At 68.8% G+C, this 53494-nt stretch carries 57 protein-coding genes and 2 pseudogenes (1 of these 59 cut by a window edge); 16 read left to right on the forward strand and 43 right to left on the reverse strand.

Going from position 1 to position 53494, the window contains the following annotated elements:
• Window positions 1-233, forward strand: a 233-nt coding sequence (locus tag AB4Z46_RS19190) for a methyl-accepting chemotaxis protein (protein WP_442285122.1), incomplete at its 5' end; no start/stop codon positions are given.
• Window positions 234-245: 12 nt separating this feature from the next.
• Here AB4Z46_RS19190 and AB4Z46_RS19195 read toward each other — a convergent pair.
• Window positions 246-641, reverse strand: a complete 396-nt coding sequence (locus AB4Z46_RS19195) for a hypothetical protein (protein ID WP_442285123.1) — start codon at window positions 639-641, stop codon at window positions 246-248.
• 79 nt (window positions 642-720) lie between these two features.
• Entirely contained in the window at window positions 721-2022 is a 1302-nt protein-coding gene (locus AB4Z46_RS19200; protein ID WP_442285124.1) for a hypothetical protein, read from the reverse strand.
• Between the two features lie 116 nt (window positions 2023-2138).
• On the opposite strand from AB4Z46_RS19200, the gene AB4Z46_RS19205 reads away from it, so the two are divergent.
• Together AB4Z46_RS19205 and AB4Z46_RS19210 are read left to right on the forward strand one after the other, a co-directional pair.
• Entirely contained in the window at window positions 2139-2567 is a 429-nt protein-coding gene (locus AB4Z46_RS19205; RefSeq protein ID WP_442285125.1) for a hotdog fold thioesterase, read from the forward strand.
• 52 nt (window positions 2568-2619) lie between these two features.
• Window positions 2620-3984: a solute carrier family 23 protein gene (locus AB4Z46_RS19210; RefSeq protein ID WP_442285126.1), complete on the forward strand. Its 1365-nt coding sequence runs from the start codon at window positions 2620-2622 to the stop codon at window positions 3982-3984.
• Between the two features lie 86 nt (window positions 3985-4070).
• Here the strand turns inward: AB4Z46_RS19210 and AB4Z46_RS19215 are convergent, their stop codons facing one another.
• The gene (locus AB4Z46_RS19215; protein ID WP_442285127.1) at window positions 4071-6146 is read right to left on the reverse strand and encodes a carboxypeptidase regulatory-like domain-containing protein; all 2076 of its coding nucleotides are present in this window, start codon (window positions 6144-6146) and stop codon (window positions 4071-4073) included.
• Window positions 6147-6422: 276 nt separating this feature from the next.
• Here AB4Z46_RS19215 and minC point away from each other — a divergent pair, with 276 nt between their 5' ends.
• From minC to minE, 3 genes are all read left to right on the forward strand, one after another.
• Complete coding sequence (gene minC / locus AB4Z46_RS19220) at window positions 6423-7184, forward strand: septum site-determining protein MinC (RefSeq protein ID WP_442285128.1); 762 nt, start codon at window positions 6423-6425, stop codon at window positions 7182-7184.
• A 65-nt stretch (window positions 7185-7249) separates the two neighbouring features.
• Entirely contained in the window at window positions 7250-8062 is an 813-nt protein-coding gene (minD, locus tag AB4Z46_RS19225; RefSeq protein WP_442285129.1) for a septum site-determining protein MinD, read from the forward strand.
• A 2-nt stretch (window positions 8063-8064) separates the two neighbouring features.
• A complete protein-coding gene (minE, locus tag AB4Z46_RS19230; protein WP_442285130.1) occupies window positions 8065-8337 on the forward strand; it encodes a cell division topological specificity factor MinE in 273 nt (90 codons plus the stop codon).
• A 187-nt stretch (window positions 8338-8524) separates the two neighbouring features.
• Here the strand turns inward: minE and AB4Z46_RS19235 are convergent.
• Window positions 8525-8869 (reverse strand): annotated as a pseudogene (locus tag AB4Z46_RS19235) (transposase); the annotation flags it as partial.
• A 93-nt stretch (window positions 8870-8962) separates the two neighbouring features.
• Here AB4Z46_RS19235 and AB4Z46_RS19240 point away from each other — a divergent pair.
• Complete coding sequence (locus AB4Z46_RS19240) at window positions 8963-9472, forward strand: DUF1993 domain-containing protein (RefSeq protein ID WP_442285131.1); 510 nt, start codon at window positions 8963-8965, stop codon at window positions 9470-9472.
• 42 nt (window positions 9473-9514) lie between these two features.
• On the opposite strand, the pseudogene AB4Z46_RS19245 reads toward AB4Z46_RS19240, so the two are convergent.
• Together AB4Z46_RS19245 and AB4Z46_RS19250 are read right to left on the reverse strand one after the other, a co-directional pair.
• Window positions 9515-9812: pseudogene (locus AB4Z46_RS19245) on the reverse strand (IS5/IS1182 family transposase); the annotation flags it as partial.
• Between the two features lie 574 nt (window positions 9813-10386).
• A complete protein-coding gene (locus tag AB4Z46_RS19250; RefSeq protein ID WP_442285132.1) occupies window positions 10387-10782 on the reverse strand; it encodes a hypothetical protein in 396 nt (131 codons plus the stop codon).
• Window positions 10783-11116: 334 nt separating this feature from the next.
• Here AB4Z46_RS19250 and AB4Z46_RS19255 point away from each other — a divergent pair, with 334 nt between their 5' ends.
• Both AB4Z46_RS19255 and AB4Z46_RS19260 read left to right on the forward strand, forming a co-directional pair.
• On the forward strand, window positions 11117-11653 hold the full coding sequence (locus tag AB4Z46_RS19255; RefSeq protein WP_442285258.1) for a helix-turn-helix domain-containing protein: 537 nt from the start codon (window positions 11117-11119) through the stop codon (window positions 11651-11653).
• A 95-nt stretch (window positions 11654-11748) separates the two neighbouring features.
• Complete coding sequence (locus AB4Z46_RS19260; protein WP_442285133.1) at window positions 11749-12180, forward strand: bacteriohemerythrin; 432 nt, start codon at window positions 11749-11751, stop codon at window positions 12178-12180.
• Window positions 12181-12228: 48 nt separating this feature from the next.
• Here the strand turns inward: AB4Z46_RS19260 and AB4Z46_RS19265 are convergent, their stop codons facing one another.
• The 18 genes from AB4Z46_RS19265 to AB4Z46_RS19350 all read right to left on the reverse strand — a co-directional run bounded on the left by AB4Z46_RS19265 (window position 12229) and on the right by AB4Z46_RS19350 (window position 32000).
• Entirely contained in the window at window positions 12229-13026 is a 798-nt protein-coding gene (locus AB4Z46_RS19265) for a carbonic anhydrase (protein ID WP_442285134.1), read from the reverse strand.
• A gap of 267 nt (window positions 13027-13293) precedes the next feature.
• Window positions 13294-14076 carry an enoyl-CoA hydratase/isomerase family protein gene (locus AB4Z46_RS19270; protein WP_442285135.1) on the reverse strand — a complete coding sequence of 261 codons (783 nt, stop codon included), beginning with the start codon at window positions 14074-14076 and terminating at the stop codon, window positions 13294-13296.
• Window positions 14077-14081: 5 nt separating this feature from the next.
• The gene (locus tag AB4Z46_RS19275; RefSeq protein ID WP_442285136.1) at window positions 14082-14723 is read right to left on the reverse strand and encodes a 2-hydroxychromene-2-carboxylate isomerase; all 642 of its coding nucleotides are present in this window, start codon (window positions 14721-14723) and stop codon (window positions 14082-14084) included.
• Window positions 14720-15697: an NAD(P)H-dependent flavin oxidoreductase gene (locus AB4Z46_RS19280; RefSeq protein ID WP_442285137.1), complete on the reverse strand. Its 978-nt coding sequence runs from the start codon at window positions 15695-15697 to the stop codon at window positions 14720-14722. The genes AB4Z46_RS19275 and AB4Z46_RS19280 overlap by 4 nt, the downstream gene beginning before the upstream one ends.
• The gene (locus tag AB4Z46_RS19285; RefSeq protein WP_442285138.1) at window positions 15684-17342 is read right to left on the reverse strand and encodes an AMP-binding protein; all 1659 of its coding nucleotides are present in this window, start codon (window positions 17340-17342) and stop codon (window positions 15684-15686) included. The genes AB4Z46_RS19280 and AB4Z46_RS19285 overlap by 14 nt, the downstream gene beginning before the upstream one ends.
• Before the next feature lie 39 nt (window positions 17343-17381).
• Entirely contained in the window at window positions 17382-18992 is a 1611-nt protein-coding gene (locus AB4Z46_RS19290; protein WP_442285139.1) for an acyl-CoA carboxylase subunit beta, read from the reverse strand.
• Complete coding sequence (locus tag AB4Z46_RS19295) at window positions 18989-19474, reverse strand: biotin/lipoyl-containing protein (protein WP_442285140.1); 486 nt, start codon at window positions 19472-19474, stop codon at window positions 18989-18991. The genes AB4Z46_RS19290 and AB4Z46_RS19295 overlap by 4 nt, the downstream gene beginning before the upstream one ends.
• Window positions 19475-19493: 19 nt before the next feature.
• Window positions 19494-20966 carry an acetyl-CoA carboxylase biotin carboxylase subunit gene (locus AB4Z46_RS19300; protein WP_442285141.1) on the reverse strand — a complete coding sequence of 491 codons (1473 nt, stop codon included), beginning with the start codon at window positions 20964-20966 and terminating at the stop codon, window positions 19494-19496.
• Entirely contained in the window at window positions 20963-21826 is an 864-nt protein-coding gene (locus AB4Z46_RS19305) for a TetR/AcrR family transcriptional regulator (protein WP_442285142.1), read from the reverse strand. The genes AB4Z46_RS19300 and AB4Z46_RS19305 overlap by 4 nt, the downstream gene beginning before the upstream one ends.
• Entirely contained in the window at window positions 21823-23625 is a 1803-nt protein-coding gene (locus AB4Z46_RS19310) for an acyclic terpene utilization AtuA family protein (protein ID WP_442285143.1), read from the reverse strand. Before AB4Z46_RS19310 ends, AB4Z46_RS19305 begins: the two co-directional genes overlap by 4 nt.
• 12 nt (window positions 23626-23637) lie before the next feature.
• On the reverse strand, window positions 23638-24435 hold the full coding sequence (locus tag AB4Z46_RS19315; RefSeq protein WP_442285144.1) for an enoyl-CoA hydratase-related protein: 798 nt from the start codon (window positions 24433-24435) through the stop codon (window positions 23638-23640).
• The gene (locus tag AB4Z46_RS19320) at window positions 24432-25367 is read right to left on the reverse strand and encodes an SDR family oxidoreductase (RefSeq protein ID WP_442285145.1); all 936 of its coding nucleotides are present in this window, start codon (window positions 25365-25367) and stop codon (window positions 24432-24434) included. Before AB4Z46_RS19320 ends, AB4Z46_RS19315 begins: the two co-directional genes overlap by 4 nt.
• An 11-nt stretch (window positions 25368-25378) precedes the next feature.
• Complete coding sequence (locus tag AB4Z46_RS19325) at window positions 25379-26575, reverse strand: ABC transporter substrate-binding protein (RefSeq protein ID WP_442285146.1); 1197 nt, start codon at window positions 26573-26575, stop codon at window positions 25379-25381.
• Between the two features lie 26 nt (window positions 26576-26601).
• Window positions 26602-27648 carry a branched-chain amino acid ABC transporter permease gene (locus tag AB4Z46_RS19330; protein WP_442285147.1) on the reverse strand — a complete coding sequence of 349 codons (1047 nt, stop codon included), beginning with the start codon at window positions 27646-27648 and terminating at the stop codon, window positions 26602-26604.
• Window positions 27648-28520, reverse strand: coding sequence for a branched-chain amino acid ABC transporter permease (locus tag AB4Z46_RS19335; RefSeq protein ID WP_442285148.1), 873 nt, complete (start codon window positions 28518-28520; stop codon window positions 27648-27650). Before AB4Z46_RS19335 ends, AB4Z46_RS19330 begins: the two co-directional genes overlap by 1 nt.
• Entirely contained in the window at window positions 28520-30433 is a 1914-nt protein-coding gene (locus AB4Z46_RS19340) for an AMP-dependent synthetase/ligase (protein WP_442285149.1), read from the reverse strand. The genes AB4Z46_RS19335 and AB4Z46_RS19340 overlap by 1 nt, the downstream gene beginning before the upstream one ends.
• Window positions 30430-31212, reverse strand: a complete 783-nt coding sequence (locus AB4Z46_RS19345; protein ID WP_442285150.1) for an ABC transporter ATP-binding protein — start codon at window positions 31210-31212, stop codon at window positions 30430-30432. Before AB4Z46_RS19345 ends, AB4Z46_RS19340 begins: the two co-directional genes overlap by 4 nt.
• Window positions 31209-32000 carry an ABC transporter ATP-binding protein gene (locus AB4Z46_RS19350; protein WP_442285151.1) on the reverse strand — a complete coding sequence of 264 codons (792 nt, stop codon included), beginning with the start codon at window positions 31998-32000 and terminating at the stop codon, window positions 31209-31211. The genes AB4Z46_RS19345 and AB4Z46_RS19350 overlap by 4 nt, the downstream gene beginning before the upstream one ends.
• A 354-nt stretch (window positions 32001-32354) precedes the next feature.
• Here AB4Z46_RS19350 and AB4Z46_RS19355 point away from each other — a divergent pair, with 354 nt between their 5' ends.
• Both AB4Z46_RS19355 and AB4Z46_RS19360 read left to right on the forward strand, forming a co-directional pair.
• Complete coding sequence (locus AB4Z46_RS19355) at window positions 32355-33137, forward strand: enoyl-CoA hydratase/isomerase family protein (RefSeq protein ID WP_442285152.1); 783 nt, start codon at window positions 32355-32357, stop codon at window positions 33135-33137.
• Window positions 33138-33175: 38 nt separating this feature from the next.
• Window positions 33176-34378, forward strand: coding sequence for an acyl-CoA dehydrogenase family protein (locus tag AB4Z46_RS19360; RefSeq protein WP_442285153.1), 1203 nt, complete (start codon window positions 33176-33178; stop codon window positions 34376-34378).
• Here the strand turns inward: AB4Z46_RS19360 and AB4Z46_RS19365 are convergent.
• The 4 genes from AB4Z46_RS19365 to hemN all read right to left on the reverse strand — a co-directional run bounded on the left by AB4Z46_RS19365 (window position 34353) and on the right by hemN (window position 38254).
• Window positions 34353-35579, reverse strand: a complete 1227-nt coding sequence (locus AB4Z46_RS19365) for an NAD(P)H-dependent flavin oxidoreductase (protein WP_442285154.1) — start codon at window positions 35577-35579, stop codon at window positions 34353-34355. The genes AB4Z46_RS19360 and AB4Z46_RS19365 overlap by 26 nt on opposite strands.
• A gap of 7 nt (window positions 35580-35586) precedes the next feature.
• Window positions 35587-36030, reverse strand: coding sequence for a universal stress protein (locus AB4Z46_RS19370; RefSeq protein WP_442285155.1), 444 nt, complete (start codon window positions 36028-36030; stop codon window positions 35587-35589).
• Window positions 36031-36129: 99 nt separating this feature from the next.
• Entirely contained in the window at window positions 36130-36840 is a 711-nt protein-coding gene (locus AB4Z46_RS19375) for a sulfite exporter TauE/SafE family protein (protein ID WP_442285156.1), read from the reverse strand.
• A 1-nt stretch (window position 36841) separates the two neighbouring features.
• On the reverse strand, window positions 36842-38254 hold the full coding sequence (hemN, locus tag AB4Z46_RS19380) for an oxygen-independent coproporphyrinogen III oxidase (protein WP_442285157.1): 1413 nt from the start codon (window positions 38252-38254) through the stop codon (window positions 36842-36844).
• Between the two features lie 124 nt (window positions 38255-38378).
• On the opposite strand from hemN, the gene fnr reads away from it, so the two are divergent.
• Complete coding sequence (gene fnr, locus AB4Z46_RS19385) at window positions 38379-39095, forward strand: fumarate/nitrate reduction transcriptional regulator Fnr (protein ID WP_442285158.1); 717 nt, start codon at window positions 38379-38381, stop codon at window positions 39093-39095.
• Here the strand turns inward: fnr and AB4Z46_RS19390 are convergent.
• The 10 genes from AB4Z46_RS19390 to AB4Z46_RS19435 form a co-directional block, all read right to left on the reverse strand.
• A complete protein-coding gene (locus tag AB4Z46_RS19390; RefSeq protein WP_442285159.1) occupies window positions 39076-39321 on the reverse strand; it encodes a hypothetical protein in 246 nt (81 codons plus the stop codon). The two genes, fnr and AB4Z46_RS19390, sit on opposite strands and share 20 nt — an antisense overlap.
• A gap of 4 nt (window positions 39322-39325) precedes the next feature.
• Entirely contained in the window at window positions 39326-39601 is a 276-nt protein-coding gene (locus AB4Z46_RS19395; RefSeq protein ID WP_442285160.1) for a FixH family protein, read from the reverse strand.
• A 17-nt stretch (window positions 39602-39618) separates the two neighbouring features.
• A complete protein-coding gene (gene ccoG, locus AB4Z46_RS19400) occupies window positions 39619-41058 on the reverse strand; it encodes a cytochrome c oxidase accessory protein CcoG (RefSeq protein ID WP_442285161.1) in 1440 nt (479 codons plus the stop codon).
• A gap of 10 nt (window positions 41059-41068) precedes the next feature.
• On the reverse strand, window positions 41069-41986 hold the full coding sequence (gene ccoP, locus AB4Z46_RS19405; RefSeq protein ID WP_442285162.1) for a cytochrome-c oxidase, cbb3-type subunit III: 918 nt from the start codon (window positions 41984-41986) through the stop codon (window positions 41069-41071).
• Complete coding sequence (locus tag AB4Z46_RS19410) at window positions 41983-42129, reverse strand: cbb3-type cytochrome oxidase subunit 3 (protein WP_442285163.1); 147 nt, start codon at window positions 42127-42129, stop codon at window positions 41983-41985. The genes ccoP and AB4Z46_RS19410 overlap by 4 nt, the downstream gene beginning before the upstream one ends.
• Before the next feature lie 12 nt (window positions 42130-42141).
• Window positions 42142-42768 carry a cytochrome-c oxidase, cbb3-type subunit II gene (gene ccoO, locus AB4Z46_RS19415; RefSeq protein ID WP_442285164.1) on the reverse strand — a complete coding sequence of 209 codons (627 nt, stop codon included), beginning with the start codon at window positions 42766-42768 and terminating at the stop codon, window positions 42142-42144.
• Window positions 42769-42777: 9 nt separating this feature from the next.
• Window positions 42778-44217 carry a cytochrome-c oxidase, cbb3-type subunit I gene (gene ccoN / locus AB4Z46_RS19420; protein ID WP_442285165.1) on the reverse strand — a complete coding sequence of 480 codons (1440 nt, stop codon included), beginning with the start codon at window positions 44215-44217 and terminating at the stop codon, window positions 42778-42780.
• A 67-nt stretch (window positions 44218-44284) separates the two neighbouring features.
• The gene (gene ccoS, locus AB4Z46_RS19425; protein WP_442285166.1) at window positions 44285-44422 is read right to left on the reverse strand and encodes a cbb3-type cytochrome oxidase assembly protein CcoS; all 138 of its coding nucleotides are present in this window, start codon (window positions 44420-44422) and stop codon (window positions 44285-44287) included.
• Window positions 44422-46728, reverse strand: coding sequence for a heavy metal translocating P-type ATPase (locus AB4Z46_RS19430; RefSeq protein ID WP_442285167.1), 2307 nt, complete (start codon window positions 46726-46728; stop codon window positions 44422-44424). The genes ccoS and AB4Z46_RS19430 overlap by 1 nt, the downstream gene beginning before the upstream one ends.
• Window positions 46729-46780: 52 nt before the next feature.
• Window positions 46781-47449 (reverse strand): OmpW/AlkL family protein, encoded by a 669-nt coding sequence (locus AB4Z46_RS19435; RefSeq protein WP_442285168.1) that lies wholly within the window; start codon window positions 47447-47449, stop codon window positions 46781-46783.
• A 243-nt stretch (window positions 47450-47692) separates the two neighbouring features.
• Here AB4Z46_RS19435 and azu point away from each other — a divergent pair, with 243 nt between their 5' ends.
• From azu to AB4Z46_RS19450, 3 genes are all read left to right on the forward strand, one after another.
• Entirely contained in the window at window positions 47693-48145 is a 453-nt protein-coding gene (gene azu, locus AB4Z46_RS19440; RefSeq protein ID WP_442285169.1) for an azurin, read from the forward strand.
• A gap of 73 nt (window positions 48146-48218) precedes the next feature.
• The gene (gene phaP, locus AB4Z46_RS19445) at window positions 48219-48710 is read left to right on the forward strand and encodes a TIGR01841 family phasin (protein ID WP_442285170.1); all 492 of its coding nucleotides are present in this window, start codon (window positions 48219-48221) and stop codon (window positions 48708-48710) included.
• Between the two features lie 123 nt (window positions 48711-48833).
• Window positions 48834-49079, forward strand: coding sequence for a hypothetical protein (locus AB4Z46_RS19450; RefSeq protein ID WP_442285171.1), 246 nt, complete (start codon window positions 48834-48836; stop codon window positions 49077-49079).
• A 6-nt stretch (window positions 49080-49085) separates the two neighbouring features.
• On the opposite strand, the gene AB4Z46_RS19455 is transcribed toward AB4Z46_RS19450, so the two are convergent.
• The 3 genes from AB4Z46_RS19455 to AB4Z46_RS19465 all read right to left on the reverse strand — a co-directional run bounded on the left by AB4Z46_RS19455 (window position 49086) and on the right by AB4Z46_RS19465 (window position 50581).
• Complete coding sequence (locus AB4Z46_RS19455; protein WP_442285172.1) at window positions 49086-49508, reverse strand: RcnB family protein; 423 nt, start codon at window positions 49506-49508, stop codon at window positions 49086-49088.
• 113 nt (window positions 49509-49621) lie between these two features.
• Entirely contained in the window at window positions 49622-49978 is a 357-nt protein-coding gene (locus AB4Z46_RS19460) for a hypothetical protein (RefSeq protein WP_442285173.1), read from the reverse strand.
• Between the two features lie 21 nt (window positions 49979-49999).
• The gene (locus tag AB4Z46_RS19465) at window positions 50000-50581 is read right to left on the reverse strand and encodes a cob(I)yrinic acid a,c-diamide adenosyltransferase (protein ID WP_442285174.1); all 582 of its coding nucleotides are present in this window, start codon (window positions 50579-50581) and stop codon (window positions 50000-50002) included.
• A 68-nt stretch (window positions 50582-50649) separates the two neighbouring features.
• Here AB4Z46_RS19465 and AB4Z46_RS19470 point away from each other — a divergent pair, with 68 nt between their 5' ends.
• Window positions 50650-52074, forward strand: coding sequence for an FAD-binding oxidoreductase (locus AB4Z46_RS19470; RefSeq protein WP_442285175.1), 1425 nt, complete (start codon window positions 50650-50652; stop codon window positions 52072-52074).
• Between the two features lie 64 nt (window positions 52075-52138).
• On the opposite strand, the gene AB4Z46_RS19475 is transcribed toward AB4Z46_RS19470, so the two are convergent.
• Complete coding sequence (locus AB4Z46_RS19475; protein ID WP_442285176.1) at window positions 52139-53038, reverse strand: CsgG/HfaB family protein; 900 nt, start codon at window positions 53036-53038, stop codon at window positions 52139-52141.
• 105 nt (window positions 53039-53143) lie between these two features.
• On the reverse strand, window positions 53144-53494 hold the end of the coding sequence (locus AB4Z46_RS19480) for a ParB/RepB/Spo0J family partition protein (protein WP_442285177.1). 591 nt of this gene lie beyond the right edge of the window; the window shows 351 of its 942 coding nt (coding positions 592-942); the start codon falls outside the window, past its right edge; it ends in the stop codon at window positions 53144-53146.

The raw sequence follows: 53494 nt of genomic DNA on the forward strand, positions 1-53494 counted from the left end.
ATCGTATCGTGGACAGCGTGAAGCGGGTGACCGACATCATGGGCGAGATCACGGCGGCGAGCCAGGAGCAGACCTCGGGGATCGAGCAGATCAACCAGGCGATCACGCAGATGGACCAGGTGACGCAGCAGAACGCGGCGCTGGTGGAGGAGGCCTCGGCGGCGGCGCAATCGCTGCAGGAGCAGGCCGGCAATCTGTCGCAGGTCGTCGGCGCCTTCAAGCTGCAGGCCTAGGCACCCCCTTCGCTAGACGTTCTGCGGGTCGTCGCCGTCGTCGGGGTGCTGCTCGCTGAAGCGCTTCTCGGCCTCGGCCAGGTGGGTGGTGAGAACGTGCGAGATCACGTTGATGCCGAGCCCCGCGAACAGCGCCGGCAGCAGGTAGAGCGCCACCCGCAGCTCCGAAACGAAGAACACGTCGTCCGCCAGCGAGGGCGTGATCGCGGCGGTGGTGGCCAGCCGCTGCAGGAAGTAGACGTTCACGGCCGCGATCGCGACCAGCGAGAACCCGAGCACCAGCACGGTCCGGCGCGAGATCGCCTGCTTGACGATCATCACGCCGTAGATGCAGAACGGCAGCACCACCGAGACCGCCACCATCAACCAGAAGGTCGCCTCCGTGAAGACCGAATTGCTGATGTGCATGGCATGTACCTCGGGCTGAGCGGGACCGGGAATTCGGGCCACGGGCGGGGACGGATTCCGCGATTGTCGTTCGGCATCTTCAACGCGGCTTCGGCGCCGGCTTCTTCTTGTCGTCGCCGCCGAACAACTTCTCCATCTGTTGCCCGATGCGTGCGCCGATCGCGGTGCCGACGCCGGGCAGCACCGCCGATCCCACGGCGGCACCGGTCAGTGCGCCACCGGTCAGCGAGAGCTCGGGCGCGTCGAGCGTGCCGCCGAGCTTGAGCGGCACGCCGACCACGCCGTCGACCAGATCGACCGCGGCCTCGCCGTCGAGCCGCCGGTTGAGCACCGTGGCGCTGCCGCTCGCCGTGAGCACGCCCGAGCGCGCCTTGAGTCCGCTGTAGCGCAGCACCAGGCCGTCTTCGCTGGCCTGGGTGTCCAGCGTGCCGGCGAGGCTGTCGAGCGCCGTGTGGCCGCCACGGCTGATGCCGGCACTGCGCACCGCCCTGGCCAGGTCGAAGCCGGTCAGCGTGGCGGGGGCGACCGTGAAGCGGGTGTGCGTGTGCAGCCGCCGCAGCAGTTCGACCGCGTCGGCGCCCTCGGCGTCGACCGTGGTCTGCCCGTTGACCTTCCCTTCGACCGCGGCGCGCCGGCCGAAGCTGCGCGCCAGCGCGGCGACGTCCACGTTCCGGGGCGCCAGCTCGGCGCCCAGGCGGAGCCGGCCGTCGTCCAGCACATGCAGCTCGGTGCGGCCGTTCCACGTGCCGCCGGCGACGTCGATCAGGATGCGCCAGCGGTCCTGGTCACCCTCGCGCTCGAGCCGCAGCACGGCCGGCGGCATGATCTCCGGGCGCCGCAGCTCGGCCTCGCGCGGGCGCCAGCGCGCATCGAAGCGGACATCGGCGTCGTAGGCCAGCGCGATGTCGCGGCGATCGATCCAGACCAGGCCGCGAAGGCGCAAGCGTTCGAGGGGCCGTTCGGCCAGGTTCCAGCCGCCGGCCAGCGGCACACCGGCGGCGCCGCCCTCCCAGCGCCCGCGGAAGGCGCGCACCGAGGCCCGTGGCAGCACCGCGTCCTCGACCTCCACCGACTCGATCGCGATGCTGCGCCGCCACAGCGGGGCCAGGCGCGGCCGGATGACGATGCGCCGCACCGTGATCGGCGTCGGCTGGTCGGTCGACAGCTCGCCCAGCACCACCACCGGCACCGGCCGCAGCGACCAGTGCGCCGACCCGACACGCAGCCCGATGCCGGAAGCCCTCTCGAAGCGGGCACCGACTTCGGCCGCGAGCTCCCTGTCGCTGGGCAGCAGGACGAGGAACAGCAGCACCAGTCCGCCCAGCAGCAGCGCTGCCGCGGCGGCAGCGCCGGCGATCCATCGTCCAGGGCGCATCATCATCAGTGCTGCTTATCCGCCGGCCCGGCGGTGCGCGCTGTCAGCCACCAGCGCGTATTTGCCGTGCCGCCCGCCGCCGCCAATCGCTATAGTTTTGACCACCCTGACCTGGAGCCCCCATGCGCATCTGGAAAAAAGAGATCTCGATCGAGGCCCTGACCTTGAGCCACGTCGACACCGCGGTGTCCCTGCTGGGCATCGAGTTCCTCGAAGTAGGCGATGACTTCATCCGCGCCCGCGTGCCGGTCGACCGGCGCACGGTGCAGCCCTTCGGCCTCCTGCACGGCGGGGTCTCGGTGGTGCTGGCGGAGACGCTGGGGTCGTGCGGCGCCTACTACACGGCGCCCGAAGGCCACGGCGCGGTGGGCCTGGACATCAATGCCAACCACATCCGCTCGGCCACCTCGGGCTGGGTCACCGCCACCGCGCGCCCGGTCCACCTGGGCCGCACGACGCAGGTGTGGCAGATCGACATGACCAACGACGCCGGCGACCTGAGCTGCGTCTCGCGCATCACCATGGCGGTGCTCGCCCCGAAAGCCGGCTGAGCCCCACCGGCGCGCACGCCGGCAAAGAACAACAACCGAGGAGAAGAAGACCATGAGCAATTCCTACCTGCCCCGCTGGCGCAAGGTCGCCACCACAGCGGGCTCCGTCGTCGCACCCGACGAGCGCCTGTCGTGGCCGCAGACGGCCGCGATGGGCGTGCAACACGTGATCGCGATGTTCGGCGCCACGGTGCTGGCGCCGATCCTGATGGGGTTCAACCCCAACATCGCGATTCTGATGAGCGGCATCGGCACCCTGCTGTTCTTCCTCATCACCGGCGGGCGCGTGCCGAGCTACCTGGGCTCGAGCTTCGCCTTCATCGGCGTGGTGATCGCGGCCAGCGGCTACTCGGGCAGCGGGCCGAACGCCAACCTGGGCGTGGCGCTCGGCGGCATCATCGTCTGCGGGCTGGTCTATGCGCTGATCGGCGTGCTGGTGGCCCTCACCAACGAGCGCCACACCAAGGCGGCGCCGGTCAAGGGGCTCGAGGGCATCGAGGTGGAGGAGGTCGAGCAGGACGTGGCGGTGCACTGGATCGAGCGGCTGATGCCGCCGGTGGTGACCGGCGCGGTGGTCGCCGTGATCGGGCTCAACCTGGCGAGCGTGCCGATCAAGAACATGGCGCCGACCGGCTTCGACACCTGGATCCAGGTCCTGACCTTCCTGTGCGTCGGGCTGATCGCGGTCTATTCACGCGGCATGGTGCAGCGGCTGCTGATCCTCATGGGCCTGATCGCCGCCAGCCTGATCTATGCGGTGCTGACCAACGGCATGGGCCTGGGCAAGCCGATCGACCTCTCGCCGCTGGCGAGTGCGCCGTGGTTCGGCCTTCCGACCTTCTCCAAGCCGGTGTTCGAGGTCAACGCCATGCTGCTGATCGCGCCGGTGGCCATCATCCTGGTGGCCGAGAACCTCGGCCACCTGAAGGCCGTGGGCGCGATGACCGGCCGCGACCTCAATCCCTGGCTGGGCCGCGCCTTCATCGGCGACGGCGTCGCCACGATGGTGAGCGGCGCCGTGGGCGGCACCGGCGTCACGACCTACGCCGAGAACATCGGCGTGATGGCCGCAACCAAGATCTATTCGACCGCGATGTTCGTGGTCGCCGCGCTGATCGCCCTGGTGCTCGGCTTCAGCCCCAAGTTCGGCGCGCTGGTGCAGGCGATCCCGCTGGCCGTGATGGGCGGCGTGAGCATCGTGGTGTTCGGCCTGATCGCGGTCGCGGGCGCCAAGATCTGGGTCGACAACAAGGTCGATTTCTCGCAGAACAAGAACCTGATCGTGGCCGCGATCACGCTGATCCTCGGCACCGGCGACTTCACGCTCAAGTTCGGCCAGTTCGCGCTCGGCGGCATCGGTACCGCAACCTTCGGCGCGATCCTGCTCTACGCGCTGCTCTCGCGTTCGCGGAACTGAGACAGGCGCCGTCCGGGCAAAAAAAAGCCCCGCGCAAGCGGGGCCTCTCAACGCGGCGGAATCGAAGGATTCCGCCGCGACTTGCTTCAGTTGACGGGCATGTAGGTCGCGAAGCCCTTGAGGAACAGCACCTGCTGGGCGTCCGTGCCGGACAGCTGGAACAGCGTGACCTTGGTGCCGCCGGCGTAGACCGAGTAGCCGTTCATGGTCCCGCAATGGTCGTCGCCACTGGGTTCCGCGCTGCAATAGATCTTGGCCTTGCGTGCGCTGGGGGCGACGTCGACCCGGTCTTCGAAGTCCACCCCGCTGAACGACTTGCCGTAGGCGGTCAGCGCGGTCGGCGAGACCGCACCGGCCGGGACCGTCCAGCCGTCCAGGTCGCCCTCGGCGCTGAAGTCGATCAGGCTCGGCTCGCTGGGGCTCGGCGGATCGAAGACGATGGCGCCGGTCGACGCGGTCCCCGACATCACCTCGGCACGCAGCGCCGGCGTCATCTCGGCGAACTTCCGCTGCCTGGCTTCGGCGATGGTCGGCACCCGCGTGGCCATGCGGTGCGTCTGGGTCACGCTGGTGTTGTCCTGGAAGGTCAGCACCACCGTGAACACGCCCTGCTCCGGCAGCTGGCGCAGTTCCTCGTCGCTGAGCTGCGGCAGGAAGAAGGCGTTGGGTTCCACCGCCGACGGATGGCCCGAGCGGGCAGCATCCCGATAGCCCCCGGCGATGCGCAGCAGCGAGGTGTTCCCCGGCATGCCGCCCGGCTTGTCCACCACTAGGTTGGCGTTGCCCGCGCCCGGCCTGTAGGTGTAGGAGGCGCCGCTGGGGATCGTCACGACCGCCTGGACCAGCGGATTGCCGGCGCCCTTGGTCTGGCCCTTGGGGATCGTCACGTTGTACGCCACGTTCAGATAGCTGAACTCCGGCGCATGCAGGAACTCGCGGTCCTGCACGGTCGGCAGGATGCCGACGTTGTAGTTGTACTGGTTGCCGATCAGCTTGAGCACGCCGTCGACGCTCTTCGCGACGACCGTCTGGTTCTGCACCACGCCCATGCTGTCGACGCTGCGGTAGCTCAGCACCATGTCGCCGTTCGGACGGAAGAACTGCTGCTGGCCGCGGTCGAACTTGACGCCGGTGGCGCCGGGCCTGAAGAGCCCCGAGAACGAGCCGGAGCTGCCGACCTTGTTGCCGTTGCTGAGGTAGCTGGCCGGGTTGTCGTTGGCGAACAGCGTCTTGCATTCCGGCGCAATGACGTCGGCCGGGCCACCGCTCACGGGCGCCGTGTCGTTGGGTGCGTTGACCCGCTTCGACAGCGGCAGCGCGAAGCACTGCGTCAGTCGCTCGAACAGCGCGGCCACGGCCAGCGAGGCGCCGGCCGGTGCCAGCGTCGCGGTCGCGACCGATTGCGGCAGGGTCGGCGGGGTCGCGTCGCTGCTGCGGAAGATGATCGAGACCGGCGCAGCGCCCTCGTTGGCGGGCACGCTCTTGACCGTGACCTCGATGTTGGCGGCCGTGCCGTCGGGCCGCACGCTCACGGCGATCGAGTCGAGCAGGCGGTCGTGGCCGGAGCCGTCGGCCGTGAAGCTGCCGCTGATCGGGTCGACGGCGTCGCCGATCAGGGTCAGCAGCGGCTGCAGCGCGGCGATCAGTTCGGCCACCTGCTTCTTGACCGTGGCGTCGGTCACCACCTCGGGCTGGGTCGCGATGGCGCCGGCCAGGTTCGCCGGGTCGCCATTGGGCGCGAGGCGGGAGACGATGATGGTGGTCAGCGGCGTGACGTTGACGTTGCCGCCCGCGGCGCTCGCGGTGGTGCTGTAGAGGGTCAGGTCGTCGCGCGCGGCCGTGATCACGAGCGGCGCCTTGGTGCCTTCGGGCAAGGCGCATTCGTAGGCGCCCTTGGCGTCGGTCTCGGTGCTGCACACCGTGACGCCGCGCTGGTCGACCACCGTCACCTTGGCGCCCGCGAAGGCGGCGCCGGTGGCGGCGATGCCGCTGAGCTTGGCGGCCACAGGGGTGCCGGTATCACCGCCGCCACCGGCGCCGGTGTTCGTGCCGCCGGTGGGCAGGAAGCCCCCGCTGCCGCCACCACCGCCGCCGCAGGCGGCGAGCGACAGCAGAAGGGCCGTCGAAAGGGCAATTTTTGTCTTCTGATGAATGCGCAACAAATCAAACTCCTCAACTATTCGGGCCGCTAACGAACTGTTACAGCGGTGGAGGGAGTCTGTCCGTGGGCCGGTGCGCGATGAATAGTGCAAATGCACTATGCGAGCCGCGGCGCGGGCCCGCGAGCGTGAGAGAAGTCACGCAGGAGCCAAAACGCGCCGGGCGCGAAGTGCAACCTGGTGCAAGAAGTGTTGTCCGGCCGGCCTATCGCGGCGACCTTTTGCGACGTCCGGCCCCATGCCCGTTAGACTCCAACGCTTTTCGCACCAAGCTTTTCCATGGCAGATGCATCCGCCGCGCGCACCAGGGCGGTATTCGAATTCAAGAGCGCCACGCTGCCGCTGATCGCAGTCATCCTCAAGACGGCCGATCTCGGGGTCCTGGCGGAAGCGCTCGACGCCCAGTTGGCGGACTCGCCCGACTTCTTCGAGCAGGAGCCGGTGGTCATCGACCTCTCGCAACTGCCGGACGAAGCGTCCGACGCCGGGGATGCGCTCGACTTCGCGGCGCTGCGCAGCCTGCTGGCGCGCCACCAGACCCAGCCGGTGGCGGTGCGCGGCGGCAGCGACGCGCAGCACGCCGCGGCCCGCGCCGCCGGCCTGTCGATCACCGCCATGCCGGTGGCGCCGGCCCCGCGCCCCGCCGCTCCGCCCGCCGAAGCTGTCGCCGAAGCGCCACAGATCGTGCGCGAAGTGCCGGTGCCGGCCAACGGCACGCTGGTGATCGACAAGCCGCTGCGCTCGGGCCAGCAGGTCTACGCGCGCGGCGGCGACGTGATCGTGACCGCGCTGGTGAGCTTCGGCGCCGAAGTGATCGCTGACGGCAACGTCCACGTCTACGCGCCGTTGCGCGGCAAGGCCATCGCCGGAGCGCGCGGCGACACCACGGCGCGCATCTTCACGACCTGCATGGAAGCGCAGCTGGTGGCGATCGCGGGCATCTACCGCACTGCGGAGGTGGCGCTGCCGGCCGAAGTCGCCGGCAAGGCGACACGAATCTCGCTGGACGGCAAGAAAATCGTCATGGATCCGATCCTGTGAGCGACGACGACCTGCTCGCGCACGGCGACCCAACAACCGAAACGAACGAACGAAGAAGGAATGGCATGGCCAAAATTGTGGTGGTGACCTCGGGCAAGGGCGGCGTCGGCAAGACGACCACGAGCGCGAGCTTTGCATCGGGACTGGCATTGGCAGGCAAGAAGACGGCCGTGATCGACTTCGACATCGGCCTGCGCAACCTCGACCTGATCATGGGCTGCGAGCGGCGCGTGGTGTACGACCTGGTCAACGTGATCCAGGGCGAAGCCAACCTGCACCAGGCGCTGATCAAGGACAAGCAGTGCGACAACCTGTTCGTGCTGGCCGCCTCGCAGACCCGCGACAAGGAAGCGCTGACCCAGGACGGCGTCGAGAAGATCCTCAACGACCTCACGGAACAGGGCTTCGACTACATCGTCTGCGACTCGCCCGCGGGCATCGAGACCGGCGCGATGATGGCGATGCACTTCGCCGACGAGGCGCTGATCGTGACCAACCCCGAGGTCTCCTCGGTGCGCGACTCGGACCGCATCCTGGGCATGCTGGGCTCCAAGACCAAGCGCGCCAAGGAAGGCGGGGACCCGATCAAGGAACACCTGCTGATCACGCGCTACAACCCGAACCGCGTGGCCGGCGGCCAGATGCTGTCGCTGGAAGACATCCAGGACATCCTGCGCATCAAGCTGATCGGCGTGATCCCCGAGTCCGAAACCGTGCTGCAGGCCTCCAACCAGGGCGTGCCCGCGATCCACGACACCGACACCGACGTCGCGCAGGCCTACAGCGACGTGGTGGCGCGCTTCCTCGGCGAGGACAAGCCGATGCGCTTCGTCGACGCCGAGAAGCCGGGCTTCTTCAAACGCATCTTCGGAAGGTAGCCATGTCCCTGTTTTCCTTTCTGCTCGGCGAGAAGAAGAAGACGGCGAGCGTCGCCAAGGAACGGCTGCAGATCATCCTGGCCCACGAGCGCGGCAGCCTCGGCGGCAAGCGGCCCGACTACCTGCCGGAACTGCAGCGCGAACTGATCGCGGTGATTTCGAAGTACGTGTCGATCAAGGCCGAGGACATCAAGGTGCACCTGGAGAAGCACGACGACCTGGAGGTGCTGGAGGTGAAGATCGAGTTGCCGGACGCGCTGGCGGCACGCGGCTAGGCATTCAATCGCGACCTGCCGCGATGCTTGTCGCAGGTCAATGAGCCCCTCGCGCGGGAGGGCTGGCCTTGTGTCTTTCCTTGAGGAGATCACACTTGGCAGCCTCGCTTTCCTCGATTTGCCCTTCATGCACCGGACGCACGAGCAGCTCACGGCCCTGCTGAAGCGCGTCGACGAGGGCCAGTTGCTACAGGTCCGGCAGATGGCCTGGCAGTTCCGTGACTGGTATCGCAAGCACGTGCAGTCGATGGATGCGAGCTGCCTTCCAATCCTGTATCGGCATCGTCCATTTCTGGCTGATGTTGTTCAGTGCCAGGTAGAACAATTTGAAGACTGCCTCATCGGTTGGAAATGAGCCTCGGGTCTTGGTTATCTTCCTCAGGCTCATGTTCACCGATTCAATGGCGTTGGTCGTGTCAATCACCTTGCGGATGTCGACCGGGTAATCGAAGAACGGCGTCAGGCGCATCCAGTTGCGCCGCCGGGATTGACCAATCGGCGCGAAGGATGCGTCCCATTTTCCCTCGAATTTCGGTTTGCCTTTTTGCTGTTAGCCTTGCCTGGTTGGCAGGGCCTCTGCCATACCAGCCCCGGCCATCGTGCCCAATTTAAAACTGAATTCACTATGACCAGCCCGCTGTACAACGCCTCCGTTCCCGTCATGCAGCAGATGCTGCGCGCCCTGTCCGATGTACTCAACAAGGCCGAGGACCACGCGACACAAAAAAGTATCGATCCGAATGCTCTGCTGCAGGCGCGACTATTCCCCGACATGTTTCCGCTAATACGTCAGGTACAGATCGCCTCGGACTTCTCCAAAGGCATTGCCTCCCGACTGGCTGGTGCCGAGGTGCCATCCTGGCCCGACACCGAGGTCAGCTTCGCCGACCTGCAAGCGTTGATTGCCAAGGCTCTAGCCCATATCGAATCCTTCAAATCCGAGCAATTTGATTCAAGCGAGAGCCGCGAGATCGTACTGCGCCCCGGCACGCCCAAGGAAAAGAAGCTGACCGCCAGCGCATATCTTCTGCACTATGGTCTGCCGCAGTTCTTCTTCCACGTGACCACCGCCTATGCCATCTTGCGCCACAACGGTATTGAGATCGGCAAGCGCGACTATATGGGTGCCTATTAACACAAGCGTTCAGCCACTCGGGCCACTGCCGCGCGATGGCATGGCGCACAGCACCGCGTGCAGCGCATGGCCCGTTTGCCCCTTGAGCCAGCACCGATCCATTCCGTTGTCGTGCTTGAGGTGCCCGATGGCGGGCTCGACCGCCTGTCTTCGTTTGAGCCAGCGTCTTTGTTGATCGACCATCGTCTTGATCCGGCCCCGGTGAATGCTCGGCCAGCGCATGCCCGTCATACGGATTGCCCGTGAAGCTGCGCGCTCCAACCATCAAGCCCTGCTTGTGCCTGACCGCCACGCGGACCTTCCCGCCGAACTCATGGGGCTTGCGAGCCTCGCCCTGACTGGCGGCATCGCCTACGCCTTCGTTCGCGACCTGCCGCGATGCTTGTCGCAGGTCAATGAGTCCCTCGCGCGGGAGGGCTAGCCTTGTGACTTTCACGTTCGTGGCGCGTGAAGCAGTCCAGGTCGCTGATGAGCTGTCGGCTCCTGCCCAAGGCAAGTAACGCCTGACAGGCGGGTTGACCCCTGCGGCGGCCCCTGTGATGCCACTGCCATCATTCCCAGCCATGACATGGGCACTGCTTGTGCCGCACGGTAGGCCCGAAGGCGGATCAGTGCTCTCTCCGCTCGGCTCGCTCACATGCCGCGAGGAAGTCGTTCAGTTCCGCCTCCGCCGGGCAGGGTGCCGCCCGCTGGCGGCGGCGCGCAAGTCCGTCGTGAATGACGACACCGCCTCTCGGACCAGTCACTTGCAAGACCATGGGCTTACGAAATCAGATGACCGGCATGTGGTCGACAGCCAGAGTCGGCGCGCGGATGCTCAAGGACAGCAACCGCTGCTCAGCAGAAGTCCGAAGCAATGAATCGATCGGCCACCGATGCCATCGCCTCTCGGAACCCCACGCTCTCGCCGCAGTTCACCTAGACCTCCCCCGCTCGAATTCATGCAACAGCGCCAACATGATCCGGCGCTGCTCCGCGGTCAGCGCATGAAACCGCTCAGCGAACGCCTTCCCGCTGATCTCCCCATCCAGCGTCTTGAGACTCTTTCGTTCGCCTTGCGGATCTGGCCCGTGCTGGAGCCAATGCGGCGACACATCGAGCAGCTTCGCGATCACTGCGATGCGATCCGCGCGCGGGACTGACTTGCCCGATGCCCAGTTGTGCGTGGTCTGTACGCTGAGCCCTGACGGAAAAACCGGCGTCAGCGCCTCGGCGAGAGCCGTCGCTCCGAATTCCTTGTACCCGCGCTTGGCCATCGCGACACGCAAGCGCTCGGAAAAGGATTCTGCTTCTTTGACTCGGGATCGCACCGAACGATTGTCATGAGCAGTTGATTTTTATCATTCCCAAGAGATTAGTAAATTTCCCATTCATCTGCTAGAGTGAAGTCGAATGCTTTGACGCTCAGGCGAACATCCGCGTGTTGGCGGACCGTCGAAGCGACTTGCCAATTGTGCTAGAGGGAGGAGATCAAATGCCTTGCAACGACAAGGCTCGGACAGGGACGCCCGAGCCATGAAGACCCAACAAGTCCCCTCCCCCTTCCCGACCGCGCGCCCCCTCAGGCTGCCGCCGTCGCTCTACCTGCCGACGCCCAAGGCCAAGCCCACTCGCAGCGAACCCGCCGCCCTTGTCGGAACCCAGGTGAACCGCCTGCGCCAGGCTGCCGGCGTCTCGGCCCTGGCGCTTTCACAGCGCTCGGGCGTGTCCCGCTCCATGCTCTCGCGCATCGAGAACGGCCAGGTATCGCCCTCCGTCGAGACCCTGGACCGGCTGGCGAACGCACTGGGCATTCCGCTTACACGCTTCTTCGCCGACCTGCGCTGCCGCACCGATTTCAGCCATGTGCCTTCGGGCAAGGGCCTTCGAGTGGAACGCCTGGGCGCCGTCGCGGACTACCGCTACGAACTGCTCGGCCATGTGCTCTCGGGCAACCTGTTCGTCGAGCCCTACCTGGTCATGCTGGAAGCCGACGCCCAACCCCATGTGACCTTTCAGCATCCGGGCTTGAAGTTTCTCTATCTTCTATCGGGCGCCGTGACCTATCGCTATGGCTCCAGGCGCGTGAAACTCGGCGTCGGCGATTCGCTGCTCTTCGATGCCAGCGCACTGCACGGCATCGAGGACCTCGGCACGCTGCCGGTGTCGTATCTCTCCGTCGTCTTCACCTTGCGTGGCTAGGCATTCAATCGCGACCTGCGGCGATGCTTGTCCCAGGTCAATGAGTCCCTCGCGCGGGAGGGCTAGCCTTGTGTCTTTCAATGAGGAGATCACACATGGCAGCCTCGCTTTCGCTCGACTTGCCCTTCATGGACCGGGCGCACGAGCAGTTCACGGCCCTGTTGAAAGACGTCGACGAAGCCGGCGACGCCGAGCTGCCGGCCGCTTGGCGGCGGGTGGTCGACCTGGCGGCCGACAGCTTCGCGCGCGAGGACGAGTGGATGCAGGACACCCGCTTCTCCTGCCGCAAGGACCACACGCTGCAGCACCGGGTGGTGCTCGAGGTCATGCGCGAAGGCGTCGTGCAGGCCCACAAGGGCCAGCTGCTGCAGGTCCGGCAGATGGCCTGGCAGTTCAGGGACTGGTACCACAAGCATGTGCAGACAATGGACGCCGCGCTGGCGCTGCACCTGCGCGGGATGCGCTTCGATCCGGCCAACGGCGAGCCGGGGCCGGGCGGCTTCGCGGTGGCGGCGGCGCGGGCCTGAGGGAGACCGCCAGCTGTGCGGGCCGCGGGGTGGCATGTCCTTCGCAGGTCACCGCGTCATTTCGATGGTGCGCCCGTGGAGCGGCTGGGTCGGCCGCGCGTTCATCGGATAGAGCTTGCCGAACTTCAGGATTTCGCTGTCGGCAATCCTCACCGGCGTCTTCAGGACGAACCAACGAACATCCTCGCTGCACGGCGGCGTGGTGAGCGATCCCTCGAAGGTGTAATAGCCCTTGCTGCTGGGCAGCAGCGCCGAGGCATCGACCGTGGCTTCGACGGACGTTTCCCGATCCTTTTTCTTCGGCAGGTTCTTCCAGATGGTGGCGATCATGGGATTGGCGCCGCCCTTGTCGAGCAGGACTGCGACCACCGCGAGCTTGCCTTCAGCGTTCTTGTGCACCAGGTGAGCGACCATCGCGTGCGACTTGCCGGCGATCTTCTCTTCACTTGGCTTGTGGAAGTGGAACTGCACGAGCTCGTAGCGCGCCCCGCCCACGTCGATCCAACTGCCGGGGGCGTAGTTCACCTGGATCGTATGACCGTTGTCGATCACCTTGAGTGGCGATGGCTTGTAATCGAACTGGATCGTCGGGAGGTCCGCCGCCTTGGCGCCGCGGATGTCGATGGGCGACTGGATCTTCCCGAGCTTGCAGGTGGCAAACTCCTGGTCGACTTCCGCCCAGCTCGCGGGTCCGTGGTGGCCGCTGTACGACCAGTGCTCACCTTGAGCCCGCACCTGCACTGGGCAGCACAGCGTCATGGCGATGAAAAGCACAGAGAGGGCCTTGATGGGGTCCATAGCGCATCTCCTTTTGCGGCGTCCGCAGCGTCGGCTTCGGGCGCTCAAGAACGTTCGTCGATTCGAGCCAGCGAAAAGCACCCAAGGCACGCCGCATCGACATGAAGGCAGCCTGGCTTCCGCGTCGAACGATAGGCCTGCGCTGCTGTATGCAGCCTGACTGCCCTGGCGCGGCAAATCTTCTTGTTTTCGGGGCGTCAGCAACGCGGTGCTCGCTGCAATTTGGGTACTGGCAGGTGTTCATGTCGCTGCCAACGCCGGTGCCTAGCCCCATCGGGCGGCTTCCCGGTGGCGGCAGCGCGGGCCCGAGCCCGCTCAGCCGCCCTTGAACTGCGGCGCGCGCTTGGCCAGGAAGGCCGCGCAGCCCTCGTGCGCATCGTCGCTGTCGAACACCAGGCTGATCATCGCGCGCTCGTATTCGAGCGCCGCGTCGATCGGCATGTCGGCGCCGTGCAGCATCGACTTCTTGAGCAGGCCCAGGGCCACCGGCGATCTCTCGGCGATGCGCCGGGCCAGCGCCATGGTGTCGTCAAGCAGCCGCCCGGGCGCGGCCACGGCGTTGACCAGCCCCATCGCGAGCGCCTCGCGCGCCTCGATCGGATCACCCGCAAACATCAGCAGCTTGGCCTGGCACAGCGGCAGCTGGCGCATCAGCCGCTGCGAGCCGCCGCCGCCCGGGAACAGGCCGAGCTTGATCTCCGGCAAGCCGATGCGCACGCCCTCGCCGATCAGGCGGATGTCGATGCACAGCATCAGCTCCATGCCCCCGCCGAGCGCCCATCCGTTCACGGCCGCGAGCGTCGGCTTCGGGCAGCTCTCGAAGCGGCGGAAGACGCGCTGCACCACGGCGCCGAACTCCTGGTAGTGCGCCAGCCCGCGCCGGCTGTTCAGGTCCTTGATGTCGCCGCCGGCGACGAAGGCCCGGTCGTCGGCCCCGGTGACGACGATGGCACGCACCGCATCGTCGGCCTCCAGCGTGGTCAATGCCTGCTCCATGGCGAGCAGCATCGGCAGGTCCAGCGTGTTGAGCCGTTGGCCGCGGTTGAAGCGCATGACGCCGACGGCGCCCTCGACATGGATCAGTACGGCATCGGACATGTGAATCAGGCTCCTTGTCGGGGTTCGGCGAACGACAGGCGGCCGTCCAGCCAGGCGTCGATCTGCGGCAGGCGGTCGACGCCGAAGAAGGCTTCGCCGTCGATCACCACGAAGGGCGAGCCGAAGACACGCTCGCGCACCGCGGTGTCGACCTCCTGCCTCAGCAGGTCCTTGGCTTCGTCGCCAGCCAGTAGCATCTCGAAATGGGCCGCATCGCCGACGGCAGGCACCGCATCGCAGGCCCAGCGCGCCACCTGCCCGGCGTTGTCGAGCGGCGCGGCGTCGCGGAAATAGCCGCGCATCGCTGCCTGCGCGAAGCGAACGGCGCCGGCGGCATCGATGCGATCGACCAGGTGGAATGCGCGCGCGGCATGCGGCGCGATCGTGGGGAAGCCCGCGGGCAGGCGCAACGGCACACCGAGGAAGCGTGCCGAGCGCTCGAAGTCGTGCCACATGTAGGCCCGCTTGGCCTCGTGGGCCATCGGCGCGGGCAGGTCCAGCGCCCGCAGCACCGCGAACAGCAGCACCGGGCGCCAGCGCACGCGGCGCCCGTGCCGCTCGGCCAGCGCGTCGATCTTCTCGGACATCAGGTAGCCGTAGGGCGACGCGAAGTCGAACCAGAAGTCGATCGGCGCCTGTTCGCTCATTGAATGGCCCGCGCCAATGCCGGACTCGGCGGCAGCAGGCAGGCGCGGCGGTACTCGGCCGCGATGCGCGTGACCAGCTCGGCCACCGCCGGTATGTCGTGGATCGTGGCGACGCCCTGCCCCGCGCTCCACAGGTCCTTCCAGAGCCGAGCCTCGGAATCGGTCAGCGCGCTCATGTCGGGTCGCTTCGGTGGCAGTGTCGCGACGTCGATGCCGAAACGTTCGATCGACGGGCGCAGGTAGTTGGCATGCACGCCCGAGAGCCGGTCGGTGTAGACCAGGTCGGCCACGCCCGCGTCGACCACCATCTGCTTGTAGTCCTGCTGCGCCTGCGACTCGCGGGTGGCGAGGAAGCGGGTGCCCATGTAGACCAGGTCGGCGCCGAGCGCCTCGGCGGCGCGGATCTGGAAGCCGTCGTTGATGGCGCCGCCGAGCACCAGGCAGCCGTCCCAGAACTCGCGGATCTCGCGCACCAGCGAGAAGCTGCTCTGGCTCGAGGCATGGCCGCCGGCGCCGGCGCCGACGCAGATCAGGCCGTCGACGCCGGCCTGCATCGACTTGCGTGCGTGCTCGGCGCTGGTGACGTCGCAGAACACGGTGCCGCCGTAGCCGTGCACCGCCTCGACCACCGGCGCCGGATTGCCCAGGCAGGTGATGACGAAGGGCACGCGGTGCGCGACCACCACCTCGAGGTCGGGCTCGAAGCGCGGGTTGGTGCGATGCACCACCAGGTTGATGCCGTAGGGCGCGATGGTGGCCGCGGGGTCGGCCGCGCGGGCAGCGGCGAGATCCTGCTCGATCTGGTGCAGCCACTGGTCGAGCTGCGCCGCGGGCCGCGCATTGACATGCGGAAAGGTTCCGACCACGCCGGCCTTGCACAGCGCGGTGACGAGCGGCGGGAACGACACCAGGAACATCGGCGAGCCGATCACCGGGACCGAGAGCGCGTGGCGGAACAGTTCAGGCATCGGCATGGGGAAGCTCCGGTGCGGCGCCGCGTTTCTTCAGCGCGCGCAGGTCGCGCATGCCAGGCAGGGCGCGCGGATCGACACCCGGCGGGAAGATCTGGTGCTTCTGTATCTTCTGCGTCGCCGTGGTCGGGATGCGGTCGGTCACCCAGACCCAGCCGGGCGCCTTGTAGTAGGCCAGCTTCGCGTGGCAGAAGTCGAAGAGCGCGCGCACCGCGGCATCGACATCCGTGCCGGCCTCGGCGCGCAGCACGACGCAGGCAAGCACCTCTTCCTCCCGGACGTCGTCGGGCAATGCCAGCACCGCCACCTGGTCGACCCACGGATGCGTCTGCAGCAGCGCCTCGACCTCGGCCGCGGCGATGTTCTCGCCCGAGCGGCGGATGATGTTCTTGCGCCGATCGACGAAGTGCAGCATGCCGTCGGGCGAACGCCGGACGATGTCGCCGGTGTGGAACCAGTCGCCGCGCCACGCCTGCTCGGTGGCCTGCGGATCGTCGAGGTAGCCGCTGAAGAAGTCCTTGCGCGGCGTCGCGGCCGAATGGCGGACCACCATCTCGCCATCGGTGCCGTCGGGCACATCGATGTCGGCGTCGTCGACCACCCGGACCTCGAGCCCGGGCTGCGCGCGGCCGAAGGCCCGCGTGCCGACCTGGCGCGGCGCCTGGTTGTCGATCAGCGCGCGCACCATCTCGGTCATGCCCCAGATCTCGATCAGCGGGAAGCCGAAGCGCTGCTCGAAGCTCGCATGCCGCTGCGGCTCGACGCCGGCGCCGATCGCAAAGCGCACCGAGTGCTCGCGGTCGAGCGGGCTCTCCGGCTGGCCCAGCAGCATCGGCACCACCACGCCCAGGTAGTGCACGACCGTCGCGCGCGATTCGCGCACCTCGGTCCACCAGCGCGAGACATGGAAGCGGTCGGTCTGCACCTGGCAGTTGCCCTTGAGCATCGCGCAGTAGAACGAGAAGATCGACGCGTTCACGTGGAACAGCGGCAACGGGTTGTAGATGCGCTCGCAGCCCTCGCCGAAGCTGGCCAGGCCGCCGCGCGTCGCGTACCAGGCGCCGGCCGCGAGCTCGTAGCGGTGCGACAGCACGCAGCCCTTGGGCCGGCCCGTGGTGCCGCTGGTGTAGAGCACGCTGGCTGGGGTCTGGCCGTCGGGCGTGGTGGATGTGGCGGCTTGAGCCGCACGCGGCAGGCCTTGGGCGAAGGCATCGAGGCGCACCACGCCGGGCTGCTGCGCCGCTTCGGCCAACGCGGCCTGCAGCAGCGTGTCGAGCGCAGCGACCACGACCACCAGGTCGACCTTGGCATGGTCGATCACGAAGGCCAGCTCACCCGCCCGATGGTCGGGATTGAGCGGCACGCAGCACGCGCCCAGCGCGTTCATCGCGAGCTTGTGCAGCAGGTGCTCGGGCCGGTTCTCGAGCAGCAGGCCGATGCGGTGGCCGACGCCGTAGCCCGCGGCGGCATAGGTTCGCATCAAGGCCTGCACGGCCTGCGCCGCTGCGCGGTAGCTGATCTCGACGCCTTCGGCCGCGTAGGCGCGCGCGGGGTTGGCGGGCACGGCCAGGAAGGTCTTGTCCGCATAGGCTTCAGCGGCCCTGGCGAAGGCGTCGCCGATGGTGGCGTGGTCGTCGATCGCGATCATGTCCGGTCGTCCTCCTTCTTTGCCGCGCCGCGTCGCGGCTCAGAGGCGCAGCACGCCGTAGCCGACGTCGTCGCCGAAAGGCGCATTCAGCGAAGCCGCGATCGCCATGCCGAGCGCGTTGCGCGTGTCGACCGGATCGAGGATGCCGTCGTCCCACAGCTCGGAGGTCGAGTGGTACGCATCGCTCTCGGCCTCGAAGCTCTTGAGCACCGGGTCGCGGATGGCCGCGATCTCCTCGTCCGACAGCGCATGGCCGTTGCGCTGCAGCTGGCGCACCTTCACGTCGGCCAGCGTGTTGGCCGCCTGCTCGGCGCCCATCACGGCGATCTGCGACTGCGGCCACATCCAGAGGAAGCGGCCGTCGAAGGCGCGCCCGCACATGCCGTAGTTGCCGGCACCGAAGGAGCCGCCGACGATCACGGTGAACTTGGGCACGGTGCAGCCGACCTGCGTCATGATCATCTTGGCGCCGTCCTTGGTGATGCCGCGCTCCTCGTACTCGCGCCCGACCATGTAGCCCGTGATGTTCTGCAGGAAGACCAGCGGCGTGCGGTCGCGGTCGCACAGCCGCATGAAGTGCGCGGCCTTGAGCGAACTGTCGTTGAAGAGCACGCCGTTGTTGGCCAGGATGCCGACCTTGCAGCCCCAGATGCGCGCATAGCCGCAGACCATGGTGGTGCCGTAGTCCGGCTGGTACTCGTGGAACTGGCTGCCGTCGACGATGCGCGCGATCACCTCGCGCATGTCGAAGCCGGTCTTCCAGTCGGTCGGGATGATGCCGTAGAGCTCCTGCGGGTCGTAGTGCGGCGGCTCGGCCTCGATGCGGTCGATGGCCTGCTTGCGGCCGGGCGTGGTCTGGGCCAGGATGTCGCGCGCGATCGACAGGGCATGCGGCTCGTCGTCGGCCGCGTAGTCGCAGGTGCCCGAGACGGTGGTGTGCATCTGCGCACCGCCCAGCGCCTCGGCCGTGACCACCTCGCCGGTGGCGGCCTTGACCAGCGGCGGCCCGCCGAGGAACACGCCGCCGTTGCCGCGCACGATCACGCTGTAGTCGCACAGCGCCGGGATGTAGGCGCCGCCCGCGGTGCAATGGCCGAGCACCACCGCGATCTGCGGCACGCCCATCTTCGACAGCGTGCACTGGTTGCGGAAGATGCGGCCGGCCGCATGGCGGTCGGGGAACAGCTCCGACTGCAGCGGCAGGAAGCCGCCCGCGCTGTCGCAGAGGTGGATCACCGGCAGCCGGTTCTCGATCGCGATGTCGAGCGTGCGGACGATCTTCTTGATCGACAGCGGATACCAGGCGCCGCCCTTGATGCTCGGATCGTCCGCATGGATCATCACCTCGCGGCCCTCGACGATGCCGATGCCCGAGACCTGCCCCGCGCCATGCACCTCGCCCTCGTACGCACGGTTGGCGGCGAGCGCGCCGATCTCCAGGAACGGCGTGCCCGGATCGAGCAGCAGGTCGAGCCGCTCGCGCACGGTCAGCTTCTTCTGCCGATGCAGGCGCTCGATGTCGCGTTCCGGCCGCTCGTAGCGCGCGCTGTGCAGCTTCTGGCGCAGCGCATCGACGCGTTGGACCATGGCCTCGTGGTTCTGCCGGAAGCCCGCGCTGCCGGTGTCGATCTGGCTCTGGATGCGGCTCATTGCGATGGCTCCTCCGTGCGCACCAGCACCGCGCCGCGCTGGAAGGTCTGGCCGACCGCCAGGGGCAGCTCGGCCACCACGCCGTCCGCCGCGGCGCCGATCGTCATCTGCAGCTTCATGCTCTCGATGACCAGCAGGGCATCGCCCTGCCGCACCGCCTGTCCGAGCGTGGCCTGCAGCGAGACGACGACGCCCGGCATCGGTGCCAGCGAGGCGCCCGCCACGCCGGTCGCGGCCCCGTTGCTCGAGCGCGCGGGGTCGACGCGGTCCAGGCGCCAGGCCCGCCCCTTGAGGTGCACATAGACCGAGTCGCCGTGCGCCACGGCATTCAGGCGCTCGCTGCGACCGTCGACCGTGGTGACGAAGCTGCCGCCGCCGGCCGCGCGCACCGCGAGCCGGACGTCGTCGACTTGCACCGCTTCGGCATGGGCATGGACGCGGTGCCGCACCGCAGGGGCATGGCTGAACAGGAAGGTGGTCATGGATGAGGCCTCGTGAAGATCAGTTGCGCCAGGCACCCATCGAGGCGTAGGGCTCGGGGACGGTGCGGGCGGCGCGGTCGGGTGCCGCCGACGCGGCGACCGCCAGCAGGGCCTGCCGCTCGCCATCGGTCAGCGGTGCGGGTGCCAGCGCCTCGCGATGCCGCTCCAGGAAGCCGGTGTCGGTCTCGCCCTGTGCGAAGGCCGGGTGGCGCAGCACCCGCGCCAGGAAGTCGTTGTTGATCGTGACGCCCAGCATCGTGGTCTCGGCCAGCGCCGTGCGCATGCGGGAGATCGCGAGGCGGCGGTCGGCGCCGTGCACCACGAGCTTGGCGAGCATCGAGTCGAAGTCGGCGGTCACGGGCGCGCCTTCGGTGACACCGACGTCGAAGCGCACGCCCGGACCCTGCGGCGCGCGCAACAGCAGCACGCGGCCGGTGTCCGGCACGAAGCCGGCGTCCGCGTCCTCCGCGAGGATGCGGCATTCGATGGCGTGGCCGGCGCTTGTCACCTGCGCCTGCGTGATGCCCAGCGCCTCGCCCTGGGCCACGCGCAGTTGCAGTTCGACCAGGTCCAGCCCGGTGACCATCTCGGTCACCGGATGCTCGACCTGCAGCCGGGTATTCATCTCGAGGAAGAAGAACTCGCCCTCGGGCGAGACGATGCATTCGACCGTGCCCGCGTTGACGTAGCCTGCCGCCGACGCCAGGCGCACGGCCGCGGCGCAGATGCGCTCGCGCAGTGCCGCCGGCAGCCCGGGTGCCGGCGACTCCTCGATCAGTTTCTGGAAGCGGCGCTGGATCGAGCACTCGCGTTCGCCAAGGTGGATCACGTGGCCGTGGCTGTCGCCGAAGACCTGCACCTCGATGTGGCGCGGCCTCTCGACGAAGCGCTCGGCGAACAGGCGGCCGTCGCCGAAATAGCGCTGGCTCTCGGCGCGCGCGATGTCGATCGCGGCGGCCAGTTCCTGCTCGCGCCGCACGATCTGCATGCCCTTGCCGCCGCCGCCCGCCGCCCCCTTGATCAGGAGCGGAAAGCCGATGCCGCGCGCGCGCTCGGCAAAGCTCGCGGGGTCGTCGGCCTCGTCGGCCGAAGGCGTGACCGGCACGTCGTGCTGCACCGCGAAGCGGCGCGCGCTGATCTTGTCGCCCATCAGCTCGATCACGCTCGCGGGCGGGCCGACGAAGACCAGGCCGGCATCCGCCACGGCCTGCGCGAAGGCCGCGTTCTCCGACAGGAAGCCGTAGCCCGGATGGATGGCGTCGCAGCCGCTGTCGCGCGCGGCGCGGATCATGGCCTGGGCATCGAGCCAGGCCGCGACCGGCGGTTCGCCGAAGACCTCGACCGACCCGCTGGCGGCGAGCAGCGCGGGGCCGGCACGGTCCTGCCGGTGCCAGGGCACGACGGTCTCGATGCCGAGACGGCTGGCCGTGCGCACGATGCGCAGCGCGATCTCGGCGCGGTTGGCAATGAAGAGCTTTCGGATCGGTGTCATGAGGGGTCTTTGCGTCGTTTCGCCGTTGGAGCTGCGGGAGCCGGCGGCAGCACGCCGGCGGCCACGATCCTTTCGAGCCGCGCGAGCCGGGCCTCGATGTCGCCTCCCGGGCGCTGCGCCGCGACGGTCGCGCCGGGCGCAAGGTCGAGCGCGGCTTCGCGCGTCATCAGCATGCCGCCCAGCAGCATGGCCGTGCAGCGGTCCGCAGTGGCTTCGATGTCGATGCTGCCGCGGCCGTACAGCTGCGACCACATGCGGTGCTCGATGCCGCCGTAGACCATGCTGCGGATCAGCTCGACGTCGGTGTCGGCGGGCAGCTCGCCCTCCTCCACCGCCTCGCGCACGGTGCGCACCAGGAAGGCCGTGTAGCGCACCTGCAGGTCGTGCAGCACCGACTGGAAGTAGTCCGGGCTGGTGCGCACCTCGTGCAGCACGATGCGCGAGAGCCCGGGCTCCTCGACGTACACGCGCAGGTGCCGCCAGACCAGGAAGCGCAGCCGGCTGCGGAAGCCGTGGATGCGCGCGAAGCCGTCGGCGATGTCCTGGATCAGCGGCTCGTACATGCCGCGCAGCACCTCGTTGAGCAGGTCGCGCTTGGTCGGGAAGTAGGTGTAGACCAGCCCTTCGACGACGCCGACGCGGGCCGCGATCTCGGCCACCGAGGAACGCTCGAAGCTCTTTTCGAGAAACACTTCGCGCGCCGCGGCCAGGATCTCGGCCGCGCGGCGCAGCCGGCGCGGCGTCTGCTTGCCGGCGGCGATGGGGGCCAGGGAGTCGCCCAGGATCGCGCTGGGCGAACCCGCCGCGCTCGAGTTGACTTTTCCGGCGGGTGCCTTGGACGTTGAAGCAGTGGTTTTCATGAAGGGCTTTGTACCAATTCGGCCGGCACGTCGAGTTCCAGGTCGAGCAGCATCTGCGCCAGCGCCTTGCCCTGCGGGTCGTAGCGCAGCGAGGCGATGCCACCGCCGCCGAGCGCGTTCTCGAGCGTGAAGTTCAGCGCATGAAAGCCCGGGAGCAGGTAGCGCGTGACCTTGCCGCGGGCCACGTGCGCGAAGTACGCCGCCACGGTGCCGGCGTCCAGCGTGCGCAGCAGCCACGCATAGGCTTCGGGCGAACGTGCGATCACGCCGATGTTGGCCATGTCGCCCTTGTCGCCGCTGCGCGCATGGGCGATGCGGATCAAGGGGACGCGCACGGTGGCGGCCACCGGCGCAGCGGCCGACGGCTGCTGCGTGGCATCGGGCACGGCGACCGGCTGGCCGACCTGCAGCTCGTCGAACGGCAGCGCCTGCCCGTCGAGCGAAACCCGCGCCGGCACCGCCGCACGGTCGACCCGCAGCGAGAACAGCCGCACCACCGGCGAAGGCGACGGCCGACCCGCGGCGAAGCCCGTGATGCCTTGTGCCATGGAAGTCGCCGAGGGCGCGATCTCGCGCGCCAGCAACTCGAGCGCGGCGCGCGATGCATGGCGCGCGGCAAGCTTCAGCACCACCTCGCGGCTGTGCGCCGTGCGCGCATGCGGGCCGTAGGTGCTCTCCGCACCGAGCACCTCGATGTGGGCTTCGCCGAAGTCGGCCAGTCCGCGCTCGGCCAGCAGCCGCCGGCAGCGCGCCAGGATCGCGTCGCCCACGCGCTGCGCCTTGCGTGCCGCTTCGGGCCCGCCGATCATCAGCGTGCCCAGCAGGCGCCAGCCGTCGGCATAGGTGGCGCTGGCCTTGTACGTGAGCGGCGCGGGCCGGCCCCGTGCGCCGCTGACGCGCACGCGATCGGGCCCGCCCTGCTCGAGCCGCACCTCGGAGAAGTCGCAGCACACGTCGGGCAGCAGGTAGGTGCGTGGATCGCCGATCTCGTAGACGATCTGCTCGGCCGCCGTGGCGGGGATGACCAGCCCGCCCGTGCCGGGCGGCTTGGTCAGCACGAAGCTCCGGCCGTCGGCCGCGCATTCGACGATCGGGAAGCCCATGTCGTCCCAGCCGGGCACCCGCTCCCAGTCGGTGAAGAGGCCACCGGTGGCCTGGGCGCCGCATTCGATCAGGTGGCCCGCGAGGCTGCCGGTCGCGAGCCGGTCCCAGTCGCGCCAGTCCCAGCCGAACTCGTGCACCAGCGGCGCCAGCGTGACCGCGCTGTCGACCACGCGGCCGGTGATCACGATGTCGGCCCCGGCCGCCAGCGCCGCCACGATCGGCTGCGCGCCGAGGTAGGCATTGATGCTGAGCAGCGCATCGGGCATCGGTGCGCCGCTGAACATTTCGCGCGTGCCCGCCGCGCGCAAGGCATCGGCCTGCGCGGACAGGTCGTCGCCCTCGACCACGGCGATGCGCAGCGCAATGCCCTGGGCGTCGAGTTCTTTCTGCAGCGCGACACGGCAGGCGGCCGGATTCACGCCGCCGGCGTTCGACACCACGCGAATGCCGCGCGCCTTCAGCTCGGGCGCGAGCGCCGCCACGATGCGCACGAAATCCGGCGCAAAGCCGGCGTCGGCCGACTTGGCCTTGGCACGGGCCAGCAGCGACATCGTGATCTCGGCCAGGAAGTCGAAGACCAGGTAGTCGATCTCGCCGCGCTGCACCAGCTGCGAGGCGCCGCTCTCGGAGTCGCCCCAGAAACCGCTGGCGCAGCCGATGCGCAGCGGACGGGTTCGATGTTCGGGCATGTTCATACCGGCTTTCCTTCAGCGTCCGGGCCAGAGAGGCGCGCGGCGTTCGGCGAAGGCCTTCATGCCCTCGCGCGTGTCCTCGCTCTGCGACAGCACGGGCAGGATGGCCTGGGCGAGATTCAAGGCGTCGTTGAACGACAGGTCGGTGATCGCGCCGATGGCGCGGCGCCCGATGCGCAGCGCGACCGGCGAGTTGGCCGCGAGCTGGGCCACCAGCGCGTCGACCGCGGCATCGAGCTCTGCGGCCGGCACGACGCAGTTGACGATGTCGAAGCGCTCGGCGTCGGCGGCCGGAAAACGGTGCGCGAGAAAACACATCTCCAGCAGCCGGCGGCGCGGGATCACGCGCATCAGCAGCGGCAGGATCATCATCGGGAACACGCCGACGCGCGCCTCCGTGGTGCCGAACATCGCACCCTCGGCGGCGATCGCGAAGTCGCAGGCGCAGACCAGTCCGAGCCCGCCGCCGAAGGCGCTGCCGTTGACGCGCGCGACGATCGGCAGGTGGCAGCGGTCGAGCGCGCGGAACAGCTCGGCCACCGGGTTGTCGAAGCGGCCGGGCTCCAGCGCGAACGGAGAACCGTCGGCGGTCGGCTTGAGCTGGCCGCCGGCACAGAAGGTCTTGTCGCCGGCCCCGGTGAGCACGATGGCGCGCACGCCTTCCATCGCCTCGGCCTGGCGCAGCGCCTCGGTCAGCGCGACCATCACCGCGTCGGTCATCGTGTTGTGCGCCTCGGCACGGTCGATGGTGATGCGGCAGGCCGCGCCTTGCCGTTCGACCTTGACCTGTGCCTGCGTCGGTGCCGTGTTCATGACTTCTCCCCGTCGCCGCCGGGCAGGTCATCGAAGGTGACCGGCGGCTGGTACTGCGGGAAGCCGTCGTAGGCGAAGGTTCGCGCTGCGGGCTCCAGCTTCCAGGTCGGACGTGCGGTCGGCACGCCGCCATCGACGCGGATCACGCTGCCGCTGATGAAGCCCGCGGCCTCCGACAGCAGGTAGACCACGGCCGAGGACAGCTCGGCCTCGGTGCCGAAGCGCTGCAGCGGCACCTTGTTGCGCAGGCCGCGCAGCACATTGCGATAGTCCTCGTCGTAGGTGTCGATGCCGGCCGAGGCGATCCAGCCCGGCGCGACCGCGTTGACCCGCACGCCCGCATGCCCCCACTCGCAGGCGGCGGTCTCGGTCAACGTGAACACGCCGCCGCGCGCCGCGCCCGAATGGCCCATGCCCGGCAGCCCGCCCCAGATGTCGGCCAGCATGTTGACGATGCTGCCGCCGTTCGCCTCCATCCACTGCACGAAGCACTCGCGCGAGAACAGGAAGGTGCCGTGCAGGTTGTTGCGCACCACCGCATCCCAGCCCTTGAGCGAGATGTCGCGCAGCCGGGCCGGAAACTGCCCGCCCGCGCAGTTGAAGAGCCCGTCGAGCCGGCGGTGCGCCGCGATGACCTCGGCCACGGTCGCCTTGACCGCCGCTTCGTCGCGGATGTCGCAGACGTGCGTCGTGATGTCGCCCGCGCGCTCCGGGTAGATGGCGGCGATCTCGGCCGCCACCGCGTCGAGCTTGCCCGACTGCCGCCCGACCAGCGCGAGGTGCGCGCCGAGACTCGCGAGTTCGTGCGCGGTGCAGCGGCCGAGCCCGCTGCCGCCGCCGGTGACGACCACCGTGCGGCCGTCGAACAGGCCGGGACGAAAGGCCGAGCGGTAGCGCTCGGTGCTGGCGGAAGAAGAGGCTTCGGTCGGCATCGAATCAAGGCTCAGTAGGCGACGAAATCGGTCAGCGACTTCACGGTGCCGCTCTGCGGATCGGTCTGGAACAGCTTGATCGGCATCACGGCCTGGCCCTTCGGGTTGTCGAAGGAGACCGGGCCGCTGAGGCCGCCGACCTTGTAGTCGTGCAGCTTGTCGAGCTGCGCGATCACGCAGGCGCGCGTCACGTTGGCGCCGCAGCGGCGCACGCCCTCGGCGAAGACCATCGTGCCGACGTAGCCGCTCACCGTGTAGCGGTTGAAGTTGGCGTAGTCGTCGGCGCTCAGGTACTTCTTGGCCGAACCCATCAGCGCCGCGCCCGCGGGGTCGTAGTTGGAGGCGTAGTAGTCGGGGATCAGGTACTGGTAGCCCGAGGGCGCCGCCAGCTTGACCGCGGCCGGCAGCTGGCCGGCCCACAGCGTACCCAGGGTCACGTCCATGTCGAGGCGGCGCAGCTCCGACATGATCGAGGCCGACTCGGTGGTCAGCGTGCCGAGGTAGAGCGCATTGACGCCCTTGTCCTTCAGCGTCAGCACCTCGGCCGAGAAGTCCTTGGCGCCGCGCTTGAACGAGATCTCGGCCACGCTCGAAAGGCCGAATTCCTTGACCGCCTTCTGGTAGCCCGCCAGCAGGGCTTTGCCGAAGTCGTCGTCCTGGTAGAGGATGCCGAACTTGGCGCCCTTCTTGTTCATCTTCTCGACCATGTAGCGGACCGGCACGTAGCCCGCATAGTCGTAGTCGGGCCCGATCATGAAGACGTTGGGCCGCCGCGGCGACACCACGGCCGGGTTCGGCGCCATGTGGACGATGGTCGGGATCTTCGCCTCCTCGATCGCCGGCAGCATCGCCACCATGTGCGAGCTGCCGGTGGTGCCGGTGATGCCGAACACCTTGTCGGTGTCGATCAGCTTCTTGACCGCCGACACCGAGCGCGCCGGCACGTAGCCGTCGTCCTCGTAGATCGCGCGCAGCTTGCGGCCGTTGATGCCGCCGGCGGCATTGATCTCGGCGATCGCGAGCTTGGAACCCGCCGCGCCGGCCTTGCCGATCAGCGAGGCCGGCCCCGACATCGGCTGCACCTCGCCGATCAGGATCTCGCTGGCCGTGACGCCGACGTCCTGCGCCTGCGCGCCGGCTGCGGCCGCGAGCATGCCCAACACCGCGAACGCCCGCGCCACCATCGCCTTGCCTTCTTGCTTGCCCATCGTTGTCTCCTGTTGTGATTCGGTTGTCATTGGGACAGCGGCCACTGCACCCAGAAGCGCTTGGCCTTGCGCCAGATGCCGGCCAGTCCCTCGGGTTCGAGCCGCAGGAACAGCAGGATCACGACGCCGTACATCAGCCCCTTGACCTCGTAGATGCGATCGGCCATCAGCGTGCGCACACCGTCCCCTGCAGCCTCGAAGCCGAAGTTCAGCAGCTCGGGCAGCAGCAGGATCAGCGCCGCGCCGAGGATCGCGCCATGGATGCGGCCCATGCCGCCGACGATCACCATCGCCAGCGCCTCGATGCTGATCAGGACGCTGAAGGTGTCGACGTTGACGAAGCGCGTCTGCAGCGCCACCAGCGCGCCCGCGACACCGGTGTAGAACGCGCTGACCATGAAGGCCAGCAGCTTGTAGCGCATCAGGTCGATGCCCATCGCGCGCGCCGCGATGTCGTGATCCCGCAAGGCCAGCCAGGCGCGGCCGATCCGCGAGCGCATCAGGTTCAGCGTGGCGAACACCGCCAGCACCAGGAAGAACAGCGCCGCGTAGTAGAAGCGCTGGTCGCCCTTGAACGACAGGCCCAGCACGCTGAGCGGCTCCACCGGCATGCCCGCCGAGCCGCGCGTGATGCCTTCGGCGAACAGCACCACGTGGCGCACGATGAAGGTGAAGGCCAGCGTGGTGATGGCGAGGTACAGGCCCTTGAGCCGCAGCGAGGGCACGCCGACGATCAGGCTGGCGAGCGCCGCGACCAGCCCCGCCAGCGGGATCGCCAGCAGCGACGGCACGCCGTAGTCGGTGGTGAGGATGGCCTGCGCGTAGGCGCCGATCAGCAGGAAACCGGCGTGGCCGAGCGAGATCTGCCCCGCCACGCCCGACAGCAGGTTGAGCCCGAGCACGCCGACCGACACCACGAAGATGCTGGTCAGCATGTTGAGCCCGTGGGCGCCGAACCAGGCCGGCGCGATCAGCAGCAGGCCGAGGCCGGCCAGCGCCCATCCCCAGGTCGCGCGCTGGGGAGCCAGGGCGACCAGGCCGGCGTAGGAGGTCTGGTAGGTTCTGCTGCGCATCAGACTCTTTCGATTTCACGTTGGCCGAACAGGCCGTAGGGCTTGACCATCAGCACCACGATGATCAGCACGAAGCCGGCGATCTCCTTGAGGCCGCGCCCCAGGTAGCCGCCGGCGAGGTTCTCGAAGACACCGATCACCAGCCCGCCGAAGGCACCGCCGACCACCGAGTCGAGCCCGCCGAGGATGGTGGCCGGGAAGCCGCGCAGGCCCATCTGCGAGATTTCGGGCTCGAGGCTGAACATCAGGCAGAAGGCCAGCCCGGCGAAGGCCGCGAACACCGCCGACAGCGCCCAGGCGATCGCGCTGATGCGTTTCACGTTGATGCCCATCAGCAGCGCGGTGGTCTCGTTGTTGGAGGTCGCCCGCATCGCGATGCCGATGCGCGAGCGCGAGAAGAAGAGCCACATCAGGCCGCACAGCACGGCCAGCGACACCAGCGCGAAGATCTGGCCCGGGTAGAGCGCGAGACCCGCGAAACGGATCACCGTGTTGCCGAAGGGCCGCGGGAAGGCCGTGGGCTCGACGCCCCAGATCAGGATCACGGTGGAGCGGATCACCACCGCGAGGCCGATGGTCACCATCACGCGCGAGAACATCGGCTCGCCGAGCATCGGGCGGATGAAGATGCGCTCGATCGCCAGGCCCAGCAGCACCGACACCGCGAGCACCGCCACCAGCAGCGGCCCGAAGCCGATGCCCGGGATCGTGGCCAGGCTGAAGCTGATGTAGGCGATCAGCATCATCACTTCGCCCTGCGCGAAGTTCACCATGCCGGTGGCCCGGTAGACGATCGCGAAGCCCATCGCGACCAGGCCGTAGAGCGCGCCGATCACGAGCCCCGAGGTGACGAGGTTGAGGAAGTAGTTCATCAGGCCGTCACTTTCTCGGAGCCGTAGATGTGCGCGACCTCGGCCGCGTACTTCTGCTCGATGACCCGCCGGCGCACCTTCATCGTGGCCGTGAGTTCGCCGTCGTCGTGGTCGAGCTGCTTCTTCAGCAGCGCGAACTTGCGGATGCTCTCGACGCGCGAGAAGCGCTCGTTGACGCGCTTGACGTCGTCGGCGATGAGTTCGCGCACCGCGTCGAGCTGCGCCAGCGTCTCGTAGGTGGTGTAGGCCATGCCGCGCTCCTGCGCCCATTTGCCCACCGTGTCGAGGTCGATCTGGATCAGGGCCGAGACGAAATGCCGGCCGTCGCCGAGCAGCACGGCCTCGCTGATGTAAAGGCTTTCCTTCAGGGCGTTCTCGATCAGCGACGGCGTGATGTTCTTGCCGCCGCTGGTGATCAGGATGGCCTTCTTGCGGTCGACGATCTGCACCTGCCCGGTGGCCTCGTCGAGTTCGACGATGTCGCCGGTGCGCAGCCAGCCGTCGTCGAAGGCGGCTCGCGTGGCCGCCTCGTCGTGCAGGTAGCCGTTGAAGACGATCGCGCCGCGCAGCTGCAGCTCGCCGTCGGCCGCGACGCGCTGCGCCACCACGCCGGGCAGCAGCGGGCCGCACCAGCCGAGGCGCGACAGCGCGGCCGACTGCGAATGGCTGGCGCCACTGGTCTCGGTCATGCCGTAGATCTGGTAGATCGGCACGCCCAGCGCGCGGAAGAACAGGATCACCGAGGGCGAGATCGACGCGCCGCCGGTCATCGCGACCCAGGTGCGGTCGAGGCCCACGCCGGCCAGCAGGTTGCTGAACACGGCCACCCGCAGCAGCCAGGCCACGAAGGCGTCGCGCCGGCCGACCGGACGGCCGCCGTTGGCGATGGTCCGCTCGGCGATCGGCGTCGCGATGGCCAGCGCCTTCGTGAAGGCGCGCCGCGCGATCGGCCGCGCATCGCGCGACTTGATCAGGATCTCGTACTGCAGCTTCTCCCAGATGCGCGGCACGCCGAAGAAGAAGCTCGGGCCGATCTCGTGCAGGTTGTGGGTGACCGCGTCGATCGACTCGGCGAAGTTGACGATCGAGCCGTAGACCAGCTGCATCACCGGCGACATCAGGCGCTCGGCCACGTGGCACAGCGGCAGGTAGCAGACCACCGTGAGCGGCTTGCCGGCGAAGCCCTGCACCGCGCCCAGCGCCGCCGCGTCGGACAGGATGCCGGCGTGCGAGATGCGCGCGCCCTTGGGCATGCCGGTGGTGCCCGAGGTGTAGACGATCAGCGCGTCCTGGCCGGCATCGAGCGCGTCGACGACAAGCTCCCAGGCGGCGCTTCGATCGGGTTGCTGCGCCAGCGCGCGGCCTTCGGCGAGCGCCTGCTCGAAGGGCATCAGCATCGGCTCGTCGTAGTGGCGCAGGCCCTTCCAGTCGACCGTGAGCACGCGCTCGAGGTCGGGCAGGCCGCCGTCGCGGCGCATCGCCTCGAGCACCTTGTCGGTCTGCTCCTGGTCGCCGCACACCGCCACCTTGGCGCGGCAATGGCGAACGATGTACTGCAGCTCGGGCCAGGGGTTGGTGGGGTAGATGCCGACCGTCACGCCGCCCAGCGATTGGGCCGCGAGATCGGCGATGAACCACTCGGGCGTGCCGTCGGAGGCGATGACCAGCTTGTCGCCGGCGCCGAAGCCGGCCTGCTGCAGGAACAGCGCGAACGCGCGCACCCGCTCGAAATAGCCGGCCCAGGTCGTGCCCTGCCAGATGCCGCGCGTCTTCTCGCGGAAGGCGATGCGCTCGGGCGTCTGGCGCGCGCGATGGCGCAGCAGGCCGGGCATCGTGGCGCGCCCCTCGGCCACGCCGGGCGGCAGCGCGGTATCCGCCAGCACGCGGTGGTCGGGGGTCTGCGCCGGCTTCATGCCGCGACGGGCGCAGCGACGCCCAGGTAGGCCGCGATGACGGCCGGGTCGGCCGCCACCTCGGCGGGTGGGCCATCGGCGATCTTGCGGCCGAAGTTCAGCACGCAGACGTGGTCGGAGATGTCCATCACGATGCCCATCTCGTGCTCGATCATCATCACCGTGACGTTGCGCTCCTCGCGGATGTCGAGGATGAAGCGGGCGATGTCCTCGGTCTCCTCCTGGTTCATGCCCGACACCATTTCGTCGAGCAGCAGCAGCCGCGGCTGCATGGCCAGCGCGCGGCCCAGCTCGACCCGCTTCTGCAGGCCGTACGAGAGCGTGCCGACCGGCAGGTCGCGGATGGTCTCGATCTCGAGGAACTCGACGATCTCCTCCGCCGTCTCGCGGGCGGCGATCTCGGCGCGGCGCGCCGAGCCCCAGAACACGGCGGCGCCCAGCACGCCGGTGGTGAGCCGCGCGTGCAGCCCGGTCAGGATGTTGTCGATCACGGTCTCGTGCTTGAAGACCGCGAGGTTCTGGAAGGTGCGTGCGATGCCGCGCTTCGAGAGGCTGTGGGCCGCCGCGCCCGCGATGTCCTCGCCGTCGAAGACGATGCGCCCGGCGCTCGGCGCGAGCAGGCACGAGATCAGGTTGAACAGCGTGGTCTTGCCGGCACCGTTGGGCCCGATGACGCTGAAGATGTGGCCGCGCTCGACGCGCAGGTCGATGCCCGACAGCGCCTCGAGGCCGCCGAAGCGCTTGCCCACGCCCTGCAGTTCGAGCAGCGCCGCGCTCACGAGAGCCACCTCTTGCGCCGCTTGTAGTGCTTGATCTCGCGCATACTGCGGCGCTGGCCGCCGGCCTGCACCCCGAGGTAGAACTCCTTCACGTCGTCGTTCGCGAGCAGCCTGGCGGGCGTGTCGTCGAGCACGATCCGGCCGCGCTCCATGATGTAGCCGTAGTCGGCGAGCGAGAGCGCCAGCTGTGCGTTCTGCTCGACCAGCAGCACCGTCAGGCCGCGTTCGTCGCGCAGGCGGCGAATGATGTCGAAGATCTCCGCGATGATCTGCGGCGCGAGCCCGAGCGAGGGCTCGTCGAGCAGCAGCAGCTTCGGCTCGCCCATGAGTGCACGGCCGATCGCCACCATCTGCTGCTGGCCGCCGGACAGGTAGCCGGCCACGCGATGCCGATGGGCTTCGATCGCGGGGAACAGAGCGTAGATGTTGGCCAGCGCCCGGGATTCGTCGGTGCCGGGCCGCAGGTAGCCGCCCATGCGCAGGTTCTCCTCGACGGTGAGCGTGTCGAACAGCCGCCGCCCTTCGGGCACCTGGACCAGCCCGCGCCGGACGATCTCGTGCGGCGCGCAGCGTTCGAGCGAGGCGTTGTCGTAGCGGATCGCACCGCCCGTGATCTCGCCATCCTCCGGATAGAGCACGCCGCTGATCGCCTTGAGCACGGTCGACTTGCCCGCGCCGTTGCTGCCCAGCAGGGCGACGATGCGGCCCTGGCCGAGCTCGAGCGAAACGTCGCGCACGGCCTCGACCGCACGGTCGTAGAACACCTGCAGGTTGGTGACGCTCAGCATGGGCGACGGCCCCGGCCGAACGAGAGGTGGTGAGATTCCAAGGCTTGTCTCCGCGCCGGTCATGGCGTCTGGTGTGAGGCGGATATTGCGACCATCGGATCGCGGATGTCAATCACTTTCTGACCCTGACTCAATTTATTTTTTCTGCGCCCCACGATCTCGGGACTCCTGGCCCTCCAGACAGGTTTATCCGTTTTTCTCCCAATGAATTGAGATATCCAAGGGTTAGTCCTAGCCTCTCCTCCCTTCCCAAAAGAAGCCAACCGGTGTCTCATCGCCTTCGCGTCGAAACGATTTCATTGAGTGAAGGTCAAAGAAGTTCACGGTCGTCGATGCAGCAACGCCCGGAGGCCCATGGACACCCAGGAACCCGTACGGCTCGATGTCGACGACGAGATCGCCACGATCACGCTGAACCGCGCCGATGCGCTCAACGCGCTGGACTTTCCAGCCGCCGTGGCGCTGCAGCGCGCCATCGATGCCGTGGCTGCCGCACCGGGCGTGCGCGCCCTCGTGCTGCGCGGCGAGGGCCGATCGTTCTGCGTGGGCGGCGACGTTCGCGCCATGCATGCGCACCGCCACGAGCTCCCCGCCTTCATCGCCAGGATGATCGACAGCGTCCACGCCAGCGTGATGGCGCTGAACCGCCTCCCCGTCCCCGTGATCGCCGGCGTGCATGGGGCGGTGGCCGGTGGCGGCCTGTCGCTGGCCCTGGCCTGCGACATGGTGCTGGCGGCGCGTGGCACGCGCCTGATCACGGCCTATGCGAAGCTCGGCGCCTCGGCCGATGGCGGCCTGAGCTTCCGGCTGGCGCAGCGCGTCGGGGTTGCGCGCGCCTTCGATCTGCTCACGCTGCACACCACGCTGGATGCCCCGCAGGCGCTGGCGCTGGGGCTGATCGACCGCGTCGTGGACGCCGACCGCGCCGACGCCGAAGCACGGCAGTGCGCGCGAGCGCTGGCCGCCCTGCCCGCCCAGTCGGTGCGGGAGCTCAAGGAGTTGACGGCGGTCCAGGTCCGCGCGGGCCTGGAGGCGCACCTGGCGCGCGAAAAAGCCGCCTTCCTGCGCTGCGCCGCCACCGCCGATTTCGCCGCCCGTGTCGCGGCATTCGCCGAAGGCGACCGTCGCGCCGCCTGAACCGCCTTCCGTTTTTCTCTTCCATCCTCCACAGACCCATGAACACGACCGCTTCCGCTCCAAGCGCCGCCCAGCGCTTCTCCGGCCTGTCCGACGACGAGCAGCAGATCCTCGACCAGGCCGACCGGTTCGCGCGCAACGAGCTCTACCCCCTGTCCAGCCGCATGGACAACGAGGAGTGGTGGCCGCCCGAGGCCTTTGCGCAGATCGGCGCCACGGGCTACTTCGGCATTCCGGTGCCCGAGGCCTACGGCGGCGCCGGCCTCGATCTCTTCGCGAGCGGGCTGGTGGTGCAAGCCTTCTCGCGCTGGAACCACGCGCTCGCGCTGAGCTGGGTGGCGCACGAGAACCTGTGCCTCTACAACATCTACCGCAACGCCGACGAAACGCAGCGCAAGGCCTACCTGCCGGGCCTGTGCAGCGGCAGGACCGTCGGCGCGCTGGGCCTGACCGAGCCCGGTGCGGGCTCCGATGCGCTGGGCTCGATGCGCACCACGGCCACGCGCGACGGCGACGACTACCTGCTCAACGGCAGCAAGATCTACATCACCAACGGCGCGGTGGCCGACGTGGTGCTGGTCTACGCCAAGACCAACAAGGAACGCGGCGCCAAGGGCATCTCGGCCTTCATCGTCGAGAGCGGCAGCGCCGGCTTCAAGGTCGCGCAGAAGCTCACCAAGATGGGCTTTCGCGGCAGCCAGACGGCCGAGCTGGTGTTCGAAAACTGCCGCGTGCCGGCGCGCAACCGGGTCGGCGAGGAGGACCGCGGCGTGCAGGTGGTGATGAGCGGGCTCGACCTGGAGCGCGCCATGATCGCGCCGATCTGCCTGGGCATCTGCGAGCGCGCGCTCGAACTGGCGCTGGACTATGCGCGCACGCGGCAGCAATTCGGCCAGCCGATCGCGAACTTCCAGATGATCCGGGCCAAGCTGGCCGACATGTACGTGTGGATCGAATCGATGCGCGTCTTCACCTACCAGGCGCTGCGCGCGGCCAACGACCTCGAGATCGGCGGCGGCGGGCGCGGCGACATCCACATGATCACTGCCGCCTCCGTGATGTTCGCCTCGGAGACCATGAACAAGGTGCTCAACGAGGCGGTGCAGATCCACGGCGGCGCGGGCTACATCTGGGAATCCGAAGTCAACCGGCTCTATCGCGCCATCAAGCTGCTCGAGATCGGCGCCGGCACCACGGAGGTCCGCAAGATCATCATCAGCGACGAACTGCTGCGCCGCTGAGCAGCCACTCCATCAGTTCCCGGACCGGCCGGATCTCGCGGCCGAACGGCAGCCGGCCGGCACCGCGGAAAAACAGCCCCTGCTCGGTGTGTCCCGCGAGCGCATGGCCCAGCATCTTGTCGATGCAGAACTTGCCCCAGCCCGGCGTGGCGTCGCGCAGGCCGCAATGGGCCAGGCAGTCGAAGCGCATGGTGCACTCGGTCTCGCGGTGCGTCTTGGCCATCAGCCGCGGCTCGAGCCGCAGGTACTTGGCCAGCCAGGGCGTGCGCACGGCGCGCGCAGGCAGGCCCGCCACGCTGGTGAACTCGACCAGGTCCTCGGGCCTGGCATCGGCGAGCACGCGCTTGAACGCCAGGTCGGCATCGCATTCGGCGGTGACCGCGAAGGCGGTGCCGAGCTGGACCGCCGAGGCGCCGAGCGACTGCAGCCGGCGGATGTCCTCGAGGCTCTCGACGCCGCCGGCGGCGATCAGCGGGATGCGGCCTTCGATGCCCGCGGTCTTGAAGAAGGCCTGCACCTGCGGCAGCACGACGTCGAACTCGAAGCGCGGGTCGTTCAGGTCGCCGACCCTGGCGGCGCCGAGATGGCCGCCCGCAAGGCGCGGATGCTCGATCACGATGGCATCGGGCAGGCGCCCTTTCTTCTCCCACTTGCGCACGATCAGTTGCACGCCGCGCGCATCCGACAGGATCGGGATCAGCGCGACGCCCGGATGCTCGCGCGCCAGTTCCGGCAGGTCCAGCGGCAGGCCGGCGCCGACCACCAGCGCATCGGCCCCGCAGGCCATCGCGTGGCGCACCTGCGGCTCGTAGGCGGTCAAGGCCTTCATGACGTTGACGGCGATCAGGCCGCGGCCGCCGGCGAGGTGTCGGGCCTTGGCGATCTCGCGGCCCAGCGCCTCGAGGTTGGCGGCGTCGATGCGCGCGCCGGCGTCGGGCTCGGCTTCGATGTTCGCGGTCTGCGCCCACAGGTCCGGGTGCAGGCGCCGCAGGTCGACCGACGACACGGTGCCGATGCCGCCGAGGCCGGCCACCGCGCCGGCCAGGCCACCGGCCGAGACGCCGACCCCCATCCCACCCTGCACCACCGGCAACAGTTCGCGGCCGGCGAGGTGCCAGCTCCTCAAGCCCGATGCGGCGGCCAGCGCGCGCAACGCATCGGCCTTGGCGGCCGCATCCGCCTGGTTGATTTCCTGCATCATGCGGGCGCTATCGGAGCACCAGCACCGGCAAGGCCGAATGCGTGAGCACATGCTGGGTCTCGCTGCCCAGCAGCAGGCGCCCGATGCCCCTGCGGCCATGCGAGGCCATCACGATCAGGTCGCTGTGATGCTTCTGCGCGGCGGCAATGATCGATTCGGCGACCTGGCTGGAATGGGCCACGAGCGCTTCGCAGCGCACGCCGCTCGCGCCCGCGCGCTCGCCGATCGCGTCGACCATGGCCTGGGCCTTTTCGAAGCGCTTCTTGTCGATGCTCTCGCTCTCGGCCCCCTCGTAGATCATCGTGCCGTCCATGTAGCTCTTGGGTTGCCTGCGGGCCACGGTGAAGGCGAGCAGCTCGGCGCCATGCTGCCGGGCCAGGCCGATGGCGGACTCGACCGCCTTCTCCGAAAGGGGCGAGCCGTCGGTCGCGACCAGGATTCGCTTGAACATGATGGGATCTCCAGAAGGGAAGGCCTCCAGTCTCGGCCAGACCCGCGCGGCGCGAATTGACTGGGATCAACTTCGCGTCGGTTGTCCGCAGGTCCTCGCTCAGCGGCACCAGATGTCGATCTGGTGCTGGAGATCCATCCAGAGCGCCTGCAGCGCGACCGCGGCGAGCAGCGCGCCGGCCAGGCGCGTGCCCCACTGCTGCGACACCAGGCCCGCGCCCGAGCGCAGGCGCTGCCACAGCCACGGCGCCAGCACGAGCGACAGCGCGCTGCCCGAGGCGAACAGCGCCATCACGGCCGCGCCCTCGAGCACGCCGTTGCTCAAGGCCGCCAGCATCAGCGCCGAGTACAGCAGGCCGCAGGGCATCGCAACCCAGAGCGCACCGGTGGCCAGCACGCCGAAGGGGCTGCGGGTCATGGGCTGCAGGCGCGCCGCGGCCCAGCGTCCGATGCGGCTGGCCCACAGCGGCTGCCGGCCCGAGGCCGCGAGCAGCACGCCCCAGGCGAGCACGGCCACGTGCAGCAGCATCCACGCGGGGCGCAGTGCGGCCACCTGTTCGCTCGCCAGGGCCAGGCCCTGGGCCGTGGCGGCCGCCGCGGCCCCGGCGGCCGCGTAGCCCGCCACGCGCCCGGCGTGGAACAGCGCGCCCGCCGGCAGCGAACGGCCCACAGGCACCAGCGCCGCGACGCCGCCCGCGGGCGCGCGCACGATGCGGATCACGCCCGCGCAGGCAGCGCCGCACATCGCGACGCAGTGCGGCCCGCCGGCCAGACCCATCACGAACGCGGTGCCGGCCAGCGCAGCCAGCATGTCAGACGATGCGCGAGAAGCGCGTGCGGTTGCGATCGGCCTGCAGGTAGCGGTCGAACACCATGGCGATCGCGCGCACGAAGAACCAGCCCATGGGCGTGACCTCGATGTAGCGATCGCCCAGGGTCACGAGGCCCTGCGCCGCAAGCGGTTCGAGCGCGGCCAGTTCGGTCGCGAAGAAGTGCTCGAAGTCGATCAGATGGGCCGCGCCCACGGCTTCGAAGTCCACCCGTCCCTGGCACATGATCGCCATGATCACGGCCCGCCGCAGCACGTCGTCGCGCGTCAGCGCCAGGCCGCGCACCACCGGCAGGCGGCCCTGGTCGAGGAGGTCGTAGTACTCCTCGAGCGTCTTCGCGTTCTGGCTGTAGGTGGCGCCGATGCGGCCGATCGCCGACACGCCGAGCGCCACCAGGTCGCAGTCCGGCTGGGTGCTGTAGCCCTGGAAGTTGCGATGCAGCCGGCCCTGCCGCCGGGCGACCGCCAGCGCATCGCCGGGCAGCGCGAAATGGTCCATCCCGATGTAGACATAGCCCGCGGCGGTGAGCGCGGCGATCGAGCGCGACAGCATATCGACCTTGGCGGCCGCATCGGGCAGGGCTTCGGTCGCGATGCGGCGCTGGGCCTTGAAGCGCTCGGGCAGGTGGGCGTAGGCGTAGAGCGCGATGCGGTCCGGCCGGAGCGCGCAGACCTGCTCCAGCGTGCGGTCGAACGAGGCGGCGCTCTGGCGCGGCAGCCCGTAGATCAGGTCGACGTTGACCGAATCGAAGCCCAGCCCGCGGGCCACCGCCATCAGGTCGAACACCTGCCGGGCGGGCTGGATCCGGTGCACCGCCTTCTGCACTTCCGGGTCGAAGTCCTGGACGCCGAAGCTCAGCCGGTTGAAGCCCAGCTCGGCCAGCGTCACGAGGCGCTCGCGGTCGACGGTGCGCGGGTCGATCTCGATCGAATGCTCGCCGTCCGGCGACAGCGTGAAGGCACCGCGAAGCATGGCCATGAGGTCCCGCAGGCCGGCATCGTCGAGGAAGGTCGGCGTGCCGCCGCCCAGGTGCAGCTGGCGGACGACCGCGCCGCGGCCGAGCTTGGCCACCTGCAGCGAGATCTCGCGCGCCAGGTAGTCGAGGTACTCGCGCCCCTTGCTCTTGTGCCGGGTCACGATCTTGTTGCAGGCGCAGTAGTAGCAGAGCGACTCGCAGAACGGGATGTGCACGTACAGCGACAGCGCCCGCGCGCTCGCGCCGGCCCCGCCGCGCTGCTCGAGGGCCTGGGCGTAGTCGTCCGCCGTGAAGGCGTCGACGAAGCGGTCGGCCGTGGGATAGGAGGTGTAGCGCGGGCCGGCGCAGTCGAAGCGGCGCAGCACGGAAGGCAGCGGCGCCGGGGGGGGCGTGAGGGCGGGAGCGGAAGCAGGGAGCATCGCGGGCGGCGGCAAGGGCTTTGGTGTGTCACTATGCCGCCGTCACGATCTGCAATCATTGACCTGTATCAAGCATCCGGCCCACTCCCCATCGGACAATCCCTGTATGACCTCGACTGCATCAATGAAACCCGAAAACATCAAGGTCGCCTGTTCCAACTGCAATCTGCGCGAGCTCTGCATGCCGGTCGGCCTGGACCCGGGCGAGCTGCAGCGCATCGACGACATCGTCGCCACGCGGCGCAAGATCAAGCGGCGCGAGACGCTGTTTCGCAACGGCGAGCCCTTCACCTCGCTCTATGCGATCCGCACCGGGGTGTTCAAGACCCGCGTCACCAGCGAGGACGGGCGTGACCAGGTCACGGGCTTCCAGATGGCGGGCGAGATCATCGGGCTCGACGGCATCGTCAACGACCAGCACACCTGCGACGCCGTGGCGCTGGAGGACTCCGAGGTCTGCGTGATGCCTTTCGAACGCATCGAGGAGCTGTCGCGCGAGATCACCGCGCTGCAGCGCCACGTGCACCAGATCATGAGCCGCGAGATCGTGCGCGAACACGGCGTGATGCTGCTGCTGGGCAGCATGCGGGCCGAGGAGCGGCTCGCGGCCTTCCTCCTCAACCTGGTCCAGCGCCTGCACGCGCGCGGCTTCTCGCGCTCCGAGCTGGTGCTTCGCATGACCCGCGAGGAGATCGGCAGCTACCTCGGGCTCAAGCTCGAGACCGTGAGCCGGACCCTGTCGAAGTTCGCGGCCGACGGCATGGTCGAGGTCGAGCAGCGCAACGTGCGCATCGTCGACCCCGAGGCGCTGCGCCGCATCGTCAATCCGCCGGGTTGTTGATCTCGCGCGCCGGCAGGGTCAGCAGCAGGGTCAGCGCGCCCGCCCCCATGGCCAGCAGCCAGAAGACGAAGAAGCCGACCGTGTAGACGGCCTGCCGCGAAGCGCCGAGCGCCTCGCCGCGCCAGTTCAGGTCGCCCGGGTCGACCAGCGCGAACACCAGCACCTCGAGCGCGCAGGCCAGCAGGAAGGCCGGCCAGAGAATCCACATCCAGCGGCGCATCTGCATGGGCTCACTCCTTCGGCAGCGGCACGGCGCTGCCCGGCGTCGCCGCGTGGTTGCGTCCGGCCACGGCCGGCATCAGCTTCTTGTCGGCCAGCGTGCGGTTGATCTCGACGCCCTTGCGGTAGTAGTCCTGGTCCACCACCGGGTCGGGCGTGGCGATGGCCAGCCACAGCGTGACGAAGCTGGCGACCACCACCACGGCCGGCCCGCCGATCACCATCCACACCAGCGGAAAGCGGTACCACGGAGGGCAAGGGTTCATCGCGTCGTTGTCGTGGGTCATCTTTGTCCTTGGGTTGATCAGCGCGGTACCAGGAACACCGCGGGCTCCGAGACACTGGCGTTGCCGCTTTCGGCGCGGACGTCGAAATGCACCTTGTGCGAACCCGCCGGTGCCGCGCCGTAGGGCAGCTGCAGCCGGACCGCGACCCAGCGCGACTCCGCCGGCGCGACCTCGACCACGGGTTCCGAGGACACGTGCAGGCCCTCGAGGCCGCTCGCCGCGATCCGGTAGCGCTGCAGCTCTTCGGTGGCGTTCATGATCTGCAGGCGGTAGACGTTCTCGAGCTGCCCGCCCTCGACGATGCGGGCCAGCGACGCGCGGTCGCGCACCACGTCGACCTTCAGCGGCGTGCGCGTCACCAGGCTGGCGAGCAGGCCGATGCACAGCGCCGCCAGCACCGCGGTGTAGATCAGCACCCGCGGCCGCAGCACGCGGCGCAGCACCTGCCGCGGCGTCCAGCGGCCCGCCATGCCGTTCTGCGTGGCGTAGCGGATCAGGCCGCGCGGCGTGGCCATCTTGTCCATCACGATGTTGCAGGCGTCCACGCACAGCCCGCAGCCGATGCACTCGTACTGGAGGCCTTCGCGGATGTCGATGCCGGTCGGGCAGACCTGCACGCACAGCTTGCAGTCGATGCAGTGGCCCAGCGGCGCCGCGGTCGATGCGCGCGCCTTCGCCGGCACGCCGCGAGGGTCGCCGCGCGCGGCGTCATAGCTCACGATCAGCGTGTCGCGATCGAACATCGCGCTCTGGAAGCGCGCATAGGGGCACATGTACTTGCACACCTGCTCGCGCATGAAGCCGGCGTTGCCGTAGGTCGCGAAGCCGTAGAACAGCACCCAGAAAATTTCCCAGGAACCCATCGTCGTGTGCAGGAACGACATCCCCAGCTCGCGGATCGGCGTGAAGTAGCCCACGAAGGTGAAGCCGGTCCACAGGCCGATGGAGATCCAGACCACGTGCTTGAACCACTTCTTGACCAGCTTCTCGGTCGTGAAGCCGCCGCTGTCCAGGCGCATGCGCGCGATGCGGCTGCCTTCGATCTTCTCCTCGACCCACATGAAGATCTCGGTGTAGACCGTCTGCGGGCAGGCGTAGCCGCACCACAGCCGGCCCGCCACCGCGGTGAACAGGAACAGCGAGAGGGCCGAGATCACCAGCAGACCCGTGAGGTAGATCAGGTCCTGCGGATAGAGCACCAGGCCGAAGATGAAGAAGCGCCGCGCGCCGAGGTCGAACAGCACCGCCTGGCGCTGGCCCCACTCGAGCCAGGGCAGGCCGTAGAACACGAGCTGCGTCGCGAACACCAGCGCCCAGCGCCAGCGCGCGAAGTAGCCGCTGACGCTGCGCGGGTAGATCTTCTCGTGGGCCGCGTAGAGGCCGACGCTCTTCTCGGCCGCCACGATCGGGATCACCGTGCGAGGGGCCGGCGTCGGCGCGGGCATGCGATCGGTCATGGCGTCGGGCTCACTGGGCCCCAAGGGCGGGCTTGTTCGTCAGGCCCCAGACGTAGGCCGTGAGCACGTGGATCTGGGCCTCGGTCAGCCGGCCCTGCTGCGCCGGCATCTGGTTGACCTTGCCGCCGTTGATCATCGCGATGATCGCTTCCTGCCCGTAGCCGTGCAGCCAGATCCGGTCGGCCAGGTTCGGCGCGCCGACCGCGGTGTTGCCCACGCCGCCGATGCCGTGGCAGGCCGCGCAGACCGTGAACTTGCTCTTGCCGAGGCCGGCGCGGACCGAGTCGTGCGGACTGCCCGACAGGCTCAGCACGTAGTTGGCGAGGTTCTTCACGTCCTCGGCCGAGCCGACCGCCTCGGCCATCGGCGGCATCGTGCCGATGCGTCCGAGGGCGATGGTCTCGTGGATCTTCTCGGGCGTGCCGCCATGCAGCCAGTCGCCGTCGGCCAGGTTCGGGAAGCCCTTGCTGCCGCGCGCGTCCGAGCCGTGGCACTGCGCGCAGTTGTTGAGGAACAGGCGCTCGCCGATCGCCATGGCGCCCGCGTCGGTCGCCAGCCGTTCGACCGGCTGCGCCGAGTAGGCGGCGTAGACCGGCGCCAGTTCGGCGTTGGCCTTCTCGACTTCCTTCGTGTACTCGCCCTCGGTGGTCCAGGCCAGCGTGCCGCGATAGCTGCCCAGGCCCGGGAAGACGACCAGGTAGCCGATCCCGAACACGATGGTCAGCACGAACAGGCCCATCCACCAGCGCGGCAGCGGGTTGTTCATCTCGCGCAGGTCTTCGTCCCAGACGTGGCCGGTGGTGTTGTCGTCGCCGGCCGGGCCGCGGAAGCGCGCGGTCCACCACAGCAGCAGCGCGCAGGCCAGGATGCCGCCCAGCGCGATGGCGGTCACGAAGTGCGACCAGAAGTTGCTTGTGAAATCGCTCATGAGGGGTCTTCTTCGAAGGGGAGTCGTGCGGCCTCCTCGAAGGCCTTCGCGTTGCGGCGCGAGCAGGCCCAGACCAGGATGCCGATGAAAGTGGCGAACGACGCCAACGTGGCGGCGATCCGCAGGGTGGTGACGGTGTCCATTCGCTGTGCTCCCTACTTGAGTGCCAGGCCGAGCGACTGCAGGTACGCGACGATCGCGTCCATCTCGGTCTTGCCCTTGACCTCGGCCGGCGCGGCCGCGATCTGCTCGTCGGTGTAGGGCACGCCCACGCGGCGCAGCGCCGTCATGTGGGCGGACGCCTGCGCGCCATCGAGCGGCGCCTTCTCGAGCCAGCCGTAGGCCGGCATGTTCGACTCGGGCACCACGTCGCGCGGATTGTTCAGGTGGATGCGGTGCCACTCGTCGCTGTACTTGCCGCCCACGCGGTGCAGGTCGGGGCCGGTGCGCTTGCTGCCCCACTGAAACGGATGGTCGTAGACGAATTCGCCGGCCACCGAGTAGTGGCCGTAGCGCAGCGTCTCGGCCCGGAACGGGCGGATCATCTGCGAGTGGCAGTTGTAGCAGCCTTCGCGCACGTAGATGTCGCGGCCCGCAAGCTGCAGCGGCGTCAGCGGCTCGACGCCCTGGACCGCCTCGGTGGTCGACTTCTGGAAGAACAGCGGCACGATCTCGACCAGGCCGCCGACCGCGATCACCAGCAGGATCAGCACGATCATCAGGAAGTTGTTGGTCTCGATCTTCTGGTGCGAGAAGCCGGCCTCGGGGGTGTTCGAACTCATGGCGTTTCCTCAGGCGTGGGCAAGGGTGGTCTGCGGGATCGGCGACGGCTTGCTGAAGCCCGAGATCACCGTCATCCAGACGTTCCAGGCCATCACCAGCATGCCGCCCAGGTACAGCAGGCCGCCGATCATGCGCACCACGTAGTAGGGATAGGTGGCCTTCACGCTCTCGACGAAGGTGTAGGTCAGCGTGCCGTCGGGATTGACCGCGCGCCACATCAGGCCCTGCATCACGCCGGCGATCCACATCGCGGCGATGTACAGCACGATGCCGATGGTCGACATCCAGAAGTGCAGCTCGATCGCCTTCACGCTGAACATCTCGGTGCGACCGTACATGCGCGGGATCAGGTAGTAGAGCGAGCCCATCGAGATCAGGCCGACCCAGCCGAGCGCGCCGGCATGCACGTGGCCGACGGTCCAGTCGGTGTAGTGCGACAGCGCGTTGACGGTCTTGACCGACATCATCGGACCCTCGAAGGTCGACATGCCGTAGAACGACAGCGAGACGATCAGGAAGCGCAGGATGGGGTCGGTGCGCAGCTTGTGCCAGGCGCCCGACAGCGTCATCACGCCGTTGATCATGCCGCCCCAGCTGGGCGCCAGCAGGATCAGCGAGAACACCATGCCGATCGACTGGGTCCAGTCGGGCAGCGCCGTGTAGTGCAGGTGGTGCGGGCCGGCCCACATGTAGGTGAAGATCAGGGCCCAGAAGTGCACGATCGACAGGCGGTACGAGTACACCGGGCGGCCCGCCTGCTTCGGCACGTAGTAGTACATCATCCCGAGGAAGCCGGCGGTGAGGAAGAAGCCGACCGCGTTGTGGCCGTACCACCACTGCACCATCGCGTCCTGCACGCCCGCGTAGGCCGAGTAGCTCTTCATCCAGCCCGCGGGAATCGCCGCGCTGTTGACGATGTGCAGCAGGGCCACCGCGATGATGAAGGCGCCGTAGAACCAGTTGGCAACGTAGATGTGGCGCACCTTGCGCATGCCGACGGTGCCGAAGAACACGATCGCGTAGGCCACCCAGACCAGCGCGATCAGGATGTCGATCGGCCATTCGAGCTCGGCGTATTCCTTGCCGCTGGTGTAGCCCATCGGCAGGCTGATGGCGGCGGCGACGATCACCGCCTGCCAGCCCCAGAACACGAACGAGGCCAGCGCCGGCGCGAACAGCCGGACCTGGCAGGTGCGCTGCACCACGTGGAAGCTGGTCGCCATCAGCGCACAGCCGCCGAAGGCGAAGATCACCGCGTTGGTGTGCAGCGGCCGCAGCCTCCCGTAGCTGAGCCAGGGGATGCCGAAGTTGAGGTCCGGCCAGGCCAGCTGCGAGGCGATGATGACCCCGACCAGCATCCCGACCACGCCCCAGACCACCGACATGAGAGCGAATTGCCGCACCACCGTGTCGCTGTAGACCGGCGCGGAAGAATTCGGAGCATGCATCGCAGAGCCTTCTTTTATGGAACGGGCCCAGTGTCCCGGCGCGGCGTGCGCGCGGGCTTGATGCAGATCAATCGTTCTGAAGAATGCGCTCGCCCTCGCCGTCGATGTCGTCGAATTGACCACGGTCGACGGCCCACCAGAGGCCGGCGAGGATGAACAGGACCAGCACCACCGAGAACGGGATCAGCAGGAAGAGGATGTCCATCAGGCCGCCTCGGCCAGCAGCGGCTGGCGGGCCAGCCGCGCGGCATTGAGCACCACCGCCAGCGAACTCGCCGCCATGCCCAGGCCCGCGAGCCACGGCGGCAGCCAGCCGGCGACCGCGAGCGGCACGCAGACCGCGTTGTAGCCGGCCGCCCACCAGAGGTTCTGCCGCACCACGCGCAGCGTGCGCCGGGCCTGCGCGATAGCGCGCGGCACGACGCGAAGCGCATCGCCGAGCACCACGAAGTCGGCCTGGGCCTGCGCCAGCGGGACCGCGCGGCCGAACGCGAAGGAGGCCTGGGCACAGGCGAGCACCGGCCCGTCGTTGAGGCCGTCGCCCACCATCGCGACCGCCTGGCCCTGGGCCTGCAGATCCTTCAGTCGCCGCAATTTGTCTTCGGGCGTGCAGTCGCCCAGGGCCATGGCGATGCCGGCGCGCGCCGCGACCTCGCGCGCGGCGCCGGCGCTGTCGCCCGACAGCAGCCACACCGCCACGCCCTGCGCACCCAGCGCGGAGACGGCGGCGGCGGCATCCTCGCGCAGATCCTCCGCCAGCACGAAACTCGCGACCCACCCCTGGTCGTCGCTCAGATGCACCTGGGCCGCTTCCACCGGCAGCGGCTCGACACCGCAGAACGCGGCCGAGCCCAGGCGCAGGACGCGCTCGGGTGCACCGGCGCCTCGGCCGACCCGGCCTTCGAGCCCCTGCCCCGCACGCTCGGCCAGGCTCGACACCCGCCAGTCCGGCGCCACGCGGTGCTGGTCGCGCCACGCATTCACGAGCGCCCGCGACGCCGGATGCAGCGACTGTGCGGCGAGCGCAGCCGCCAGCTCCACCGCATCCCCGGGCCGCACGCCCTGTCGGCTGTAGACCCGGTCGAGCCGTGGCGTGTCGCGCGTCAGCGTGCCGGTCTTGTCGAACACCACGGTGTCGATCGCGGCCAGCGCCTCCAGTGCCTGCAGGTTGCGCACCAGCACCCCGCCGCGCGCCAGCGTGCCGGCACTCGCGAGCATCGCGGCCGGCGTCGCCAGCGACAGCGCGCAGGGACAGGTCACGATCAGCACCGCCACCGCGACCATCAGCGCCTTGCCCGAATCCAGCGGCCACCAGTAGGCCGCCGCCGCGGCCGCCGCGGCCAGCACCGCGAGCAGGAACGGCCGGGCCGCGCGATCGGCCAGCTGCGCGAGCCGGGGCTTCTGCAGCGAGGCGCTTTCCATCAGCGCGACGATCTGGGCGAAGCGCGTGTCCGGCCCCAGCGCCTCGACCCGCACCTCCACCACCGCGCCGACGTTGTGGCTGCCCGCCAGCACCCGCGCGCCGCAAGGGCGCGGCACCGGCCGGGACTCGCCCGTGATCAGCGCTTCGTCGGCCGAGGTGTCGCCCGCCGCCACGGTGCCGTCGGCCGGAAAGGCCTCGCCGGGCAGCACGCGGATCAGGTCGCCGACCGCCAGCCGCCGCACCGCGACGCGCTCGAACGAACCGCCGGCGTTTTGCCGCAGCACGCTGTCGGGCAAGCGGTTCATCAGGGCATCGAGGGCCCCGGCAGTGCGGTCGCGCAGCCGTGCCTCCAGCCAGCGGCCGGTCAGCAGGAAGAACACGAACATCGTGAGCGAGTCGAAGTACAGCTCGTGGCCTAGCGGCCCCTCGGGATCGAAGGTGGCCGCGCTGCTGACGACGAAGGTGATCGCCATGCCGAGCGCCACCGGCAGGTCCATGCCGATGCGGCGCTGCCGCAGGTCGCGCCAGGCGCTGCGAAAGAAGGGGCCGCAGGAGAACAGCATCACCGGCAGCGTCAGCACCCACGAGGCCCAGCGCAGCAACTGCGCGGCATCGGGCGTCATGTCGCCGGGTTGTGCGATGTACGCCGGGTAGGCGTACATCATGACCTGCATCATGCAGAAGCCCGCCACCAGCCAGCGCCAGAGCGCCAGGCGCGACTCGCGCTTGCGCCTCGCGCTCGCCAGCATGTCGCCGGCCGGCACCAGGCGGTAGCCTGCGGCTTCGGAGGCCTCGAACCAGCGCGACGGTTTCACGGCCGCCGACGACCAGACCACGCGCGCCCGGCGGCTGGCCGCATTGACCTCGGCCGAGACGACGCCCGGCACCTGCGTCAGCGCCGCCTCCACCGTGAACGCGCAGGCCGCGCAATGCATGCCCTCGACCACGACCTGGGACTCCCACCGCGCCGCGTCGCCCTCGCCCAGGGGCCGCCCGAAGGCCGGCCATTCGACCGGATCGTCCAGCAGCGACCAGGCCGACTGCGGCGCGACGGGCAAGCCGGGAGCGAAAGAGAGCACAGCTTCCATGCCCCGAGCCTAGCGAGCGCAGCCGGGCGCGCCTTGACCTGGATCAAGGGCCCTAGAAACGATACCCCACGCCCACGCCGAAGAGCCAGGGGTCGATCTTGACCGTCGACAGCGTCTGGCCCAGATGGCTGACGTCGGAGCGGATCTGCACCTTCTTGACGTCGAAGTTCAGGAACACGTTCTTCGCCAGCGCGATGTCGACGCCGCCGCCCACGGCGAGACCGAAGCTGTTGCTGTCGAGGTCCAGGCGGCCGACGGTGGGTACGGCCAGCCGCACCGAGCTGATGCGCGTGTAGTTCAGGCCGGCGCCGACATAGGGGCGAACCGTCGCGGTCGGCCTGAAGTGGTACTGGACCATCAGGGTCGGCGGCAGGTGCTTGAAGGTGCCGATGTCGACCGGCCCGCCCAGCGCGCTCTGCTGCACGGTCACGGTCTGCTTCTGCGGCACGGTCAGCACCAGTTCGGCGGCGATGTTCGGCGTGAAGAAGTAGGTGATGTCGACTTCGGGAATGGTCTTGTCGTTCACCGTGATCGCATCGGCCGGCACGGCCAGCGAAGGAATCGGATCGGACTTGTTGGCCGTGTCGATGCGCACCGCGCGGGCGCGCACGAGCCAGTTGCCCTGTGCCTCCTGCGCTTCCTGCGCCGCCCCCGACAACGCGCACAAGGTGCCGAGGAAGGCGCCGATCAGTGTGCGCGTGAGATTTCTGCTGCTAACCATGTTTTTTCTGCTTCTCCAGTGATGGCCGATGCGTGGGCGTCGGCACTGGAGGCAGTGTGGGCGGGCCTCGCCCCACCCGTCCTTGACCCAGGGCAACACACGCGCCGCCGCGCGGCGCCGAAGTTCAGGCCCATCGCGGCGAGATTGACCCTGGTCAAGGAACGTCAACGACCACGCTCGACAATGAAGCCGGCGTTGCGCAGGGTGCGCGGCGCGTGTGTTTCTTTCCTCGGGATCCTTTCCATGCTTCATCGCCGTCTCGCCGCCATCGCCGTTCTGGCCTTCGCTTCCGCCCCCGTTCTTGCCGCCGACTGCACGGTCGAGATCGAAGGCAACGACGCCATGCAGTTCAACAAGCCCGCCATCGAGGTGAGCCAGAGCTGCAAGGAGTTCACGGTCAAGCTCAAGCACAGCGGCAAGATGCCCAAGCAGGCCATGGGGCACAACTGGGTGCTGGCCAAGACCGCCGACGTGCAGGCCATCGCCACCGACGGCATCGCCGCCGGCCTGCCGCAGAACTACGTCAAGGCCGGCGATGCGCGCGTCGTGGCCCACACCAAGATCATCGGCGGCGGCGAGAGCGACAGCGTGACCTTCTCGCCGGCGAAGCTCGCCGCCGGCGGCAGCTACACCTACTTCTGCTCCTTCCCCGGGCACTCCTCGCTCATGAAGGGCACGCTCAAGCTCGTCAAGTAGGCGAAGGGCTTTCAGGAAACGCCCTACTGGGCGTATCGTGGCAACCCCAACCTCAAATCTGGAGATACCGCACATGGCCACCAGCAAGTCGAGCACCACCGCCGCCAAGAAGACGCGCTCGGGGGGCATCCCCACGCCGGCCGACGTCCAGGACGCTTTCGTCAAGCCGCTCAAGGGCATGGCCGAGCGGCTGCAGAACCTGCCGCTGGCGGGCGCCGCAGGCGCGATCGTCGAGAGCGGACGCAAGGACCTGCAGGCGCTGGTGAAGGCCAACGAGAAGTCCTACCAGGGGCTGCAGGCCGTGGTGCAGCGCCAGACCGAGATGCTCAAGACCTCGATCGAGGAGTGGCAGGGCACCGTGAAGGGCCTGCCAGGCACCGATCCGCGCGAAAGCCTCGCCAAGCTCGATGCCATGGGCAAGGCCGCCTTCAAGCAGGCGCTGGACGACATCCGCGAGCTGTCGGAGATGGCGGCGAAGTCGCAGGCCGACGCCTTCGACGTCGTGCGCCAGCGGATCCAGGCCAACGTGGACGAGGTCAGCAAGCTGCTGCAGCCGCGCAAATAGGACGAGGACGCCGCCGGTCGGGATCGGTGTTTGTCCTGCGTGATTACGAGAAAAAGGTCCGTGACTCGATCGGCAGGAAGCGTACATTGGGACGGTTTCCTCAGAGATTGGATCGAATCAGCCATGGCATCGAATTCTCAGACGCGCATTTCAGCCAGAGTGGCCAGCGAAGCTGCGGCCCGCGAACGGCTGCGGCAGGCACTGCCCGCCACGGTCGACCACCTGCAGCAGCACCAGGCCGACCGGATCGACGACAGCGACATCGATGCCTACGTGAGACTGAACTGGCTCGAATGGCACGGCGGCGGGCTGCGGCTCACGATCACGGGCCGCAACGTCTGCGCGCAGCTCGCGCCCTCCGCCGCCTGAGCCTGCCTACCGGCCGATGACGATCTGCGCGATCAAGCCGGTCGCCGCCGCAGTCAGCACGAAGTCCCCGCCCACGCCGACCCACTGGTAGCCGCGAGGCGGCGGCTGCAGGCGGTGCCCGCGCCAGTCGTTCACGACGTACTGGCGGCCCCGGTATTGGGTCGGAACGCGGCCGCCGCGGCGCCATTCGGCATGCGGATAGGGAGGGCCCCGGTGATCGAACCGGCGACCCGGACGGTAGTCGGACCGGTAGTCGGGGCGACCACGGTCGTAGCCCGGGCCGTCATGGCGCTGTTGCTGCTGCTGCGGCCCGAAGCGGTCGTTGCGGTCGGGTCCGCGTTCGAAACGGGGGTCCTGCGCGAAGGCGCTTCCCGCCATGCACATCGCGAGCGCTGCGGCGGCAACGGCCATGCTCTTTGACTTGATCATTGTCGGAACTCCTTCTGCGTTGATGAGGAGTCCAGTGTGGAAGGCGCGTGTGTCGCGCACCCCCCGCCCATGTAGAGGCGAGGTGAAGCAAGGTAAAGCCGGCCCGGCGCCGTTCAGGGCGAGTTGCCTTGCGGGCCGACCGCCGGGGCGGCGGGCTTGCTGCCGGCGTGCGGCGTGATCTTGCGGCCCAGGGCTTCGCCCCAGCGGCGCACCGGCGCGCTGGCGCGCTCGGCCGTATGGTCCACGCCGCGCCGGGTCGCATCGGCACCACGCGCGATCCCGCGACCTGTGGCGTCGGCGCCGCGCTCGATGCCGCCCAGCACCTTGCTGTCGTGGGCGGGCGCCTTGGCCGCGTGCGGCTTCGCCGGCGGGCTCTCGGCGCCTTGCGCGGCCAGGGGCAGCAAGGCAGCCGCGCCCAGAACGGCGCAGGCGGCGACCAGAAAGATGGTTCGTGTCCGGATCGGGGGCATTCGTCGAATCTCCTTGTCGTCTCAGGCTGCGGAATCGCCCTGGCCCGCGGCCCGGGCCATGCGCTCGCTTTTCCAGTAGACGTCGTCGCCGCCATCGACGCGGTTGAGCACGCGCGCGAGCACGAACAGCAGGTCGCTCAGGCGGTTCAGGTAATGGCGCAGCGCGGCGTTGATGTCCGTCTGCGCGCCCAGGGCCACCACTGCGCGCTCGGCGCGCCGGGCCACCGTGCGGCAGACATGCGCCTGCGAGGCGGCGCGGGTGCCCGCCGGCAGGATGAATTCGGCCAGCCGCGGCAGCGCCGCGTTGTGCTCGGCCAGCGCGTTGTCCAGCTGCAGCAGCGCCTCGGACTTGAGCAGCGTGTAGCCCGGCATCGAGAGCTCGCCGCCGAGGTTGAAGAGCTGGTGCTGCACGTCGACCAGCAGCTCCCGCACCGCGGCCGGCATCGGCTCGCAGAGCAGCACGCCGATGTGCGAGTTGAGCTCGTCGACGTCGCCCATCGCGTGCACGCGCAGGTGGTCCTTGGGGACGCGCGTGTTGTCGCCGAGGCCGGTGCTGCCGTCGTCGCCGGTGCGCGTCGCGATCTGTGTCAGGCGGTTGCCCATGAGGTGCTTTCGGGTTCGGTTGAGAATGTGGTTCTTAGAATGTTAGACCCTCCAGGAGACCGCGCCCCATGAATGCTCCCACCGCCCCCTCCCACCTGACCCCGGAGATCGCGCTGCGCGAGGTGCCCGATGCGCTGATCGCCTCCCTGAAGGCCCGCTTCGGCGACCGCTGCTCGACCGCGCTGGCGGTGCGCACGCAGCATGGCCGCGACGAATCGTCCTTCGATGCGCCGCCGCCCTCCGCGGTGGTCTTTGCCGAGAGCACCCAGGACGTCGCCGACGCGGTGAAACTCGCGAGCGAGCACAGCGTGCCGGTGATCCCCTTCGGCGCCGGCTCCTCGCTCGAAGGCCACCTGCTGGCGGTCCAGGGCGGCATCAGCATCGACGTCAGCCGCATGAACCGCGTGCTCTCCGTCAACGCCGACGACCTGACGGTGACGGTGCAGCCCGGGGTCACGCGCAAGCAGCTCAACGAGGAGATCAAGAGCACGGGTCTCTTCTTCCCGATCGACCCCGGCGCCGACGCCTCGATCGGCGGCATGGCCGCCACGCGCGCCAGCGGCACGAACGCGGTGCGCTACGGCACCATGCGCGAGAACGTGCTGGCCCTCGAACTGGTCACGGCCAGCGGCGAGGTGATCCGCACCGGCACGCGGGCCAAGAAGTCATCCGCCGGCTACGACCTCACGCGCCTGTTCGTCGGCAGCGAAGGCACGCTGGGCGTGATCACCGAGGTCACCCTGCGCATCTACCCGCTGCCCGAAGCCGTCTCGGCCGCGATCTGCTCGTTCCCGAGCATCGAGGCGGCGGTGCGCACCACGATCGAGATCATCCAGCTCGGCGTCCCGATCGCGCGGGTCGAGCTGATCGACGTCAACACGGTGCGCATGGTCAATGCCTACGCCAAGCTCGGCCTGCGCGAGGAACCGATGCTGCTGATGGAGTTCCACGGCTCCCCGGCCGGCGTCAAGGAACAGGCCGAGACGGTGCAGGAACTGGCCAGCGGCCACGGCGGCAAGGCCTTCGAATGGGCCAGCACGCCCGAGGAGCGCACCCGCCTCTGGACCGCGCGCCACAACAGCTACTTCGCGGCGGTGCAGTCGCGCCCGGGCTGCCGCGTGATCTCCACCGACACCTGCGTGCCGATCTCGCGGCTGGCCGACTGCCTGCTCGAATCCGTGGCCGAAGCCGATGCCAGCGGCATCCCCTACTTCCTGGTCGGCCACGTGGGCGACGGCAACTTCCACTTCGGCTACCTGCTCGACCCCAACGTGCCCGAAGAGCGCGTGACCGCCGAGAAGCTGAACCACGCCCTCGTGAGCCGGGCCCTCGCCCTCGAGGGCACCTGCACCGGCGAGCACGGCGTCGGCCTGCACAAGATGGACTTCCTGGTGACCGAGGCCGGCGCCGGCGCGGTCGACATGATGCGCACGATCAAGCGGGCGCTGGACCCCAGGAACATCATGAATCCCGGCAAGATTTTCAGCTTGTAGTTCGCCCCAAACGCCAGAAACCCAGGGCTCGCAAGAGTCCCCGGGGTTCCCCCTGAGCGCTGCCTTATTTCTGCGTGCTGCCGCGGCGCGCCGGCGCGGGCTGCGGCGCGGAGGTTTGCGACGGTGGCGCCGCGCCATCGACACCCAGGCGGCCGCCGCCGCCCAGGCCTTGGCCCTGGACCGACTGCGCCTTGTAGTTGCGCAGCGAGATGACCATCTGGTTGAAGGCGTCCATGAAGGCGGCGCTGATCACCTTGCCCTGGGCCGTGTTGGTGTAGCCGCCCAGTGCGCCCCCGGCGCTGCCGCCGAAGACCGAGCCGAAGGCGCCGAAATCGGTCTTCGAGGCGCTGCCCTCGGAGGCCGCGACCTGCACGCCCGAACGGTTGTCGATCAGCGTCAGCAGCGCGCTGGCCTCCTTGGTCTGCATGCTGCCGCCGACCGCCGACAGCACGCCGCTGTAGCGGCCGCCCACGAGTCCGCCCAGCGCACCGCCCACGCCACCCGCATTCTGGTTGCTGAAGACGATTTCGGGCGAGAGGCCGTAGTCGGAAGCGACCATCTGGCCGGCGCCGAAGTTGCTGCCCTGGCGCATCTCGCCGGACTGCGACAGCTGGCGCTCGCGCGACATCGCGTTCATGCCGGCCGCACCCCGCTCGACCACCACGAAGCAGTTCGATTGCTGGACCAGCAGCTTCAGCAGGTTGGCCGTCGGCGGCAGCTTGTACTCATTGCGCAGGATGGTGTACCAGCCGGCCGATTGGTTCTCGATCAGCGACACCGTGCCCAGCGGCGAGGCGCATTTCTCGAGCGCGCCGCTGGTGTTGGCGGTGGCGCTGCCCGCGGCGCTGCCGGTGGCGACCGTCTTTGCACTCTGGCTGCCCATCTGCATGTCGGTGGTTTCGCAACCGGTCAGCAGCAGCGCCGCCGCGGCAACCGCCGCCAGTGGCCGTCTCTGGAGTCCCATAACGTTTTCCTCTTAGAACTTTAATATTAAAAAGTTGCATCAGAAGAATAGGCACGGTAACCGGTTGAATCAATCGTCCGGAAGCGGGGTGGTTTCGCCGCTGAGCTAGGCCGTTTGGCGGATGCGGTCGATCAGGCCGTTGAGCGCATCGAGCGAGCCGAAGTGGATCGCGAGTTCGCCGCTCTCCTCGACCTTGCCGGCGCGCCGGGCGCGCTTCTTGACCCGGACCTCGACCTCTGCCGCGAGCAGGTCGGCGAGCTCCTCCTCGACCCGCAGCAGATCGCGGGATTTTTCCGCCGCGCCGCGCCGCGGCGACGGCGTGAGGCTGAACTCGGCCGCCAGCTTCTTGACCAGGGCCTCGGCCTCGCGGACCGACATCTTCCGGGCCGCGATCTGGTTGGCCGCCGTGATCTGTGTCCCCTTGTCGAGCGACAGCAGGGCCCGGGCATGGCCCAT

The sequence above is a fragment of the Variovorax sp. M-6 genome, from assembly GCF_052114385.1.
Classification (GTDB): Bacteria; Pseudomonadota; Gammaproteobacteria; order Burkholderiales; family Burkholderiaceae_C; genus Variovorax.

Excerpts from the sequence above, each read along its gene's own strand:
- hemN (WP_442285157.1), bottom strand. The coding sequence starts at position 38,254 with ATGCTCCCTGCTTCCGCTCCCGCCCTCACGCCCCCCCCGGCGCCGCTG.
- AB4Z46_RS19340 (WP_442285149.1), bottom strand. The coding sequence starts at position 30,433 with ATGAAGCCGGCGCAGACCCCCGACCACCGCGTGCTGGCGGATACCGCG.
- ccoP (WP_442285162.1), bottom strand. The coding sequence starts at position 41,986 with ATGAGCGATTTCACAAGCAACTTCTGGTCGCACTTCGTGACCGCCATC.
- AB4Z46_RS19355 (WP_442285152.1), top strand. The coding sequence starts at position 32,355 with ATGGACACCCAGGAACCCGTACGGCTCGATGTCGACGACGAGATCGCC.
- fnr (WP_442285158.1), top strand. The coding sequence starts at position 38,379 with ATGAAACCCGAAAACATCAAGGTCGCCTGTTCCAACTGCAATCTGCGC.
- phaP (WP_442285170.1), top strand. The coding sequence starts at position 48,219 with ATGGCCACCAGCAAGTCGAGCACCACCGCCGCCAAGAAGACGCGCTCG.
- AB4Z46_RS19240 (WP_442285131.1), top strand. The coding sequence starts at position 8,963 with ATGACCAGCCCGCTGTACAACGCCTCCGTTCCCGTCATGCAGCAGATG.
- AB4Z46_RS19325 (WP_442285146.1), bottom strand. The coding sequence starts at position 26,575 with ATGGGCAAGCAAGAAGGCAAGGCGATGGTGGCGCGGGCGTTCGCGGTG.
- AB4Z46_RS19370 (WP_442285155.1), bottom strand. The coding sequence starts at position 36,030 with ATGTTCAAGCGAATCCTGGTCGCGACCGACGGCTCGCCCCTTTCGGAG.
- AB4Z46_RS19200 (WP_442285124.1), bottom strand. The coding sequence starts at position 2,022 with ATGATGATGCGCCCTGGACGATGGATCGCCGGCGCTGCCGCCGCGGCA.
- AB4Z46_RS19285 (WP_442285138.1), bottom strand. The coding sequence starts at position 17,342 with ATGATCGCGATCGACGACCACGCCACCATCGGCGACGCCTTCGCCAGG.
- AB4Z46_RS19390 (WP_442285159.1), bottom strand. The coding sequence starts at position 39,321 with ATGCAGATGCGCCGCTGGATGTGGATTCTCTGGCCGGCCTTCCTGCTG.
- AB4Z46_RS19300 (WP_442285141.1), bottom strand. The coding sequence starts at position 20,966 with ATGACACCGATCCGAAAGCTCTTCATTGCCAACCGCGCCGAGATCGCG.
- AB4Z46_RS19470 (WP_442285175.1), top strand. The coding sequence starts at position 50,650 with ATGAATGCTCCCACCGCCCCCTCCCACCTGACCCCGGAGATCGCGCTG.
- AB4Z46_RS19475 (WP_442285176.1), bottom strand. The coding sequence starts at position 53,038 with ATGGGACTCCAGAGACGGCCACTGGCGGCGGTTGCCGCGGCGGCGCTG.
- minE (WP_442285130.1), top strand. The coding sequence starts at position 8,065 with ATGTCCCTGTTTTCCTTTCTGCTCGGCGAGAAGAAGAAGACGGCGAGC.
- AB4Z46_RS19330 (WP_442285147.1), bottom strand. The coding sequence starts at position 27,648 with ATGCGCAGCAGAACCTACCAGACCTCCTACGCCGGCCTGGTCGCCCTG.
- azu (WP_442285169.1), top strand. The coding sequence starts at position 47,693 with ATGCTTCATCGCCGTCTCGCCGCCATCGCCGTTCTGGCCTTCGCTTCC.
- AB4Z46_RS19435 (WP_442285168.1), bottom strand. The coding sequence starts at position 47,449 with ATGGTTAGCAGCAGAAATCTCACGCGCACACTGATCGGCGCCTTCCTC.
- AB4Z46_RS19210 (WP_442285126.1), top strand. The coding sequence starts at position 2,620 with ATGAGCAATTCCTACCTGCCCCGCTGGCGCAAGGTCGCCACCACAGCG.
- AB4Z46_RS19275 (WP_442285136.1), bottom strand. The coding sequence starts at position 14,723 with ATGAGCGAACAGGCGCCGATCGACTTCTGGTTCGACTTCGCGTCGCCC.
- AB4Z46_RS19360 (WP_442285153.1), top strand. The coding sequence starts at position 33,176 with ATGAACACGACCGCTTCCGCTCCAAGCGCCGCCCAGCGCTTCTCCGGC.
- minD (WP_442285129.1), top strand. The coding sequence starts at position 7,250 with ATGGCCAAAATTGTGGTGGTGACCTCGGGCAAGGGCGGCGTCGGCAAG.
- AB4Z46_RS19270 (WP_442285135.1), bottom strand. The coding sequence starts at position 14,076 with ATGTCCGATGCCGTACTGATCCATGTCGAGGGCGCCGTCGGCGTCATG.
- ccoN (WP_442285165.1), bottom strand. The coding sequence starts at position 44,217 with ATGCATGCTCCGAATTCTTCCGCGCCGGTCTACAGCGACACGGTGGTG.
- ccoO (WP_442285164.1), bottom strand. The coding sequence starts at position 42,768 with ATGAGTTCGAACACCCCCGAGGCCGGCTTCTCGCACCAGAAGATCGAG.
- AB4Z46_RS19430 (WP_442285167.1), bottom strand. The coding sequence starts at position 46,728 with ATGGAAGCTGTGCTCTCTTTCGCTCCCGGCTTGCCCGTCGCGCCGCAG.
- AB4Z46_RS19260 (WP_442285133.1), top strand. The coding sequence starts at position 11,749 with ATGGCAGCCTCGCTTTCGCTCGACTTGCCCTTCATGGACCGGGCGCAC.
- AB4Z46_RS19460 (WP_442285173.1), bottom strand. The coding sequence starts at position 49,978 with ATGCCCCCGATCCGGACACGAACCATCTTTCTGGTCGCCGCCTGCGCC.
- AB4Z46_RS19195 (WP_442285123.1), bottom strand. The coding sequence starts at position 641 with ATGCACATCAGCAATTCGGTCTTCACGGAGGCGACCTTCTGGTTGATG.
- AB4Z46_RS19205 (WP_442285125.1), top strand. The coding sequence starts at position 2,139 with ATGCGCATCTGGAAAAAAGAGATCTCGATCGAGGCCCTGACCTTGAGC.
- AB4Z46_RS19310 (WP_442285143.1), bottom strand. The coding sequence starts at position 23,625 with ATGAACATGCCCGAACATCGAACCCGTCCGCTGCGCATCGGCTGCGCC.
- AB4Z46_RS19395 (WP_442285160.1), bottom strand. The coding sequence starts at position 39,601 with ATGACCCACGACAACGACGCGATGAACCCTTGCCCTCCGTGGTACCGC.
- ccoG (WP_442285161.1), bottom strand. The coding sequence starts at position 41,058 with ATGACCGATCGCATGCCCGCGCCGACGCCGGCCCCTCGCACGGTGATC.
- AB4Z46_RS19375 (WP_442285156.1), bottom strand. The coding sequence starts at position 36,840 with ATGCTGGCTGCGCTGGCCGGCACCGCGTTCGTGATGGGTCTGGCCGGC.
- AB4Z46_RS19335 (WP_442285148.1), bottom strand. The coding sequence starts at position 28,520 with ATGAACTACTTCCTCAACCTCGTCACCTCGGGGCTCGTGATCGGCGCG.
- AB4Z46_RS19295 (WP_442285140.1), bottom strand. The coding sequence starts at position 19,474 with ATGACCACCTTCCTGTTCAGCCATGCCCCTGCGGTGCGGCACCGCGTC.
- AB4Z46_RS19465 (WP_442285174.1), bottom strand. The coding sequence starts at position 50,581 with ATGGGCAACCGCCTGACACAGATCGCGACGCGCACCGGCGACGACGGC.
- ccoS (WP_442285166.1), bottom strand. The coding sequence starts at position 44,422 with ATGGACATCCTCTTCCTGCTGATCCCGTTCTCGGTGGTGCTGGTCCTG.
- AB4Z46_RS19320 (WP_442285145.1), bottom strand. The coding sequence starts at position 25,367 with ATGCCGACCGAAGCCTCTTCTTCCGCCAGCACCGAGCGCTACCGCTCG.
- AB4Z46_RS19450 (WP_442285171.1), top strand. The coding sequence starts at position 48,834 with ATGGCATCGAATTCTCAGACGCGCATTTCAGCCAGAGTGGCCAGCGAA.
- AB4Z46_RS19410 (WP_442285163.1), bottom strand. The coding sequence starts at position 42,129 with ATGGACACCGTCACCACCCTGCGGATCGCCGCCACGTTGGCGTCGTTC.
- AB4Z46_RS19315 (WP_442285144.1), bottom strand. The coding sequence starts at position 24,435 with ATGAACACGGCACCGACGCAGGCACAGGTCAAGGTCGAACGGCAAGGC.
- AB4Z46_RS19350 (WP_442285151.1), bottom strand. The coding sequence starts at position 32,000 with ATGCTGAGCGTCACCAACCTGCAGGTGTTCTACGACCGTGCGGTCGAG.
- AB4Z46_RS19455 (WP_442285172.1), bottom strand. The coding sequence starts at position 49,508 with ATGATCAAGTCAAAGAGCATGGCCGTTGCCGCCGCAGCGCTCGCGATG.
- AB4Z46_RS19365 (WP_442285154.1), bottom strand. The coding sequence starts at position 35,579 with ATGATGCAGGAAATCAACCAGGCGGATGCGGCCGCCAAGGCCGATGCG.
- AB4Z46_RS19280 (WP_442285137.1), bottom strand. The coding sequence starts at position 15,697 with ATGCCGATGCCTGAACTGTTCCGCCACGCGCTCTCGGTCCCGGTGATC.
- AB4Z46_RS19305 (WP_442285142.1), bottom strand. The coding sequence starts at position 21,826 with ATGAAAACCACTGCTTCAACGTCCAAGGCACCCGCCGGAAAAGTCAAC.
- minC (WP_442285128.1), top strand. The coding sequence starts at position 6,423 with ATGGCAGATGCATCCGCCGCGCGCACCAGGGCGGTATTCGAATTCAAG.
- AB4Z46_RS19290 (WP_442285139.1), bottom strand. The coding sequence starts at position 18,992 with ATGAGCCGCATCCAGAGCCAGATCGACACCGGCAGCGCGGGCTTCCGG.